Origin of the sequence: Streptomyces dysideae, assembly GCF_001514305.1 — a bacterium.
Lineage (GTDB): Bacteria > Actinomycetota > Actinomycetes > Streptomycetales > Streptomycetaceae > Streptomyces > Streptomyces dysideae.
Genome location: NZ_KQ949088.1, coordinates 57,146 through 114,816 on the forward strand (window position 1 = coordinate 57,146; position 57,671 = coordinate 114,816).

Here is a 57,671-nt window from a genome sequence, read left to right on the forward strand (position 1 = left end):
ACCGTCATCCGCGGGGTGCTGCGCGACGAGACCCATCTGCCGCCCGCGCTGCTCACCGGCGTACTGCGGGAGCTGACCGCCGCGCGCAAGCACCGCACCGAGAGCGAGCGGCTCGTCGAGTCGCTGACGCCGAGGGAGCGGGAGGTGCTGCGGTGCATGGTCGCCGGGCTGGGCCGCAAGGCCGTCGCCGAGCGGCTGTTCCTGTCCCCGCACACCGTGCGGACGCATATGCAGAACGTCCTCGGGAAGCTGGGTGTGCACTCCACCCTCGCCGCTGTCGCGCTCGCGCGCCGGGCCGGGGTCGGGCCAGTGGATCTAGCCGGGGATGTTGTCGAACGGGGCGGTCAGCTGGCGTAGCAGGCCGGCCAGTTCGCTCCGCTGGGCGCGGGACAGCTCGGCGAGGATCGCGCGCTCCTGCTCCAGCAGGCCGGCCAGGGCCTGGTCGGCGCGGTCCTTGCCGTCGTCCGTGAGGCGGACCAGTACACCGCGGCGGTCGCTCGGGTCGGGGAGACGCTCCACCAGGCCCTTCTTCGCCAGGCGGTCGATGCGGTTCGTCATCGTGCCCGAGGTGACCAGGGTCTGTGTCAGCAACTGCCCAGGCGAGAGCTGGTACGGCGTTCCCGCGCGTCTCAGCGCGGTCAGCACGTCGAACTCCCAGGGCTCCAGGCTGTGTTCCGCGAAGGCCAGCCGGCGCGCCCGGTCCAGGTGCCGGGCCAGCCTGCTCACCCGGCTGAGCACCTCGAGCGGTTCCACGTCGAGGTCCGGGCGCTCCCGGCGCCATGCTGCGACCAGCCGATCGACCTCGTCCTCCATGACGATCAGTGTAGTGGTTGTGTCGACGTGAAGTCTCTTGATGTCGAGTCTCTTGACGTCAAGCTAAATCGGTGAGGATGCTGGGTACCCGTCCTGTACGGTCACCACCTTCCGGAGGCTCCCGTATGTCCGCCCCCACCTGGGACCCCGCCCAGTACCTGCGTCACGCCGGCCACCGCGCCCGCCCCTTCACCGACCTCCTGGCCCGCGTCCCCGGCCTGCCCAGCGAGCAGCCTCGTATCGCCGACCTGGGCTGCGGTCCCGGCAACGTCACGGCCCTGCTCGCCGAACGCTGGCCCACCGCGCACATCACCGGCTACGACAACTCGCCCGAGATGCTCGACAAGGCCCACGTCGAGTGGGAGGGCCGCACGGTCGGAGGCGGCCGCCTGGACTTCTCCCACGCGGACGTACGGACCTGGGCGCCCTCCGAGCCGTACGACCTGATCGTCAGCAATGCCACGCTGCAGTGGGTGCCGGGGCACGGGGAACGGTTCGCGGAGTGGGTCGCCGGGCTGCGGCCCGGGGGCAGCTTCGCCTTCCAGGTGCCCGGCAACTTCGACGCCCCCAGTCATGTCCTGATGCGCGAACTCGCCCACTCCGCGCGGTGGCGGGGCCGCCTCGCGGAAACCCTGCGGCACGACGACGCGGTCTCGGCGCCCGCCGCCTACCTGGAGGCGCTCACCGGACTGGGCTGCGCCGCCGACGTCTGGGAGACGACGTACGTCCATCTCCTCACCGGCGCGGATCCGGTGCTGGACTGGGTCAAGGGGACCGGGCTGCGGCCCGTGCTCACCGCGCTCGCCGACGACGAGGAGGCCGCCCGGGACTTCGTCGCCGAGTACCGCACCGCACTCCGCGCGGCCTACCCGGACACCGCCCACGGCACGCCCTTCCCGTTCCGCCGCGTCTTCGCCGTCGCCCGCAAGGAGGCCTGACCATGATCACCGCCGTCGACCATGTGCAGCTCGCCGCGCCGCCCGGCTCGGAGGACCGGCTGCGCACGTACTACGCGGGCGTCCTCGGCATGACCGAGGTGCCCAAGCCGCCGGCGCTCGCCGCGAAGGGGGGCTGCTGGTTCCGGGCCGGACCTGTGGAGCTGCACCTGGGGATCGAGGACGACTTCCGCGCGGCGAAGAAGGCGCATCCGGGGCTGCGGGTCGAGGGGATCGTGACGTACGGGGCCCGGCTGGAGGCCCGAGGGGCGCAGGTCGAATGGGACGAGACCCTGCCGGGGCACCGGCGGTTCTACTCCTACGACCCCGTGGGGAACCGGCTGGAGTTCCTGGAGCCGGTGACCGGCGTTTGAGGGCCGCCGCGAAGGGTCACCCGCTGTGGTGAGACCGGGGGGAATCTTGCTGGGAGTGAGGGACGTGGCGCGAGAGCAGAAGGCCAAGGCCAAGAAGGAGCAGGTCAAGGGCAAGGCCAAGGAGGCGATGGGCCGCGCGGTCGGCAACGAGAAGATGACGGCCGAAGGCCGGGCCGAACAGGCCAAGGGCGACGCCCGCCAGGCGAAGGAGAAGACGAAGGACGCCCTCCAGGACTGAGCGTGCCGGAAGCGGCGGGGCCCCGTCCGCCGGGAGCGGGCGAGGATCCCGCCGCCGTGTCCGGCGTCAGCTCTTCCGGCGCCCTATCAGGTGCGGCTTGGCCTCCAGCCCGTCCAGACCGTGCCACGCCAGATTCACCAGATGGGCCGCCACCTCCGCCTTCTTCGGGCGGCGCACGTCCAGCCACCACTGGCCGGTCAGCGCCACCATGCCCACCAGGGCCTGCGCGTACAGCGGGGCCAGCTTGGGGTCGAAGCCGCGGCTCTTGAACTCGCGGCCCAGGATGTCCTCCACCTGGGTGGCGATGTCCGAGATCAGCGAGGCGAAGGAGCCCGTCGACTGGGGGATGGGGGAGTCGCGGACCAGGATGCGGAAACCGTCCGTGTACTCCTCGATGTAGTCGAGGAGGGCGAAGGCGGCCTGTTCGCAGAGTTCGCGGGGGTGGCCGGCCGTCAGAGAGCTGGTCACCATGTCCAGCAGGCGCCGCATCTCGCGGTCCACCACCACCGCGTACAGGCCCTCCTTGCCGCCGAAGTGCTCGTACACCACCGGCTTGGACACCCCGGCCTTCGCCGCGATCTCCTCCACCGACGTGCCCTCGAAGCCCTTCGCGGCGAAGAGGGTGCGACCGATCTCCAGCAGCTGCTGGCGGCGCTCGGCACCGGTCATCCGGGTGCGACGCGCTCGCCGCGGCTTCTCATTGCTCGGGGTGCTGCTGGAGTCGGTCGCCACGGCATCAATCATGCCGCCTTCGCCGTCTCCCGCCCTCGCCGGGAGCCGCCTTCACCGTCGTTCCGGCGCGAATCGATACGCGAGCGTGACGGCCAGCGCACGTCGTACGCCCAGCCGAGCATCTCGAACCAGCGGATGAACCGGGCCGAGGAGTCCAGCTGGCCCCGCTCCACACCGTGCCGCGCGGACGTCGGGTCGGCGTGGTGCAGGTTGTGCCAGGACTCGCCGCAGGACAGGACCGCCAGCCACCACACGTTGCCCGAACGGTCCCGCGACTTGAACGGGCGCTTGCCCACCGCGTGGCAGATCGAGTTGATCGACCACGTGACGTGGTGCAGGAGCGCCACCCGGACCAGCGAGCCCCAGAAGAACGCCGTGAACGCGCCCCACCAGGACATCGTCACCAGACCGCCGACCAGCGGCGGCAGCGCGAGCGAGACCATCGTCCAGAGGATGAACTGGCGGGAGATCGTGCGGATCGCCCTGTCCTTGATCAGATCCGGCGCGTACTTGTCCTGCGGCGTCTGCTCCTCGTCGAACATCCAGCCGATGTGCGCCCACCACAGGCCCTTCATCAGGGCCGGAACCGTCTCACCGAACCGCCACGGCGAGTGCGGGTCGCCCTCCGCGTCCGAGAACTTGTGGTGCTTGCGATGGTCCGCGACCCAGCGGACCAGCGGCCCCTCGACCGCCAGCGACCCCATGATCGCCAGCGCGATCCGGAGCGGCCGCTTGGCCTTGAAGGAACCATGGGTGAAGTAGCGGTGGAAGCCGATGGTGATGCCGTGGCAGCCCAGGAAGTACATGAAGACCAGCAGGCCGAGGTCCAGCCAGCTCACCCCCCAGCCCCAGGCCAGCGGCACCGCGGCCAGCAGCGCGAGGAACGGGATGGTGATGAACAGCAGCAGCGTGATCTGCTCGATCGAACGCTTCTGCTCGCCGCCCAGCGTGGCGGAGGGCACGGGGGTGTCGTCGTTCGCCTGCGGGGCGTCTTCGATCACATCGGAGCTCGTGGTCATGGGCGTCCCCTGTGGGGTTCGAGGGTTCAGGAGGGTGCCGAGCGCGGAAACCGCGCACAGCTTCCTACGGTTCCGTAACCTACGGCATCGTAAGTATGGCAGCGCGTCGGCCGGCGGCAAGAGCCCGAAAGCCTGCGCGTCCGGCCGGACACCTATCCTGGAGTCGGTCGGACAGCGCGGTCCGCTCTGATTCATTCCCGGATGCCCGGCCCGTATGCGGCACCCGCCGCGCGAGCCGCGCACTCCGGGTTCCCTCCCAGACGAGCTTCAGACGAGCTTCAACACTGCAAGGAGCCGCACCTGTGAGCAGTGCCGACGACCAGACTGCGTCCCGGACGACCACCAGCACCGAGCTGCGCGCCGACATCAGGCGACTGGGTGACCTCCTCGGCGAGACCCTCGTGAGGCAGGAAGGCCCCGAGCTGCTGGAACTCGTCGAGAAGGTACGCCGCCTCACCCGAGAGGACGGCGAGGCCGCCGCCGAGCTGCTGCGGGGCACCGAACTGGAGACCGCGGCCAAGCTGGTCCGCGCCTTCTCCACCTACTTCCACCTGGCCAACGTCACCGAGCAGGTCCACCGCGGCCGCGAGCTCCGGGCCAAGCGCGCCGCCGAGGGCGGCCTCCTCGCCCGTACGGCCGACCGCCTCAAGGACGCCGACCCCGAGCACCTGCGCCAGACGGTCCAGCACCTCAACGTCCGCCCGGTGTTCACGGCCCACCCGACCGAGGCCGCACGCCGCTCGGTCCTCAACAAGCTCCGGCGCATCGCCGCCCTGCTGGAGACCCCGGTCATCGAGGCCGACCGCCGCCGCTACGACACCCGACTGGCCGAGAACATCGACCTCGTCTGGCAGACCGACGAACTGCGCGTCGTCCGCCCCGAGCCCGCCGACGAGGCCCGCAACGCCATCTACTACCTCGACGAGCTGCACGCCGGCGCCGTCGGCGACGTCCTCGAGGACCTCACCGCCGAACTGGAGCGCGTCGGCGTCACACTTCCGGACGAGACCCGTCCGCTGACCTTCGGCACCTGGATCGGCGGCGACCGCGACGGCAACCCGAACGTCACCCCCCAGGTCACCTGGGACGTCCTGATCCTCCAGCACGAGCACGGCATCAACGATGCCCTGGAGATGATCGACGAACTCCGCGGCTTCCTGTCGAACTCCATCCGCTACACCGGCGCCACCGAGGAGCTCCTCACCTCCCTCCAGGCCGACCTGGAGGCGCTGCCGGAGATCAGCCCCCGCTACAAGCGCCTCAACGCCGAGGAGCCCTACCGCCTCAAGGCCACCTGCATCCGGCAGAAGCTGGAGAACACCAAGCAGCGCCTCGCCAAGGGCACCCCGCACGAGGACGGCCGCGACTACCTCGGCACCGCCCAGCTGCTCGCCGACATGACCCTGATCCAGACGTCCCTGCGCGAGCACCGCGGCGCCCTGTTCGCCGACGGCCGCATGAACCGTACGATCCGTACGCTCTCCGCCTTCGGCCTCCAGCTCGCCACGATGGACGTACGCGAACACGCCGACGCCCACCACCACGCCCTCGGCCAGCTCTTCGACCGTCTCGGCGAGGAGTCCTGGCGGTACATGGACATGCCCCGCGACTACCGGGCCAAGCTGCTCGCCAAGGAGCTGCGGTCCCGCCGTCCCCTCGCACCCACTCCGGCGCCGGTGGACGCGGCCGGGGAGAAGACCCTCGGCGTCTTCCAGACCGTCAAGCGTGCCCTGGAGGTCTTCGGACCGGAGGTCATCGAGTCGTACATCATCTCCATGTGCCAGGGCGCCGACGACGTCTTCGCCGCCGCGGTGCTGGCCCGCGAGGCGGGTCTCATCGACCTGCACGCCGGCTGGGCGAAGATCGGCATCGTCCCGCTCCTGGAGACCACCGACGAGCTCAAGGCCGCCGACACCATCCTCGAGGACATGCTCTCCGACCCCTCCTACCGGCGACTCGTCGCGCTCCGCGGGGACGTCCAGGAGGTCATGCTCGGCTACTCCGACTCGTCGAAGTTCGGCGGCATCACGACCTCGCAGTGGGAGATCCACCGCGCCCAGCGCCGCCTGCGCGACGTCGCTCACCGCTACGGCGTCCGGCTGCGCCTCTTCCACGGCCGCGGCGGCACCGTCGGCCGCGGCGGCGGCCCCTCCCATGATGCGATCCTCGCCCAGCCCTGGGGCACCCTGGAAGGCGAGATCAAGGTCACCGAGCAGGGCGAGGTCATCTCCGACAAGTACCTCGTGCCCTCACTGGCGCGGGAGAACCTGGAACTGACCGTCGCGGCCACCCTCCAGGCCTCCGCCCTGCACACCGCACCCCGGCAGTCCGTCGAGGCGCTGGCCCGCTGGGACGCCGCCATGGACCTCGTCTCCGACGCCGCGCACGACGCGTACCGCCGGCTCGTCGAGGACCCCGACCTGCCCGCCTACTTCTTCGCCTCCACGCCGGTGGACCAGCTCGCCGACCTGCACCTGGGGTCGAGGCCTTCGCGGAGGCCCGACTCCGGCGCCGGTCTCGACGGACTGCGCGCCATCCCCTGGGTGTTCGGCTGGACCCAGTCCCGGCAGATCGTGCCCGGCTGGTTCGGCGTGGGGTCGGGGCTGAAGGCGCTGCGCGAGGCAGGCCTGCGGCAAGAAGGGGACACCGTCCTCGACGAGATGCACGAACAGTGGCACTTCTTCCGCAACTTCATCTCCAACGTCGAGATGACCCTCGCCAAGACCGACCTGCGCATCGCCTCCCACTACGTCGACACCCTCGTCCCCGATGACCTGAAGCACGTCTTCGCCACCATCAAGGCCGAGCACGAACTGACCGTGCGTGAGGTCCTCAAGGTGACCGGCGAGCAGGAACTCCTCGACGCCACCCCGGTGCTGCGGCAGACCTTCACCGTCCGCGACGCCTACCTGGACCCGATCTCCTACCTCCAGGTCACCCTGCTCAAGCGCCAGCGCGACGCCGCTGCCGCCGGCGAACAGCCCGACCCGCTCCTGTCCCGCGCCCTGCTCCTCACCGTCAACGGCGTGGCAGCCGGCCTGCGCAACACCGGCTGAGCGCTACGCAGACGAGGGTGCCCCCCGTGCTCGCACGCAGCACGGGGGGCACCCTCGTTTGTCCTGCTGGCCCGCCGGTCAGGCCTTACGGCGACGGAACACCAGGTAGCCGCCCGCACCGAGCAGCACGGCCGCGGCCGCCGACAGCAGGCCCACCGGGGCACCGTTGCCGGTCTCGGCGAGGTCGCCCTCGCTGTCGCCGCCCGGCGCCGCCGGCGACGCGCCGGCGACGACGCCCTCCGAGGGCGACGTGGACGGGCTCGCGGTCGGCTCCTCGCCGTTGGTCTCGTCCGGCGTGGGCGAGGCGGAGGCGGAGACGGACGGGCTCGGAGAGGCGGTGGGCGACTCCGTCCCCGGCGTCGTGTCCTCCACGGGGCAGGTGTGCGACAGGTTGAACAGCTCCAGGTCGCCACCCTTCACCTCGGCGACGGCGGAGGTGAGCTTCGCCTCCGGCGCAGAGCCCACGTACGCGTGCTTGTCGGAGGGCGGACCGAAGTCCGTGACCACCTGCTGGCCGCCCGGCTCGAAGGTCACCTTCAGCTTGACGAAGTCCGTGGAGTTGCCGGGCAGCACGAAGTGCCAGCCGTCCTGTCCGTCGGGAATGCCGGGGCACTCCTCACGCCCCTCCTGCGGGGCGCCGCCGTCGTCGGTGGTCGACGTACGCGGAAGGCTTTGCCGCAGCTGCACGGTGTACGTGTCGTCGGTGGCGTGGGCCGGAGCGGAGAACAGCGTGACCGCGGCGACGGCGGACAGCGCGCCGGCGCGGATGAGGGTTCGCATGAGGCAGTAGTCCATCTTCGAGAACGAACGGGAAGATGTGGAGGGGGCAGCTAAGCATCCAACCACACTTGTCACCGGGTCAATCACGAACAGAGAACGAACAGACTGCCCATAGCCACGACGGCCACTGAAACCCTCTCAGATCGCGACAAAAGCCGCCGTGAGCAAGGCAACTCCCGCCCCCGCCATCACCCACGCCACCCGCGTCCGCCGCAACCCACCCGCCACGACCACCGACGCCAGCAGCAACGCACCACCCAGCGGCACCCAGGCATACAGAATCCCGGCCGGCCCGGACCGCACCACGTCATCACTGCCCGGCTTCACCACAACCGTGTACGTCTGCCCCTTCACGACGGCCACGGACTTCTCGATGACGACCTCGTCCCGCGCCCGCGAACCCGCCGACATCGGCGTGTACGGCCCCGCGCACACGTCCTCGCCGCACCGCGCCACCTCGACCGTGCCGCTCTCCCGGCCCTTCGTCAGCATCACGTGCTGCGCGGTACCCCACGACGCCCACACACCCGCGATCAGAATCAGCGCCGTGACCGTCCCCATCGCCACGACCCGTCCGAACCGCAGCACGGCGAGAACGCCCTGACTGGAAGTGACGGCAGAAGGCATGGCCGCGATCCTTGGCCATGCCCCTGCGCTCGGTCAACTTCGGCAGGACCCAGCGGGGGGACAAGTCACGAGTTGTACGTGCTTTGCGCCCGCTCAAGACCCTCGATGACGAGACACTCCACGGCATCGGCGGCCCGGTCCACGAAGTAGTCCAGCTCCTTGCGCTCCGCCGCCGAGAAGTCCTTCAGCACGAAGTCCGCCACCTGCATGCGCCCCGGCGGCCGCCCGATCCCGAACCGCACCCGGTGATAGTCCGAACCCATCGCCTTCGTCATCGACTTGAGCCCGTTGTGCCCGTTGTCCCCGCCGCCCAGCTTGAGCCGGAGCATCCCGTAGTCGATGTCCAGTTCGTCATGAACAGCCACGATGTTCGACACCGGCACCTTGTAGAAGTCCCGCAGCGCGGTCACCGGCCCGCCCGACAGGTTCATGTACGACATCGGCTTCGCCAGGATCACCCGCCGGTTCTCCCCCAGTGCCTTAAGGGCCTGGGAGGTGCCCCCACGCCCCGGCGGCCCGATCCGCCCCTCGACGACCTGCGCCTGAGCCTTCCCGGCCCGCTTGAACCTCCCCCCGATCCGCTCGGCCAGCAGATCGGCCACCATGAAACCGACGTTGTGCCGGTTCATGGCGTACTCGGGTCCCGGATTGCCGAGGCCGGCGACGAGCCAGGGAGCACTCGGATCGGACGTCACGTGCATGTCTCCTTGATACGCGCCAGCCGCTGCCCCCTACGGGAACAGCGGCTGACGAACCGATGACAGAGCTGAGGATCAGGCCTCGGCGGACTCTTCGCCGCCCTCGGCACCCTCGGCGGCCTCCTCGGCCTGCGCGGACAGCACCTGCAGGACGACCGTGTCACCGTCGACGGCCAGCTTGGTGCCGGTCGGCAGGGTGATGTCCTTCGCCAGGACGGAGGCACCGGCCTCCAGGCCCTCGACGGAGACCGTCACGGACTCGGGGATGTGCGTGGCCTCGGCCTCGACCGGCAGCGCGTTCAGCACGTGCTCCAGCAGGTTGCCACCGGCGGCCAGCTCGCCCTCGGCGTGCACCGGGATCTCGACCGTGACCGTCTCGCCGCGCTTGACCAGCTGCAGGTCGACGTGCTCGAGGAAGCCCTTGATCGGGTCACGCTGCACGGACTTCGGGATCGCCAGCTCGTTGGTCTTGCCGTCGATGTCCAGGGAGATCAGGACGTTCGGCGTACGCAGCGCCAGCAGCAGCTCGTGGCCCGGCAGGGTCAGGTGCAGCGGGTCGGAACCGCGGCCGTACAGCACACCGGGAACCTTGCTGTCACGACGGATACGGCGGGCGGCACCCTTGCCGAACTCGCTACGGGTCTCGGCGGAGATCTTGACCTCGGACATGATCACTCCTCGTAGAAATCAGGAACGGACGTGGTCACCCGGCCACGAACGGCCTGCTACGAAGAGCGCGTCGATAACGGATCGCCGTATCCCTGAACAGGAACGGCCTCCCTCGCCGAGCAACTGGAACAGTCTACTCGGCGAGAGAGGCCGCGAAAAATCGATCAAGCAGCGTGCCTATCGGCGGCTCACTGCTCGTCGAACAGGCTCGTCACCGAGCCGTCCTCGAACACCTCACGCACCGCGCTCGCGATCGTCGGCGCGATCGACAGCACCGTGATCTTGTCCAGGTCACCACTCAGCTCACCCGGCGTCGGCAGCGTGTTCGTGAACACGAACTCACTCACCCGGGAGTTCTTCAGCCGGTCCGCCGCCGGACCAGACAGCACACCGTGCGTCGCCGTCACGATGACGTCCTCCGCACCGTGCGCGAACAGCGCGTCGGCCGCGGCACAGATCGTGCCACCCGTGTCGATCATGTCGTCCACCAGGACACACACCCGGCCCTTGACCTCACCCACGACCTCGTGGACGGTCACCTGGTTCGCCACGTCCTTGTCCCGCCGCTTGTGCACGATGGCGAGAGGCGCCCCCAGCCGGTCACACCAGCGGTCCGCGACGCGCACCCGGCCCGCGTCCGGGGACACGACGGTCAGCTTGTCCTTGTCGACCTTGGTACCCACATAGTCCGCGAGCAGCGGCAGCGCGAAGAGGTGGTCGACCGGGCCGTCGAAGAAGCCCTGGATCTGATCGGTGTGCAGATCCACGGTCAGGATCCGGTCGGCACCCGCCGTCTTCATCAGGTCGGCGATCAGACGCGCCGAAATCGGTTCACGCCCACGGTGCTTCTTGTCCTGCCGCGCGTAACCGTAGAAGGGCACGATGACCGTGATGGAGCGGGCCGACGCACGCTTCAGCGCGTCGATCATGATCAACTGCTCCATGATCCACTGGTTGATCGGAGCCGTGTGGCTCTGGATCACAAAGCAGTCCGCGCCACGCGCCGACTCCTCATAGCGGACGTAGATCTCACCATTCGCGAAGTCGAAGGCCTTCGTCGGGACGACCCCGACACCCAGCTGGTGGGCGACCTCCTGGGCAAGCTCGGGGTGGGCGCGGCCGGAGAAGAACATCATCTTCTTCTCGCCGGTCGTCTTGATCCCGGTCACAGCACTGTCTCCTCAGAGGTGTCTCAGCTGGGTGTTTCGAGAGACCTCACGATCACGCGCGAGAGGCCGTCTCAGCTGGTGGGGTGCGGGTGTGCACTTATCACGGTACGCCGTGTTCGGAGCACCTGTTTCCGGTCAGCTTCCGCCTTCCGGCTCCCGAGAAGCCGCCTCGGCCGCCTTCGCCGCCGCGCTCCCCGGACGCTTACGGGCCACCCAGCCCTCGATATTCCGCTGCTGACCACGGGCCACGGCCAGTGAACCGGGCGGCACATCCTTCGTGATCACAGAGCCGGCCGCCGTATAGGCACCGTCCCCGATCGTGACAGGAGCCACAAACATGTTGTCCGAACCGGTACGGCAGTGCGAGCCGACCGTCGTGTGGTGTTTGCCCTGCCCGTCGTAGTTCACGAAGACACTCGCGGCACCGATGTTGGTGTGCTCACCGATCGTCGCGTCACCGACATAGGACAGATGCGGAACCTTCGTCCCCTCACCGATCGACGCGTTCTTCGTCTCCACGTACGTGCCGATCTTGCCCTTCGCACCCAGACGGGTCCCGGGACGGAGATAGGCGTACGGCCCGACCGTGGCCCCCGGCCCGACATGCGCGCCGTCGGCCACGGTGTTGTCGACCCGGGCACCGGCGTCCACCCGCGTGTCCTTGAGCCGGCTGTTGGGCCCGACCTCGGCACCCTCACCGAGATGCGTGAAGCCGTGCAGTTGGGTCCCCGGGTGGACGACCGAGTCCTGCTCGAAGGTGACGGTGACGTCGACCCAGGTGGTCGCGGGGTCGATGACGGTGACGCCGTCGAGCATGGCGCGCGTCAGCAGCCGGTCGTTGAGAATCCGCCGAGCCTCGGAGAGCTGCACCCGGTTGTTGATCCCGGCGATCTCACGGTGATCGCCGGCCACGGCGGCACCGACCCGATGCCCGGCCTCACGCAGAATCCCGAGAACGTCCGTCAGATATTCCTCGCCCTGACTGTTGTCGGTCCGCACCTTCTTGAGGGCGTCGGCGAGAAGCTGCCCGTCGAACGCGAAGACCCCGGAGTTGATCTCCCGGATCGCCCGCTGCGACTCGCTGGCGTCCTTGTGCTCGACGATCGCCGTGACGGCACCCGAGACACCGTCGCGCACGATACGGCCGTAGCCGGTCGCGTCCGGGACCTCGGCGGTCAGCACGGTGACGGCGTTGCCGTCGGCGGTGTGGGTGGCGGCGAGGACGCGGAGGGTCTCGCCGGTCAGCAGCGGAGTGTCACCGCAGACGACGACAACAGTCCCGTCCACGCTTCCGCCCAGCTCCTCGAGGCCCATCCGTACGGCGTGCCCGGTGCCGTTCTGCTGCGCCTGCACGGCGGTGCGTACATGGGGGTCGGTCTCCGCGAGATGCGCGGTGACCTTCTCACGCGCGTGTCCGACGACCACGACGAGGTGCTCGGGCTCCAACTCGCGGGCCGCGGCGAGCACATGACCCACCAGGGAACGGCCACAGATCTCGTGGAGAACCTTGGGTGTGGCCGACTTCATACGGGTGCCCTCACCCGCTGCGAGAACGACGACGGCTGCCGGGCGAATGGCGCTCACGGGATGCCCTTCGGCTGTGGAGGGGGTGGGGTGGACATCCGCAGGATACCGGGGCGTTTCGGGGGGGACATGGGAGCGGGCCCTGACAGTGCTGTCACTAGTCAGGGCCCGGACTCGGCTGGGCTCCCCCGCCAGGACTCGAACCCGGACAGATGGCACCAAAAGCCACAGTGCTGCCAATTACACCACGGGGGAACAAACTCGGCTAAACCGGACATTTAGCCAGGTCGCCGAACGGCGCCTCCTACTATGCCGTACCAGGCGCCTTCCATGCGACGGTATAGGTCAGCACTCTGTCGGACGTAGATCGCGAGGCATCCGTGATAGGCGTCGCTGGTGTTCTTGCGGACAGTCCGAGGGTTGTGCTTCTTGAGCGTCGCCTTGCTGAGCGCTGACACGTCGACGCCCACGATCTCGGCCCAGAAGTTCTCGGCCGCCTCCACGTCTGCGGTTACGTGAATGCTGACCCGGAGCGTCAGGCGGTCGCGTGTCACCTCGAGTAGCTCGAGCCAGCGGAGGAAGAGCTTGATCACGTTGGGGTCGCTGTTGATGAACTGCAGGACCTCTGTGCGCCGGTACGACTTGTCCTTGGAGCCCTCGGCCCAGTAGAGGGCGACGCCTGCGATGAACAGCTCCCGGTCCGACAGTTCTCCGATGGCTGCCGCGGCCGCCTGTTTCGTTGCCGCACGCTCCTGGTCCCGGGAGGCATGCAGTCGTGCGAGACCCGCGTTCATGCGCGCTCGCTGCTCCTCTGGTGTGCACCTGGGCTCTGGATGCGGCAGATCCCGCACCCACAGTGAGACCGAGCTCTTGGAACAGCCCAGCTCGGCTTGGATCTGGTTGTACGTCCAGCCCTGCCTCCGCAACTCCCGCGCCCGTTCCCGCAGGTCGTCCTTCGCGCGCGGTCGCTTCGTCCACTCCGGCGGTGGCTCGCCCTCGACGAGGCGCTGAAGGATCTCCTTGTTGTGCACCTGGAGCTCGTCGCGGATCTGCCGAAGGCTGTACCCCCGCCGCCGCAGCGTCACCGCCTGCTCCCGCAAACCTTCGAAGTCGGCGTATTTGCCTTGCACATGTGCCATGGGCATACCGTCCTGGCGGAATGATCGCTTCCGTGGTCGAACGGTGAGCGATTCAGCAGTTCGAGGGATATCGGGCGGTTTCGCAACCGTTCGGTCACGGACTGTGGTGTAGGCCAGTCGTCGAAACTCGCCGGAAAACGGGGCCCGACCGCCCGTAGGGTGGAGGCATGACCACGTCGGGGGAAGACCACGCCGAGGCCCTGTCAGGGGCGGGGCCGTGGTGGTGGACCAGGTGGCGCAGTGCGGTGCTGGACATCGGTCTGGCTGTCGTGTCCGCGCTGGAGTGCGGGACGGAAGGGTTCCGGTTCGCGGGGGATGCGGGGATTCCGGAGGCCGCGGGGGTGCTCTTCGGTGTGCTGGCCGGTTCCGTGCTGGTGTTGCGGCGTCGGTGGCCGATCGCCGTCGTACTGGTGTTCATCGCGGTGATGCCGGCCCAGATGGGCTTCCTGATGGGCGTCGTCGGCCTGTACACGCTCGCCGCGTCGGAGCTGCCCCGCCGGATCATCGCGTCGCTGGCGGGGATGTCGCTGGTCGGCATGCTGATCGTGACGTTCGTGTGGGTGCGGCAGGGCGTGGCGCGGGGGGAACTGGGGTTCGGGGACTGGGTCGGTCTGTTCGTGTCCGTCACGGTCGCGTTGGGGCTGACCGCGCCTCCGCTTCTGCTGGGGCTGTATGTGGGGGCCCGGCGGCGGTTGATGGAGAGTCTGCGGGAGCGTGCGGACAGTCTGGAGCGGGAGCTGCAGCTGCTGGCCGAGCGGGCCGAGGAGCGCGCCGAGTGGGCCAGGAACGAGGAGCGGACCCGGATCGCGCGGGAGATGCATGACGTTGTCGCGCATCGGGTGAGCCTGATGGTGGTGCATGCGGCGGCGCTGCAGGCCGTGGCCCGGAAGGATCCCGAGAAGGCCGTGAAGAACGCGGCGCTGGTGGGGGACATGGGGCGGCAGGCGTTGACCGAGCTGCGGGAGATGCTCGGGGTGCTGCGCAGTGGCGGTGGGGTTGCGGAGCGTTCGGTGGGGTCGGGTGTTCCGCTGGTGGCTGTGGGGGTTGCGGCCGCTGCGGCTGCTTCGCGGGCTGTCGATGAGGACGGGGCGGCCGAGGGGCCGTGTCTGTCGGAGCTGGATGAGTTGATCGGGCAGTCGGCCGCCGCGGGGATGGTGGTGGATCTGTCCGTGGAGGGGGAGTCGCGGGCGTATGCGCCGGAGATCGAGCAGACGGCGTACCGCGTGGTCCAGGAGGCGTTGACGAACGTCCACAAGCACGCGGCGGGTGCGAAGACGCACGTACGGCTGGCGCACCGGGTGTCGGAGATCGCGATGCAGGTGGAGAACGAGCCGCCGCCGGAGGTGTCGTCGGCGTCGTCGGCGCGATTGCCGTCGGGGGGCAACGGTCTGGTGGGGATGAAGGAGCGGGTTTCCGCGCTGGGCGGGGTGTTCGTGTCCGGGCCGACGGATGCGGGGGGTTTCCGGGTGTCGGCGGTGATTCCGGCGGCGTAGGGGCCGCGCCCGCGGGTCAGCCCGCTGTCAGCCGTACCGGCTCTATGCCGGCGACGAGGCCGGCGAGGGCCTGGTCGATGTCGGGGCCGAGATACCAGTCGCCGGTGTGGTCGAGGGCGTAGGCGCGGCCTTCGGTGTCGATGGCGAGCAGGGCGTGGGTGTCGGTTTCGGCGCCGAGGGGGCAGACCTCGGTGTCGAGGGCGCGGCCGAGGTCGGCGAGGGTGCGGGCCATGTGGAGGCCGTGCAGGGGGTCGAAGTGGATGGCGGTGGGGGCGATTTGGCGGCCGTTGCCGGTGGGCGTGAGGTGGAGGCCGCCGAATTCGGCCCAGGCTTCTACGGCGGCGGGGAAGACGGCGTGGCGGTGGCCGGCGGGTGAGGCGTGGTCGCGGAGGGTGTCGGCCCAGATCTCGGCCTGTTTGATGTCCCAGCGTCCGGGTTGCCAGCCGGCGGCGCGCAGGGCGGCGTCGACGGGTACGGGGAAGCGGGTGGTCGAGGTGCGGTCGGTGTGCATCTGCCCTTCGTTCGTCGAGTTCGTCGAGGTAGTAGACCGGTTGTGCGTGGTGACGGGGTCAGTCGTCGGTCACTGTGGGGTCGACGATGCGGACGCCGAAGTGGGCGCTGAGGGCGGTGCAGGCGCGGCAGGGTGCGGCGAAGCTGCCGTGCAGGGGGTCGCCGTCCTCGCGGATGCGGCGGGCGGTGAGTTTGGCTTGCTTGAGGGCTCTGCGGGCTTCGCCGTTGGTCATGGGTTTTCGGGCGGCGCGTTTGCTGCGGGCTGCGTCGGCGGTGGCGATGCGCCGGGAGATGAGGATGGTTTCGGCGCAGCGGCCGGTGAAGCGGTCGCGTTGGCCGCTGGTGAGGGTGTCGAGGAAGTCCTGGACGAGGTGGTGCAGGGCGGGTGGCTGGTCGCCGCGGGCGGCGGTGCCGGTGAGGGTGGCGCCGCGGACGGAGAGGGCGGCGGCGATGGTGGGGAGTATGCCGTCGCGGCGGTGGCGGAGGGTGGGGGCGTGGCGGGTGTCGGTGCTGCTCCAGCCGACGCGGGGGTCGCCGTTCCGCGGATCGCCGGATGTGCCCGTGTGCGCTCCTGCGCGCGGTCCTGTGTGTGGTCCCGTCTGCGTCGCGTTCATGATCGTCATTCCCTCCCGAGCATCCCCGGACGACACAGAGTGCCAAACAGCGTGGCTGGTGCGGAAGCTGGGTCGGTGCGACACGCCCGGGTTTGGGCGGGCTGTCACGAGGGGGTGACGGCTGGTCACGGAAGCGGAGGGGGTCATGACCGGCGCCGGTGACCGGTGTCGTCGTACCGCATAGGCTGTCGCCACCGCGATCCATGCGGTTGACGCGTGGAGACAGTCGGGCGGACGTCGTTGAGGCGGACGCCGGACGGACGAGACAGTCGTTACGGGGCGTAGTGGTCGAGGGTGGTCACTACGGGTCGTACAGAACGCCGCAGGGGGCAACCGCCATGACGACAGGTCGGCTCGGGCAGCAAGCCGCGCCGCCGAACGCGGCCTACGCCGGGCAGGTCGTGCATTTCCCGGATCCGGTCCGTGCGGCCCGTCACCCGAGAGGAGTACGGGTGGACGAGCACGGCTACCCCGACTTCTCGGCGTATGCGCGGGCGGCCGCGGAGATCGCGGAGCCGCCGGAGGGCTTCGGGGTCGACGAGTTGCGGCTGACGGACTATGTCTCGGCGAACGCGGCGCTGGCGGCGTCCGGCCACGACTTGTGGGACACGATTCCGGCGGTGGCGACGCCGCACGGCTGGACGTGGCATCACGTGGTGGGTTCGCGGCGGCTGGAGTTGGTGCCGGTCGAGGTGAAGGCGCTGCTGCGGCATCACGGTGGGATCGCCACATCCGCGGTGGACCAGGACAAGAGGGGGACGCGGCCGTTGCAGGAGACGCGTCCCGCGCATTTCGGGCTGCCGAAGTCGGGTGTGGCGGTGACGGAGGCGCAGGTGCTGGGGGTTGAGGAGGACCTCGGGTACCGGCTGCCGGGCGGTTACCGGTCGTTCCTGAAGGCGGCGGGCGGTTGCGCGCCGGTGGGGACCGCGCTGGACGCGGAGTTGGGGCTGCTGGTCGACCAGCCGTTCTTCACGGTGCGGGACGAGGCGGCTGTCAACGACCTGGTCTACGTCAACAAGTGCCTGCGGGACCATCTGACCAAGGACTACCTGAGTGTCGGGTTCGTACAGGGCGGTCTGCTGGCCGTGAAGGTGAGGGGCGACCGGATCGGTTCGGTGTGGTTCTGCGCGTACGACGACGCGCGGGACGTGGATCCCTCGTGGGCGCCGGCGGAACGGGTGGAGCGGTTGCTGGTGCCGTGCGGTGAGGACTTCGACGCGTTTCTGTCCCGACTGGCGGGCAGTCCGCCGGAGTTGGAGACGGTGGCGAACCTGATGGTGGACGGCGGGTTCGCGCGTCCGGTACCGGTGCCTGCGGCGTCTTCGGTGGGGGAGTGAGCTTCGGCCATGGTGACTTTCGCGCAGGCGCAGGAGCGCGCCGAGGAGTGGGTCAACGGGGATGTGCCGTCGTACCAGCATCGTGAGGTGCGGGTGCGGGAGTTCGAGCTCGGGTTCGTGATGTGGGCCGAGGACCGTGCGGACGGTCCGCGTTCGGACGGCGGTACGCAGCGGCTCGTGATCGCCCGGGACAGCGGGGACGCGACGCTGTGGCCCTCGCTGCCGGTGGGTGAGGTGATCCGCCGCTATGAGGAGGAGTACGGCCGGGCGGACGCCCCCGCCGAGCCGGCGCCGGCTGCTGCGGCTCGGGTGGACCTGAACCAGACGTCGTTCTTGTTGACGCCACCGGAGTGGTTGCAGGAGGCGGCGGACAAGTTGGGGATTCCGGATGGGCGGGGTGCGGCTGGGTCTGGGGGTAACGGTGCCGGGACCGATGGTGTCGGTACCGGGGCGGGGACTGGCGCGGGTGGGCCTGTGGGGGCGCCTGGCGCGGCTAGTGCGCCGGGGGTGCCTGGTGTTCCTGAGGGGGCGACTCCTTGGGCCGGGACCGACACGAACGCCGATCCCGGCGATGACCGTTCCGTTCCGTTGCCGGAGACTGTGTTCGCTCCGCCGTTGAGCGCCGAGGACGACACTCCGCCGCCCGCTGCCGGGTCGGACGCCAAGACTGCGCTGATGTCGGGCGGCAGTCAGCTTCCGCCGACGTCGCTCGCTCCGGAGATCGCTGACTCGAACGCGCCGGGCGCGCAGAGCGATACGGCGGCGCGCGGGGTTCCTGGTGCGCCGGGTGGGGTGAGTGGTGCGCCGGCGCTCGGGGCTCCGGGTGCGCCCGGTGTGCAGGGCGTGCACGGTGCGCCGCCGCAGGGCAGTACGCCGCCCCCCGGGGCTCCGGTGGGGCCGGGTGGGGTGTCGTACGGGTATCCGCAGGGTGGTGTGGGTGGAGTAGGTGGTGTGGGTGTGCCGGGCACGCCCCCGCCTGGGGCTCCTGTGCCGGGTGCTACGCCGCCGCCTGCGCCGACGTATGGGTATCCGCAGGGTGCGGGTGGTGTCGGTGGTGCGGGTGTGCAGGGCACGCCCCCGCCGGGCGCCTCTGCGCCGGGTGCCACGCCGCCGCCCGCGTCTTCCTACGGCTATCCGCAGGGTGGGCCCGGTGGTGCGGCTCAGGGGCCGGGTGGGCGGTCGCTTCCGCCGAACGCCGAGGACATCGCCGACGCCGCGACGAGCAAGGCGGCGCCTCCGCCGCGTCGTGCGCGGGGCGGGGCCAACCCGCCGCCTCCGCCCGGTGCGCCCGGGACGCCGGGGGCGCGGCCGGGTACGCCTGCGCCGTCCGGGCCGGGAGTGCCGGGGACGCCGGCGGGCGGGTATGTGCCGACGCAGCTGGTGTCGGCGCTCGATCCCAACGCAGGGGCTCCAGGGGCTCCGCAGGCGCCGGGCGCGCCTAACTCTCCGGGCGCCCCCAATCCGCCCGGTGCGCCGAACCCTCCCGGCGCTCCCCAGCCGCCCGGTGCCCCGGGTGTGCCCGGCGGTACGCCTCCGGGCGGTGTCCACCATGCCGCCACGATGTTTGCCGACCCGGGTCAGATGGGTGGGGGCGTGCCGCAGCCGCCGGGAGCCCCTGGTGTGCCGAATGCGCCTGGCGCTTCGGGTGTTCCGAGCGCCCCGGGCATGCCTGGTGCGCCTGGCGTACCGCAACCTCCAGGCGCCCCGGGTGCCCCCGGAGCCCCGGGTGCGCCGCAACCTCCTGGCGCCCCCGGTGTACCTGGTGCGCCCGTCGGCCCCGGTGCGCAGGGTTCTTCCGGGGGCGCGCGGGGTGCTGTGCATCACGCGGAGACCATGCTGTCAGCGCCGCCGGTGGGCGGCCCCGGTGTGCCTCCGCCGCCGCAGGCCCCTGGCGTACCGCCCGGCGCACCCGGTGTTCCGGGCGCCCCTGGTATGGCGCCGGGCGCCCCGCAGCCGCCGATGCCGCCCGGTGCGATGCCGCCGCCCGGTCAGCCCGGGCCCGGTCAGCAGCCGGCGTACGGGTATCCGCCGCAGGGGCAGCCGACGGTCGGCCCTGGGTATCAGGCTGTGCTGCGTTATCGCGCGCAGGACGGGTCGGAGCAGCAGCTGATCCGGCGTTCGGCGCCGGGGACGCCGCATCCGGAGTGGCAGATCTTCCATGAGCTGCGGGCGATGAACGTGCCGTCGGACCAGGTGCTGGAGCTGCACACGGAGTTGGAGTCGTGCGAGCTGCCGGGCGCGTACTGTGCGCGGATGATCCGGGAGCAGTGGCCGCAGGCGCGGATCACGAGCATCGCGCCGTACGGCACGGATCACGCGAGCCGGCAGCAGGGTATGCAGCAACTGCTGGCGCACCAGGGTGAGTTGCACCAGGTGGCGGACGGGCCCGCGCGCCCCGCGCCGGTGCGCGCGCCGCTTCCGCAGGTGCAGCCCGCGCCGCCGGTTCCGCCGGAGGGTGTGGCGCAGGAGCTGGCGGGGGCGTTCGGGCCGGGGATCTTCCGGTTCGAGCAGGCCGCCGTGTCCCGGCAGGGGGTGCCGCCCCTCGTGGCGCACTCGCTGGTGGTGGCGGGGCTGCCGGTGGACATGGGTCCGTTCTTCTGGGCGCAGGCTCAGCCGGGGCGGCCCGTTCCGACGCTGGCGGAGTTGGCGCAGGAGCGCGGGGTGCAGCCGGCCTCGGACGCGGGTTCGTACCTCGTCATGGGCAGCGACTTCGGCCGGGCGCTGTGCGTGCAGTACGGGACGGCGAACATCGTGGCCGTGCCGGTGGAGGCGGGGCTCGGCGGGGTGCCCGTGCCGCCGCAGTTCGTGAACACGGGGCTGCCCGAGTTCCAGCGGTGTCTTGCGCTGCTGGGGCGGATGTGGCGGCTGCGGTTCGGGCTGAACCAGGAGCAGGCGGGCCGCTGGACCGTCGACTTCCAGGCCCAGCTCGCCGCGCTCGACCCGGCGGCGCTCAGCTCACCGGAGAGCTGGTGGTCGGTGCTGCTGGAGCAGATGTGGGACGGGTTGCTGTGACGCGCCGCGTGCGCTGACCTCCGAATCCCTTGGCTGGAGTGCCGGGCCCGGTCGTACGACGTCGTACGACCGGGCCCGGCACTTTCGTGTGCACGCATGACCGTGACCTGTGCGCGGAGTGTCGCGTTATGAACACTTCCGTCCGATACATCAAGATGTCCGCGAAATCATCATTTCGCGTCCGCTCGTGTCAGTTCGGCGGAGAGGGGCTCCAGGATGAGCAGCGCACCGGTCACGCCGCACGGCTTCGTGGCCGTACGGGGGCGTGGCTACCGGCCCGAACAGGTCGACGTCTACGCCGACGCCCTCTCCCGGGACCGCGACGCCGCGTGGGAACGCGCCGCCCGGCTCACCGTGCTCGCCAGGGAGATGGAGGCGGAGCTGGTGCGGTTGCGGGAGGTGGTGGCGGGGCTCGCGCCGCAGACGTACGAGACGCTCGGGGAGCGTGCGCGCCGGATCTTCGAGCTGGGGCAGGAGGAGGCCACGGCCGTGCGCGAGGGCGCCCGGCAGGAGGCGCAACGCCTCGCGGAAGAGGCGCAGGCGTGTGCGGACGGCGTGCGCGACGCGGCACAGGCACACGCCGACGCCGTACGCGCCGAGGCCGATGAACGCGCCCGCCAGCGGTTGCTCACGGCGCGCGCCGAGGCCGACGAGATCCGTATCGCCGCGCGGCGTGAAGTGAAAGAGGGGCGCGGGGAGGCGCTCGCGGCGTTGCGTGAGGTACGGCAGCGCGCCTCCGTGACGCTCGCCGAGCAGGCCAAGGAGCATGCCGAGCAGTGGGCCGAGGTCGAGCGCGAGGAGGCGGAGCGGGTGGCCGCGTTGGGGGCGTGGGAGGCGGAGCGGGCGGCGCGGGCCGAGGCGGCGTTGTCGGAGGCGCAGCAGGCGCTGGCAGAGGCGGAGGTTTCGGGACGGCAGTGGCAGGAGGAGGCGCGGGAGCGGGCGGGGGAGGTGGTTGCGGAGGCGCGGGCTCGGGAGGAGCGGACTGCGAGGGAGACCGAGCGGGTGCTTCGTGAGCATGGGGAGGCGTGGGACGACATGCAGGCCCATATGGATTACGTACGGAACAGTTTGACGGCGTTGACCGGGCGGGTGGCGGAGTGAGTGACGGCGTCAGCTGGTGCCCGGCGGTGTGAGCGAGGCCGGTTGCCGGTGACCGGCGTTGAGCGTGCGGGGCGGTCAGTGCACAGGGGTGGTCGCGCGGCCCGGCGCCGGCGGGGTGCCAGACGACAACAGCCTGAGCCCCCGCATCCGGTCCTGACCGCCCCCCCGTACCCTCTCACCCACTCCTCCGCACCACCCCCGCCAGTATCCACCCCTCCACAGCCTCATACTGCCGCCGCTGCTCCTCAGCCGTCCGTCGCCCCGACGCCACCGTCCCCAGCCACCCGAAGGCGAAGCCCGCCGGGATCGACACCAGCCCCGTCGTGGTGAACGGGAACCAGTTGAAGTCGGCCTCGGGAAAAGCGGAGCCCGGGGAACCGGAGACCAGGTTCGTCCCCGGCATCAGCAACAGCACGACCACCGTGCCGCCGATCAGCGTGCACAGCAGCCCCAGCCGCGTGTACCGGCGCCAGAAGAGGCTGTAGACGAGGGCGGGCGCGATGGCGGAGGCGGCCAGGCAGAAGGACAGGGTCACCAGCGGTTGCAGGCTGCGGTGTTGGACCAGACAGGCCAGGAGGATCGCCGGGACACCGACCGCCAGCGACGACAGCCGTGCCAGCGTCATTTCGCGGCGGCCCGTCATCGGCCGTCCCCGGCCCGCGAAGACGTCGTGGGCCAGGGAGTTGGCGCAGGCGAGGATCATGCCGGCCACCGAGGCGAGCAGAGTGAGGAAGATGGCCGTGGTGACGGTGGTGAAGAGGAGGGTCTCCGCCGTTGAGACGTCCGGGCCGAACGCCGCCCGCGAACCGAGCAGGTATGCCGTGTTGCCCTGCGGATCGGCCTGGGTGATCGCCGCCCGCCCGATCAGGGCCGTCGCACCGAAGCCGACCACCGTGATCACCAGCACGAACAGCACCACGCTCGACACCGCCCACGACATCGAGCGCCGTACCTGACGCGCGCTGGACGCCGTGTACATGCGCATCGTGACGTGCGGCAGACACGCGCCGCCCAGGACCACCGCCAGCTGGGAGCTGATCATGTCGAGGCGGGGATGCGGGCCGCCCGCGAACTGCAGCCCCGACCGCAGGAACGCCGGTCCGACCCCGCTCTGTTCAGCCGCCGCCGAGAACAGCGCCCCGGGATCCCAGTCGAACCGCCGCAGCACCAGGACGGCGATCACGGCACCCGACCCGAGCAGCATCACCATCTTCAGCATCTGGATGAGAGCCGTGCCCTTCATCCCGCCGATCGCCGCGTAGCTGATCATCAGCGCGCCCAGCCCGACGATGCACCCCGTCTTCAGTGAGTCACCGGAGAAGCCCAGCAGGAACGCCACCAGCTGCCCCGTGCCCGCGAGTTGCACCAGTATCAGCGGCAGCAGCGCCGCGAGGGTCACCAGGCACGCCGTGATACGCACCGAACGCCCCGGCATACGACGGGCGAACGCGTCCCCCATCGTGAACCGGCCCGCGTTCCGCAGGGGTTCGGCCAACAGGAACATCAGCAGCATCAGAGACAGCGCCGTACTCAGCGCCAGCACGATCCCGTCGTAGCCGAACAGCGCGATCACGCCGCCCGTCCCCAGCACGGTCGCGGCGCTGATGTAGTCGCCCGCGATCGCCAGGCCGTTGCGCATGGGGGACAGGGAGCTGTAGCCGGTGTAGAACTCGTCGAGGTCGTCCTGGTCCGGGCCCGTCATCACGCACAGCAGCAGCGTGATCGTGGTGACGGCGGAGAACGCCACCAGGGACATCGTCTGCGCGCCGCCTGTGAGGTCCGTCATCGCCCCGCCTCCCGTTTGGCGTCCACCGCGGCCTGCTTGCGGATGCGGTCCGCGAGCGGGTCGACGTAACGGCGGGCGGTGTGCTCGTACAGTGCGATCGCCAGCCAGGTGACGGGCAGTTGGAGCAGGGTGAGGAGCAGACCGGCGGGCAGGCCGTCGGTGACCGTGCTCGTCATGAAGCCGGGGGCGAAGGCGGACAGGATCAGGAAGAGGAGGAAGTAGCCGAGCGCGGTGAGGGTGGCCACACGCCGCTGCCAGCGGTAGGCGCTGCGCAGGATCCGCAGATCGCTGTGGTGGCCGAGGGGCGGGTGGTCCGGGACCCGTCTTCTCGGTGGTACGGCCGGTTCGGGCGGGGCAGGCGGCTGCCAGGGATAGGTGGCGTACGACGGTGAGGACAGCGAGGGGGGCGGCGGCGAGGGCGACGCGTACGGGTCGTAGGACATCCCGTTGCTCCTTGCGTGGCTCGGGTCCGCGAGGGTGGCGCGGACCGCAGGGAGTTGGGGGGTGGGCGAGCGGAGTCACGCACGCTACTCGGCCGACCGGATGTGCGCGGCCCTTTCTCCAAACTGAGCGGTCGGTATGCGCTTACTACGCCGTACCGTGTCTGACCTCAGGTGTTACCCGCGTTAACTCGGATTTTGAGCGCGCACATCGGGGCGGCCCCGCACCACTCCCTCCCCGGGTGGTGACTCCTCGTCAAACCCTCTCCCCACACGCGTCGTTGAGCCATCATGTATCCACTCGATGTGGTGTGCGGCAGGCAAGGGGGAGACGCATGGGGCAGGTGCCGTCGCGGCAGCGGGTGTTCATCTCGTACGCGCACGACGACGAGAAGCATGTCGACAAGGTCAGGGAGTTCCGGCAGTTCCTGCGCTCGTCAGGGATCGATGCCGACATGGATCTGCCCGCCGCGGAACGCCGCCAGGACTGGGCTGTGTGGATGCTGCGCGGCATCCGGGACAGCCGGCACGTGATCGTCGTCGCCTCACCGGCGTACAAGCGGCGGGCGGAGGGCGACGCGGCGCCCGGTGAGGGCGCGGGCGTGCAGTGGGAGGCCCGGCTGCTGCGGAACATCGTCTACGAGAATCCCGATGCCGCTCTGGACAAGGTCATCCCTGTTGTCCTGCCGGGTGAATCCCCTGCCGACCTGCCCTTGTGGCTGGGGGGCAGTACCCACACCTACTACTCCCTCGAGGACTTCACCGCCGACAGTGCGGACCCGCTGCTGCGGCTGCTGACCGGCCGGCCGTACGCGACGATGCCGGAGCTGGAGCCGGGGGCGCAGCCTCCACTGCCGACCCAGCAGCCTCCGCCTCCGTCCTTCCGCCTGCCCGAGCAGCGGGCCCTGGTCGACGCCCTCATGGGTGTCCCGGCGCTGCGCAGACTCGACTCCCGGCACGAACTCCTCGCCGAGATGGGCGAGATCCTGGGCCTCGGCGGCCCGTTCGAGGTGCGTGAGGACTCCGACGCCCGGACGCATCTGCGCGATCTGGTCCGCCGTATCGGACGGACCAGGCTGACCCCTGACGTGGCGCTGAAGGCGATGTACCTCGCCCTGGAGGACATCGCGCCCGACGACATCGGGACCGAGCGGGTGCGGGCCCTGCTCGTCGCCGGTGGACTCGTGCTCGGGGAGGAGTGAGTGCTCCGCCGTCTGCTCCGCACACTGTCCGTACGCCGGTCCGAGCCGGACACGGCACAGGACCAAGCACAAGCACAGGACCAGGACCCGACGCAGGACGTCGACGAGCCGCTCGTCGCGATCCTCGCCGACATCCCGCGGCTGCAGCGGCTCGACGGCCGTCACGACCTGCTCCAGCAGGCCGGCCCTCAGCTCCGCCTCGCCGTCGCCGAGCACCGCGTCGCCCGTGACCATCTGCGTGCCGTCGTCGGCACCGCCCGGCGCACCGGCACGCTGGAGGCGTTGCAGGGCGCGCTGCTGGCCCTCGAGCCGGACGATGTCGGCGCCGACTGGTTCAACCTCGCGGTCACGGTGCAGACCGCGCCGAGTGGACCGTTGCCCGCCGACTTCATGATGGGCCTCATCGGGGAACTGCGAAGACAGCCGCAGGGGTTCGGGCAGCAGGCCATGCGGCGCTACCTTCCCGAGCGTCGGCTCGCCCGCCGCCCGCTGGAGCCCGGCTCCCTCCCGCACGTCCTCTTCCAGCTCTACGACGCCCGGACGACCCCCAGCACCACCCCTGGCACCCCCGGCGCCTCCGACACCGCGAGCAGCGAACTGCGGTACTTCCTGGGCCTGTTGGCGGAGGAGGCCACGACACCGGAGCTCACCAGCCTGCTCGCCTCCGTCCAGGATCCGGCAGCCGCCCCGGCCCCGGCCCCGACGACGCGCACCGAACGCCAGGTCATCGTCCAGGTGCGGGTCGAGGAGGAGGGCGCTCCCAGTGACCTGCCGTACACCCGGCGCCAGTACTCCCTGCGGGGCTACTGCTACGAGCGTGTCGGCGACGACGAGCCCGCGTTCCGGGGCTCGAAGGCCCTGCCCGGCCTGTTCACCGGCCGGGAACTGGACCGGCACGGCTTCCTCGCCGCCTGGCAGGACTGGGCGGAGTCGGGCTGGGGGGTGACCAAGAGGGTGGAATTCCTGCTGCCGCACTCGCTGCTCAACCACCCCGCCGAGGCATGGCCGAGCGGTCCGGCCGACGTGGAGCTCAGCCACACCTGCCAGGTCGTCGTGCGGTCCCTGACCCGGTACAAGGACAAGACGGTCCACGACCCGTGGCTGCGCCGCTGGGCGGCGCTGGACCACGGCTGCCCGCCCGGTGACGCGCTGGAACGCATCGGCTGGATGGGCCCGGACGCGTCGGCGGAGCAGCCGGGTGCCGCTGGGAAGCCGTGGAGCTGCCCGGGCAGCAGGTACCCGTCCCTGCGGCTGACCCATCCCGCGGACGTCGGGGACTGGCTTCGTGCGCACCCCGACCTCGCCTGTCTGGGCCTGGGCACGCCGTACGACCACGACCTCGACCTGCTCCGGGACGCCGTACGCGACGCGCTGCTCCTGGACGGCATTCCCGTCATGGTGTGGCGGCGCGACGAGGGCGACCCCGGTCCTCTGGTGGACGTACTGCGTGACTGCCACAAGCCCGACCGGCTGGCCGACCTGCCGCACACCGTGCACGAGGCGCGTCGGCAGGGGCGGCGGGACCCGCGGAGCGTGCACAACCAGATCTCCCTGCTCTGGGACGATCCGACATGCGTCTTCACCAGCCAGGACCAGCAGATGACCGGCACCCGCGTGGCCGGCGAAGGAGCAGCATGACCACGAAGCCGGACTGGTGGGTCTACGAGGGCACCGGCACCCCGCACGACGGTATCGACGACCTGCCCGACGCCCCTCCGTGGCGGGCCTTCCGGCACGGCGGCGCACAGCTCCTGGAGCCGCCTCAGGCCCCGGACGACGACGCCGCCCACCGTCACCTCGGCCGGGAGGGCCAGGGCATCGCCTACCAGGCGGGCGAGCGCGAGAAGCACCTCGTCAACCTCGCCCTGCACCTGCGCCGCCCCCTGCTGCTCACCGGCAAGCCCGGTACCGGGAAGTCCACGCTCGCCTACGCCGTCGCGCACGAGCTGAAACTGGGGCCGGTGCTGCGCTGGAACATCACCAGCCGTACGACGCTCAAGGACGGCCTGTACGAGTACGACGCGGTGGGCCGTCTCTACGACGCCGGGCTGCGCAACGCGGGCACGCTCCCGAACCGTGACGCTGAGGCGCCCGAACCCCCGGCGATCGGCGAGTACATGTGGCTGGGGCCCCTGGGGACGGCGTTGCTGCCCTGGCGCCGCCCCCGGGTCCTGCTCATCGACGAGATCGACAAGAGCGACATGGACTTCCCCAACGATCTGCTGAACGTCTTCGAGGAGGGCGAGTTCGTCATCCCCGAACTGGCCCGGCTGGGCGGGGGCAGGCAGGACGTGATGACCGCCGACCGTAGGAAGGTCGGCGTCAGCGGGGGTGAGGTGGCCTGTGCGGAGTTCCCGTTCGTGGTGCTGACCAGCAACGAGGAGCGGGAGTTCCCGATGGCGTTCCTGCGTCGTTGTGTACGGCTGGAGATCGGGCCGGCGGACAAGGAGCGGCTCGCGGGCATGGTCGCCGCGCACCTCGGGCCGCCGCCGGCCGGGAACGGATCCGCCGAGCTGCGGGCCGGGATCATCGCCCAGTTCCTCGCCCGGCAGCGGGAGACTGGCGCGCTCGCCAACGACCAGCTGCTCAACGCGCTGCTCATGGCGGAGCGGGGGCTCGGGGACGACGAGACGGGGCGGGCGCTGCTCGGCGACGATCTGCTGCGGCCACTGGACCGGGGCTGAGCGGGCCGTGCCGGGGGCCGAAGGGGCACAAGGGTCGGGGCAGGCACAGGGGCAGGATGGCGGTGACATCCTGCGCGAGGAGCTCGCCCGCCTGCTGGACGCCGGGGGCGGCGCGCCGGACGCGGGCGACGCCCTCGACGTGCTGTGGATCGCCCGGCTGAGCGGGCTCGAGCCCGTCGACCCACGGCAGCTCGGCGGCAACGGTACGGATCCGAGGCCCGCCCCGGTGCCCACGGATCCCGAGCCGCCCGTACCGCCGGCCGACCGCCCCACTCCGCACCCCGGCAACCCGTCGGCCCGCCTCCACCTCCCCGACGGCGGGACCAACGGCGGGGGCACAACCCCGCCCCGCCCCGGCGGCGCCCACACCGTCCGCGTCGCGCAGCCACGGGCACTCGCCCAGCCCCTCTCCGTGGCCCGGGCCTTACGCCCCCTGCGCCAGACGGTGCCCTCCCCGTACGCCCGCGCGCTGGACGTCGACGCCACGGCGGCGGCCTCCGGCGACACGGGACTGTTCTTCCCCGTGCTGTGCCCCGCCCCCGAACGCCGTTTCTCCGTCGACCTGTTGATCGACACAGGGACGACGATGACGGTCTGGCACCGCCTCGCCGACGAACTGCGCACCCTGCTCGCCCGCCACGGAGCCTTCGCCGACGTGCGCGCGTGGGCGCTGCACACGGACGGGCCGGAACCGACGCTGGCCCCGTTCCGCCGGGTCGCGCGGGGCACGGGAGGCGCGGGGGCCACCCGGCGCTGGCGGCAGGCGCTGACCGACCCGACCGGACGCCGGGCGGTCCTGGTCCTCACCGACGGGGTGGGTCCGTCCTGGTACGGCGACGAACTCCCGGCCGCCCTGGCCGGCTGGTCCCGGCGGCGCCCCGTCGCCGCGCTCCAGGTGCTGCCCAGCCGACTGTGGCACCGTACGGCGCTGCGTACGGCACCTGTCCGGGCGCGCGGTACGGAAGCGACCCGCGCCACGATCGAGGTGCGCTCCTCGGGCCCGTTGCCGGGCATCGCGCGCGGCCGGGCGGGTGCGGCGGGCCGGACGAGGATCCGCTGGCTGCCGGTGCTGGAGGTCTCCGGCGACTGGCTGGCGCCGTGGGCCCGGCTCGTGTCGGGTGCCACCACGGACTGGACGCCGCTGGAGGCCGTACCGCTCACCGGTGCGGACCGCCCCGGCCGGGGCACCGAGGCCGACGAGCCGACCCACCCCGCGACCCTGATCGAACGCTTCGAGGAGGGCTACCTGCCCGAGTCGTTCCGCCTGCTGCGCCTGCTGGCCGCGGCGCCCCTCAGCCTGCCCGTGATGCGCCTGATCCAGCGGACCATGCTGCCCGCCTCCACGCCCATGCACCTCGCCGAGATCTTCCTGTCCGGCCTCCTCGTCCGCCGCACCCCGGCCGAGCCCGGCGAGGACCCGGACAGCGTGCTGTACGACTTCCGAGACGGCGTGCGGGAGGCGTTGCTGGACCGGCTGACGCGTACGGAGTCGAGGCGTGTGCTGCGTCAGGTGATGGACGGCGTGAGCGATCGGGTGGCGGCCACGCTGGGCGGGGTGACCGACTTCCCGGCACTGGTGGCGGGGGCGGACGGCGGGCCGGGCGGGCGCGAGCTGCCCGCGGAGAGCCGGGCGTTCGCGGAGGTGGCCGTGGCGGTCATCAGCGGGGCCGGCGGGGACTACGCGGAGGTGGCGGAGCGGCTGAGGCGGACGGTTGCGCCGACTGAACCCGTGCCGGAGGAGGGGGAGGGGGAGAAGCGGCGGCGCGGGGTGTGGCCGTTCTCGCGGCGGCGGGCGCGGGACGTGGAAGTGGCCGGGGCCGGCCGTGAGGCGGAGGTGGTCCTGGGCGGGGCGAGGGTGCCGAGCCAGATCCCCCTGCGACCGTGGTTCTACGGTTTGCGGCTAGAGGCCGGGGCAGACGTCATGAACGTGTTGACCCGGGGTATGCCCGAGGAGGCCAAGCGCTATCCGATCTTGCACACGGCGACGTGCGTGATCGAAGGGGCCCGCGGGGTGGGCAAGACCACAGTCGCCGCGGTCTGCGCTGAGGCATTGGCCCCGCAGTTCACCATGGTTCGGTGGATCCGCGCACACAGCCGCGAGGCGCTGATGGAAGACCTCGTCGATCTCGCACACGACCTGGGGATTTCCCGACCCCCGGGCGGTGTCTTCCCCAGCTCGCTCCTGGACGGTCTCCACGACTACCTACGAGCTCACCCCGGCTGGCTGCTGATCTACGACGACGTCAACCCGGAGTCGTTCACGCTCGACATTCGTCGTACGGGAGCCCCGACCACGCTGTGGCGGCCGCCGGAGCGCTACGGGAGCTTGCTGGTGACGCTTCGCGAGGGGACGGAATGGCTGTGGCCTCACGAGACGGTGACGCTGAGTGAGCTCCGGCGTGAGGCGGCCCTGGAGTACCTCCGGGAGGCGCTCGACTCCCATCGTGGGGACCTGTGGGACCGGAGCGCGGAACTGGCCGATCTCATCGACGTCGTGGGGACGCATCCGCTCACTCTGACCCGCCTCGTGTCGTCGCTCACGGCGGGTGGTGTGCCGGTCGCCCGCCATGTCCAGGAGGAGTTGGCGAGCAGCCCGGGAGTCAACAGGTTCCTGCGGTCGTTCGTCTGGATCACCCGGGGTGGCGAGTTCCTCGGCACGGGAGTCGCCGTGCGGCCCGGCGTCGTGCTCACCACCGCCGTCAAGCCGAGTCGAGACGTACTGCACGTTCATCGACTGGGCGGTAAGGACCTACGTGTAACCGACCACACGATGCGAGGCGGCACCGGGCCGACCGTGGGCGTACTGCACGTCGATGGGGACGACCTGACGGCGGCGCCCCTCGCCTACCGCGACGACGACCCGGCCGTCGCGGTGTGGCACACGTGGCCCGAGCGGGGCGCGAAGGTCCCCGGAGTCCGGCTCAGCCCTGCCGGCTCCGAGGTGGTCGTGCCTCCCCCGGGCACGGCACTGATCGATGCGGAGGGGCGACTGCGCTCCATGGTCGCGCGGGTGGTCGACGACGGCACGACTCGGATCGACGTCACGCATGAGCTCATCGAGGATCTGGTGTCGGGGCACAGCGAACGCGTCGCCATGTTCCGTGAGATGAGGGAGGAGATGAGGCGGGCGCCGCTGATCTATCTGAGCTACGCCCGCGCACCCGTTGATGACCCCCTGGAACTCGAGTTCTTCGGCGACCTGCTCAGGGAGCTCCAGGAACTGGTCCAGGGCCCTGTCATGCCCGCCGACTTCTCCGAAGGCATGCACGGAGACGAAGACTGGCAAGAGCGGATGAAGGACGCGCTGGCCGGCGCTCAGGTATTCGTGCCTCTCTACTCCCCGGACTACTTCAGCAGTCAGCGGTGCGGCATGGAGTGGGACGCCTTCAGCCGCAGACAGACGGAGGAAGGCCGCTTGGCGATGGTGCCGGTGGTCTGGGCGCCCGTACCCCGCGCGCAGTTGCCTCGAGCCGTACGGGGCGTGCCGTACCGGACCTGGTACGGCGGCGGCAGCGGTTACCCCCGGGATGGGCTGATGAGCCTGTACGAGAACAAGCCCCGCGACTACCGGCGCCTGGCGGGGAGCATCGCCAGGCACATCGTGGAAGTGGCGCTGGGGGAAAACCGGCTCAGCCCCTGTGACCCCAGCCTCTTCGACGACCTGCGCAACGCCTTCGAGGACCGTTAACGGACCTCGCCGAGGAACGCGGACCAGGCCGACGCCGAGAAGACGATCGCCGGGCCGGTGGGGTTCTTGCTGTCGCGGACGGGGACCAACGGGCGGGCCGCGTCGTTCACTTCGAGGCAGTCGCCCCCGCTGTCGCCGCTGTGACTGGACTTGCGCCAGTCGGCGACTTCGAGGCAGTCGCCGCTGCTGCCGCCGCTGTAGCTGGACTTGCGCCACGAGGTCAGCACTGAGGCGTCAGGAATTGTGGGTGCGTTGCGCTTCATGCTCGTACTCCTCCGCGACCGACCTGAACAGCGCCAGGGACTCCTGGTGCGACAGCGCGTCGCCCAACGCGTGATCGTAGGCCACCTGGCATTCGCGGACCACGGACGGGAGTTCCCAGACCCGGCCCGACTTCAAGCCTTCCACATAGGCGATGGGCGGGAGGTCCTCGAACCACATCAACGAGACGAAGCCCTCCATGAGGGCGTGATATCCGGCCGAGAAGGGCAGCACGTGCACGCGGATTCGGTTGCTCTCGCCCAAGGCCACGATGTGCCGGAGCTGCCCGCACATCACGGCCGCGTCACCGATGGCGCGACGCAGCACCGCCTCGTCGAACAGCGTCCACACCCTCGGGGAGTCGAAGTTGTCGAGGATGCGGGCACGTTCGAGTCGCGTGGTGAGGAGTCGGTCGAGTTCCTCTGCGCTCTTGGGCGAGGCGCCGGAACTGAGTACCACGCGCGCGTACGCAGGCGTCTGCAGGATGCCGGGCACCAACTTGGGGGCGTACTCGCGGATCTCGGTGGCCTTGCCCTCGAACTCCAGCGCATCTGCGAAGTGCTCGGCCACCTTCCTGCCGTCCAGGGTCGGCAGAAAGCGCACGAAGAAGCCACCCGCTTCCAGCACCTGATCCAGCCGTTGCGCATCACGCACATCCGGCCTTCGCCGCCCCGCCTCGATATGGGCGATGTGCGTGCGTGACATCACCGCACGCTGGCTCAACGCCTCCTGTGTGAGTCCCGCGGCCTCTCGCCTCCGCTTGAGCTCCTCCCCGTACTCTTCCCGCGTCCGCGGATTGTCCTCGATAGCCACCCCGCCCAACTCCCCTCCGTGCCGACCTCGTTGTCACGCTGAGCCACCTTCCGAGCGTACCCACGGTGACGTCACTCTGTGCATGCAACAGCACAGAAAGTGAAAGGCGTCCGCGTGGAAGACCAGGACCAGGACAAAAACCCGTACGAGGGCCTACCCGGCCCCTCCCTCACCCTCCGCGTCTCCCGCGACAGCGGCCGAACCTGGGGACCCAGAGTGACGTACCAACCGTCCCGCAAGGACACCCCCTTCGACCTGGCAGGCCGCTTCCCGCCCTGTCAGTGCCCGAGATGCTCGCGCCGATAGCGGACCCCGGGCCGGCCGTCGACCTCGACGTCTCCGACGACGGCGAAGGCGTTGCGTTCGAGGACGGTCCGGGAGCCCAGGTTGTCCAGAGTCGTCACGGCGACCAGCGAAGTCAGCCCGTACGCCGCTCCAGCCACCCGGCACAGCTCCGCAACCGCCGCCGTGGCGACGCCCTTACCGGCAGCTCGCTCACCGACCCGGTACCCCAACTCGGCGCACCCGTCCGCCGCGTCGACCAGATTCACGCGCCCGACAAGGCACCCCTCGTCGTCCATGACGACATGGAAGTGGCAGTCCCCGGCGTCCTGTTCGGCCAGCAGAGCCCGATGTCGCGCGGCGAACCCGGCGAGTTCGAAGTACGCGTCCCCCCGGTCCGGCACCGCCCGCGCGAAGTACTCCCGGTTCTCCCGCTCGAAGGCCAGCAACGCATCCGCATGATCGGCCCGCAGCCGCTCCACCCGCACCATGCCGTCAGCCTACGGACGTCTCACTCGCCGATCACCGGAAATTTCCGTGGCGCCAGGAACAGCAGCACCAGGAACGCCAGCGCCGCCGCGCAGGACGCTCCCAGGTACACGGCGTGCACGGCGTCCGCGATGGCGTGCCGCGTGGCTTCCGGCGCCGCTCCCGAATCCAGCGCCCGCGTCACCGAGTCCAGGTCGCCGGCGCCGCCCAGCCGCGAGGCCAGCACGCCGTTCGCCACGGCACCGAACAGCGCCGCCCCGACCGTTTGCCCGGTCTGCCGACAGAACAGCACCGACGCCGTGGTCGTACCCCGCTCCGACCAGCCCACCGTCGACTGCACCCCGACGATCAACGGCAACTGGAACAACCCCAGCGCCGCCCCCAGCAACAGCATCAGCAACGTCGGCTGCCACGCCTCCCCGGGATACGGCAGGAACGGAAACGCCAGCAGGATCAGTGACGCCGTACCGATCCCGAGCATCGCCGTGTTGCGGAAGCCGATCCTCCGGTACACGTGCTGACTGAGCGCCGCCGACACCGGCCAGGTCAACGTCCAGACCGACAGCACGAATCCGGCGGCCACCGGCGCCAGCCCCAGCACCGACTGCGCGTACGTCGGCAGGAACACCGTCGGCGCCACCATCAGCAGCCCCAGCGCACCCAGCGCCAGGTTCACCGCCGCGATGGTCCGCCGCCGCCACACCCACCCCGGGATGATCGGCTCGGCCGCGCGCCGCTCGACGGCCACCACGACCGCGACCAGCCCAAGTCCGGTACCCAGCAAGGCGATCGACGGCCAGGACAGCCAGGGCCAGGCCACCCCGCCCTGCACCAGCGCCGTCAGCAGTACGCCCCCGCATGCGAACACGGCCACCGCCCCCGCCCAGTCGACACGCGCGCGTGCACCCGTCGTATCCCGGTCCGGCTCATGCAGGTACCGGACGATCAGCCACAACGCCACCGCCCCGATGGGCAGGTTGACGAGGAAGATCCACCGCCAGTCGGCATACGCGGCCAGCACCCCGCCCACCCCGGGCCCCGCGACCGCCGACACCGCCCACACCGTGGACAGCCTGGCCTGGATCTTCGGTCTTTCCTTGAGCGGGTAGAGGTCGGCGGCCAGGGTTTGCACCGTCCCTTGCAGGGCTCCGCCGCCCAGACCCTGCACCACGCGGAACGCGATCAGCGCCCCCATGTTCCAGGCGACGGCACACAGCAACGACCCCACCAGGAACAGCGCCGCCCCCGCCACCAGCACCGGCTTACGTCCGAACGTGTCGGACAGCTTGCCGTACACCGGCAGGGTCACCGTCACGGCGAGCAGATAGCCGGAGAAGAGCCAGGAGAAGACGGAGAAGCCGCCGAGATCGCCGACGATCTGCGGTACGGCCGTGGAGACGATGGTGGAATCGAGGGCGGCCAGCGCCATCGCGAGCATGAGCGCGGCGACTACCGCCCCACGCCGGTCGGTTCCGGCGCCGGGTGCCGTGCCGCGTATCGCGGGTTTGGTGTCGCCCACCCTGGAGTCCCCTCCCGTTGCCCCCTGCATCTATCTGCCGCCGAACAGCTTGCCACTTGACCTTCACGCGACGGGAGGGTGGAGAGTGACTGGGTCGGAGGGTGGACCAGGCCCCGGAGATGGCTCCACCTGGCGGTGGAGTGCCCCTAGGGGTACCTCCGTACTACGTCTCGGGGAGGGGTCGTACCGCCGGAGGACGAGAAGGCGCGGGGGCGGTCCTTAGTCTGGCTTTACGCCGCTGGGGGGCGGCTGACCGAACCGCCGGGGGTGGGGTTTTCCCCCGTACAAGACGGGGCCGGGCACCAGCGCGCCGGACCCCCTCCCGGCGACAGACTTGACTCATCGACGTAAGCCACTCGCAGTAAGCCACTCGCATCAACTGATGAACGACATAGGAGATATACCGTGACATCGGCTGTGACCATTCCCAGGCACGGGGGTACTGGAGGGCGTACGGCCGTTGCCGCGCGGGCGCGGCAGGTCGTCAAAGCGTACGGGTCCGGGGAGACCCGGGTCGTCGCGCTCGACCATGTGGACGTGGACATCGCGCGGGGACAGTTCACCGCGATCATGGGCCCTTCGGGGTCCGGCAAGTCCACGTTGATGCACTGCCTCGCCGGGCTCGACACCGTCACGTCCGGGCAGATCTATCTGGACGAGACCGAGATCACCGGGCTCAAGGACAAGAAGCTGACCCAACTGCGGCGGGACCGGATCGGGTTCATCTTCCAGGCGTTCAACCTGCTGCCGACGCTGAACGCGCTCGAGAACATCACGTTGCCCATGGACATCGCCGGGCGGAAGCCCGACAAGCAGTGGCTGGGACGGGTCGTCGACACCGTTGGACTTTCCAACCGACTCAAGCACCGGCCGACCCAGCTGTCCGGCGGCCAGCAGCAGCGCGTCGCCGTGGCCCGGGCCCTGGCCGCCCGCCCGGAGATCATCTTCGGTGACGAACCGACCGGAAACCTCGACTCGCGGGCCGGGGCGGAGGTTCTTGGATTCCTGCGGAGGTCCGTCGACGAGCTGGGCCAGACCATCGTGATGGTCACCCACGACCCGGTGGCCGCCTCGTACGCGGACCGCGTCCTGTACCTCGCCGACGGGCGCATCGTCGACGAGATGTACAAGCCGACTGCCGAGGCCGTCCTGGACCGCATGAAGGACTTCGACGCCCGGGGGCGTACGTCATGACCGTCCTGAAGACCTCGATGCGCAACTTCTTCGCGCACAAGGGGCGGATGGCCCTCTCCGCGGTCGCGGTGCTGCTGTCGGTGGCGTTCGTGTGCGGGACCCTGGTGTTCACGGACACCATGAACACCACCTTCGACAAGCTCTTCGCGGTCACCTCCTCAGATGTGACGGTCTCCCCGAAGGAGGCCAAGGCCGACGACACCCCGCAGAACGGCAGGCCCGAGTCGCTGCCGGCCTCGACGCTGGAGAGTGTTGAGAAGGCGAACGGCGTCAAGGCCGCCGAGGGCGCGGTCAGTTCGATGAACGTGACCGTCGTCAACAGCGACAACAAGAACATGGGGTCCACCACCGGCGCCCCGACCATCGCGGGCAACTGGACGAAGAACGAACTGCGTTCGATGGAGATCACCTCCGGACACGCCCCGCGTGGGCCGACCGAGGTGATGGTCGACGCCGACACCGCCGACAAGCACGGCCTCAAGCTCGGCGACGAACTGCGCACCATCTCCGTGACGGGTGACTTCACGGCGAAGATCGCCGGCATCGCCACCTTCAAGGTGACCAACCCCGGTGCCGCCGTCGTCTACTTCGACACCGCCACCGCCCAGCGCGAACTCCTCGGCGCCACCGGCCGGTTCACTCAGATCTACGTCACCGCCGCGTCCGGCGTCGCCGACGCGCAGCTCAAGCAGAACGTCGCCCAGGCCCTGGACGGCACGCACAAGGTCCAGACGGCCAAGGAGACCGCCGACGAGAACCGTGAGGGCGTCGGCGAGTTCATGAACGTCATCAAGTACGCCATGCTCGGCTTCGCCGGGATCGCGTTCCTGGTCGGCATCTTCCTGATCATCAACACCTTCTCCATGCTGGTCGCCCAGCGGACCCGCGAGATCGGCCTGATGCGGGCGATCGGCTCGTCCCGCAAGCAGGTCAACCGGTCCGTGCTGGTGGAGGCCTTGCTGCTGGGCTTCGTGGGCTCGGTCCTCGGTGTCGGCGCGGGCGTCGGCATCGCGATCGGCCTGATGAAGCTGATGTCGATGGCGGGCATGAACCTGTCCACGGACGACCTGACGGTGAAGGTGACCACCCCGGTGGCCGGCCTCGTCCTCGGCGTCCTGGTCACGGTCGTCGCCGCCTACATGCCGGCCCGCCGCGCGGGCAAGGTCTCCCCGATGGCCGCACTGCGCGACGCCGGTACGCCGGCCGACGGCAGGGCGGGCCGGGTGCGCGGGCTGATCGGCCTGGTGCTGACCGGCGCGGGCGCCGCCGCCCTGTATGTCGCCGGTACGGCCGACAAGGCGAGCGAGGGCGCGGGCATGCTCGGCATCGGCGTGGTGCTGACCCTGATCGGCTTCGTGGTCATCGGCCCGCTGCTGGCGGGCGGGGTGGTCCGGGTGATCAGCGCGGTCCTGCTCCGTGCCTTCGGCCCCGTCGGCCGCATGGCCGAGCGCAACGCCCTGCGCAACCCGAGGCGTACGGGGGCTACGGGTGCGGCCCTGATGATCGGCCTGGCGTTGGTTGCGTGTCTCTCGGTGGTCGGCTCCTCGATGGTCGCCTCCGCGACGAGCGAGCTCGACAAGTCGGTGGGCGCGGACTACATCGTGCAGAGCAGCAACGAGGCACAGCGGATCGTTCCGCAGGCCGAGAAGGCCATGGAGCAGTCCCCGGGCCTGCACCACGTCACCCGCTACAAGGAGCTCGAGGCCACCTTGACCTCGCCCGACGGCAAGACCGACGACAGCGGCATCACGGCCACGGACCCGTCGTACGCGGACGACCTGCGCCGCACCATGACGGCGGGAAAGCAGTCGGCCGTCTACGGCAAGGACACCATGTCGGTCGGCTCCGACTACGCCGAGGAGCACGGCGTCCAGGTCGGCGACACCATCAAGGTGGCCTTCAAGCGCGGCGAGACGGCCGAACTGAAGGTCGCGGCGATCACGGACGACAGCACGGCCCTCGACCAGGGCGCGCGCTACACCAGCATCGAGACGATGCGGAAGTACGTGCCCGCCGACCAGGTCCCGCAGAGTTCCATGCTGCTCGCCACGGCGAAGGACGGGCAGGAGGCGGAGGCGTACGCGGCCCTGAAGAAGTCGCTCGACGACTACCCGCAGTACCAGGTCCGCGACCAGACCGACTACAAGGAGGAGCTGAAGAACCAGATCGGCCAGCTCCTGAACATGGTCTACGGCCTGCTGGCTCTGGCGATCATCGTGGCGGTCCTGGGCGTCGTGAACACCCTGGCCCTCTCGGTGGTGGAACGCACTCGCGAGATCGGCCTGATGCGGGCGATCGGCCTCTCCCGCCGCCAACTGCGCCGCATGATCCGCATGGAGTCCGTGGTCATCGCCCTGTTCGGCGCCCTGCTGGGCCTCGGCCTGGGCATGGGCTGGGGCGCGACAGCCCAGAAGCTCCTCGCCCTGGAAGGCCTGAACGTCCTGGACATCCCCTGGCCGACCATCACCGGCGTCTTCATCGCCTCGGCCTTCGTGGGCCTGTTCGCGGCCCTGATCCCGGCGTTCCGGGCGGGCCGGATGAACGTCCTGAACGCGATTGCAACGGAATAGCCATCCCGACGGAAGAGCCAATCCCAACCGAATAGCCATCCAGACGGGGGAATCCGGCGCCGAGAAGCCACGGGGGTCTTCTCGGCGCCGGGTGTTTGTCTGTACGTGTCGGCCCACCTTTCTCCCGACAGCAAACGGGCGGTGGGTGGGCATAGGCCGGGGGTCCAGGGGGCGGAGCCCCCCGGTACGCCCACACAGACGCCGCGCACCACAACAGCGGACGTTCGGCCGTTATCCACAGGCCGTTATCCACAGCCCCGACACCCGCCGACACACCGTCGTACCCTGGAGACCCCCGGCCGGTCCCCGCGTCGGGCCCTTCGTGTTGCCCACCCCGGACGGAAGAGCGCCCCTCCATGAGTTTGCACGGTCTGCTCGACGCCGTAGTCAAGGACACCGCCCTCGCCGAAGCGATCACCGCGGCCGCAGACGGCAACCGCATGCACGTCGACCTCGTAGGCCCCCCGGCGGCCCGCCCCTTCACGATCGCCGCCCTCGCCAGGGAGTCCACCCGCCCGGTCCTCGCCGTGACGGCGACGGGCCGGGAGGCGGAGGATCTGGCCGCGGCCCTGCGCTCCCTGCTCCCGCAGGAGGGCGTCGTGGAGTACCCCTCCTGGGAGACCCTTCCGCACGAGCGCCTCAGCCCCCGCAGCGACACCGTGGGCCGACGCCTCGCGGTCCTCCGCCGCCTGGCCCACCCCCGCCCCGACGACCCCGAGACCGGCCCGGTCTCCGTCGTCGTCGCACCCGTACGCTCCGTACTCCAGCCCCAGGTCAAGGGCCTCGGCGACCTGGAACCGGTAGCGCTGCGGACGGGCCAGACCGCCGACCTCGGCGAGATCGTCAAGGCCCTCGCCGCCGCCGCGTACGCGCGCGTGGAGCTCGTCGAGAAGCGCGGCGAGTTCGCCGTACGGGGCGGCATCCTCGACGTGTTCCCGCCCACCGAGGAACACCCCCTGCGCATCGAGTTCTGGGGCGACGACGTAGAGGAGATCCGCTACTTCAAGGTCGCCGACCAGCGCTCCCTCGAAGTCGCCGAACACGGCCTGTGGGCCTCGCCCTGCCGCGAACTCCTCCTCACCGACGACGTCCGGGCACGCGCGCGTGCCCTCGCCGAAGAGCACCCCGAGCTCGGCGAGCTGCTCGGCAAGATCGCCGAGGGGATCGCGGTGGAGGGCATGGAGTCCCTCGCGCCGGTCCTCGTCGACGACATGGAGCTCCTCCTCGACGTCCTGCCCAAGGGCGCCATGGCCGTCGTATGCGACCCGGAACGGGTACGCACGCGTGCCGCCGATCTCGTGGCCACCAGTCAGGAATTCCTCCACGCGTCCTGGGCGGCCACGGCAGGCGGCGGCGAGGCCCCCATCGACGTCGGCGCGGCCTCCCTGTGGTCCATCGCGGACGTCCGGGACCGGGCCCGCGAGCTGGACATGATGTGGTGGTCGGTGTCGCCGTTCGCAGCCGACGAGGAGCTGGACGCAGACACCCTCAAGCTCGGCATGCACGCGCCAGAGGCCTACCGCGGCGACACCGCGAAGGCCCTCGCCGACACCAAGGGCTGGCTCGCCGACGGCTGGCGCACGGTCTTCGTGACCGAGGCCCACGGCCCGGCCGCGCGCACGGTCGAGGTGCTCGGCGCCGAGGGCGTCGCCGCGCGCCTGGAGGCGGACCTCGGGGAGATCTCCCCGTCCGTCGTCCACGTGGCGTGCGGCTCGATCGACTACGGCTTCATCGACCCGGCCCTCAGGCTCGCCGTCCTCACCGAGACCGACCTCTCCGGCCAGAAGGCGGCCGGCAAGGACGGCGCCCGGATGCCGGCCCGCCGCCGCAAGACCATCGACCCGCTCACCCTGGAGGCGGGCGACTACATCGTCCACGAGCAGCACGGCGTCGGCCGCTACATCGAGATGGTCCAGCGGACCGTGCAGGGCGCCACGCGCGAGTACCTCGTCGTGGAGTACGCCCCGGCCAAGCGCGGCCAGCCCGGCGACCGCCTCTACATCCCGACCGACCAGCTGGAGCAGATCACCAAGTACGTGGGTGGCGAGGCGCCCACCCTGCACCGCCTGGGCGGCGCCGACTGGACCAAGACCAAGGCCCGCGCGAAGAAGGCCGTCAAGGAGATCGCCGCCGACCTGATCAAGCTGTACAGCGCGCGTATGGCGGCGCCCGGCCACATCTTCGGCCCGGACACCCCCTGGCAGCGCGAGCTGGAGGACGCCTTCCCGTACGCGGAGACCCCGGACCAGCTCACCACGATCGCCGAGGTCAAGGAGGATATGGAGAAGTCCGTCCCGATGGACCGTCTGATCTGCGGCGACGTCGGCTACGGCAAGACGGAGATCGCCGTACGCGCCGCCTTCAAGGCCGTACAGGACGGCAAGCAGGTCGCCGTCCTGGTCCCGACGACCCTCCTGGTCCAGCAGCACTTCGGCACCTTCTCCGAGCGCTACTCGCAGTTCCCGGTCAACGTCCGCGCGTTGAGCCGCTTCCAGACCGACACCGAGGCGAAGGCCGTCCTGGAGGGCCTCCGCGAAGGCGCGGTGGACGTCGTCATCGGCACGCACCGGCTGTTCTCCTCGGAGACCAAGTTCAAGGACCTGGGCCTGGTCATCGTCGACGAGGAGCAGCGCTTCGGAGTCGAGCACAAGGAGCAGCTGAAGAAGCTCCGCGCCAACGTCGACGTGCTGACGATGTCCGCGACGCCGATTCCGCGCACCCTGGAGATGGCCGTCACCGGCATCCGCGAGATGTCGACGATCACCACGCCTCCGGAGGAGCGCCACCCGGTGCTCACCTTCGTCGGTCCGTACGAGGAGAGGCAGATCGGCGCCGCCATCCGCCGCGAACTGCTGCGCGAGGGCCAGGTCTTCTACATCCACAACCGCGTCGAGTCGATCGACCGGGCCGCGGCCCGCCTCCGGGAGATCGTCCCGGAGGCCCGCATCGCGACGGCGCACGGCCAGATGTCCGAGTCGGCGCTGGAGCAGGTGGTCGTCGACTTCTGGGAGAAGAAGTTCGACGTGCTGGTGTCGACCACGATCGTCGAGTCCGGCATCGACATCTCCAACGCCAACACCCTGATCGTGGAGCGCGGCGACAACTTCGGCCTCTCCCAGCTGCACCAGCTGCGCGGCCGGGTCGGGCGGGGGCGCGAGCGCGGGTACGCGTACTTCCTGTACCCGCCGGAGAAGCCCCTGACGGAGACCGCCCACGAGCGGCTCGCCACCATCGCCCAGCACACCGAGATGGGCGCGGGCATGTACGTCGCCATGAAGGACCTGGAGATCCGCGGCGCCGGCAACCTCCTCGGCGGCGAGCAGTCCGGCCACATCGCGGGCGTCGGCTTCGACCTGTACGTCCGCATGGTCGGCGAGGCGGTCGCGGACTACCGGGCCTCGTTGGAGGGCGGTGTGGAGGAGGAGCCGCCGCTCGAGGTCAAGATCGAGCTCCCGGTCGACGCCCACGTCCCGCACGACTACGCACCCGGCGAGCGGCTGCGCCTCCAGGCGTACCGCTCGATCGCCTCCGCCAACACCGAGGAGGACATCAGGGCCGTACGCGAGGAACTCGTCGACCGCTACGGCAAGCTGCCCGAGCCGGTGGAGAACCTCCTCCTGGTGGCCGGGCTGCGGATGCTGGCCCGCGCGTGCGGTGTCGGCGAGATCGTCCTGCAGGGCACCAACATCCGCTTCGCGCCGGTGGAGTTGCGCGAGTCGCAGGAACTCAGGCTCAAGCGGCTGTACCCGGGCACGGTCATCAAGCCGGCCCTGCACCAGGTGCTCGTACCGCGCCCGAAGACCGCGAAGGTGGGCGGGAAGCCATTGGTCGGGCGGGAACTGCTCGGCTGGGTCGGGGAGTTCCTGACGACGATTCTGGGGTCGTAGGGCGCGATTCCGGGCTCGTAGGGCGTCGGCCCCCGTTGCTGGCAAGGTCAGGAGCGGGGGCCGTCCGGTTTCCCGCCGGTGCGGAACAGCATCGCCGCCAGCGTCCGGAACACCTCCTCGGGGTCCTTGTCGCCGACCGGCCCGTCCAGGTTGTGGCCGAGGAGCAGCGTGGCGAAGCCGTGGGCCAGGGACCAGGCGGCGACGCCGGCGAGGCGGGCGTCGATGCCGAGGTCGTCCGGGCGTACGGCGGAGACGGCCGTGCGCAGGGCGTCGGCGGCGAGGGCGCGGGCCGTGGCCAGTTCGAGGTCGTCGGCGCGCAGCAGCTGGGGCGTGAACATCACCTGGAAGTGCGCCGGGTGCTCGCGCGCGAAGCGCACGTAGCGCACCCCGGCGTCCTTCAGGTCCGAGGCGTCGGCGAGCGTGGCCGCCAGCAGCCCGAACCCCTCGGCGGCGATGGCCGTGAGCAGTCCGGTGCGGTCCTTGAAGTGGTGCGCCGGCGCCGCGTGCGAGACCCCGGCACGACGGGCCAGGTCGCGCAGGCTGAGCGCGGCGGGGCCGTCGACCGCGATGACGTCGAGGGCGGCGGTGAGGACGGCACGGCGGAGGTCGCCGTGGTGGTAGGGGCGGGCGGCCGGCTTCTTGGCGGGGGGCATGGTCAGCAGCGTACGCCGAATCTAGGCATTGACAAGTTCGGACGGCCGAGGCAATCTAGGCAATGACAAGTTTGGCTTGTTACGGGGAGGGAGTCACGTCATGACACAGTCCGACGGCGGCCTGGAGCCGGGCCGCGTGCGCCAGTTGTGGCATCTGCTGGAGCCGCTGCACGCGGTGCTGTACTACGCACCCGAGGCATCCCAGGAGGCCGCGGCCCTCGGGTATGCTATGGAGGAGCGCTGGCCGAGCTACTTCCCGTACCGCGCCGCCCCGTTGGGTGCGGTCGGTGCCGGGCGCGTGACCTCAGCCTTCTACAGCTTCAGTCCCCGCATGGTCGCCGAGCACATGGACCCGGCGTGGAAGGCGGCGACCCCCGAGGCCGTACTGAAGGCGCGGGAGCGCGCGATCGACCGGGCGTACCGCACGCTCTTCGGCGACCGCGCGGACAGCCCCGAACTCGCGGAGGCCGCCGCCCTCGCGCGTCGCGCGGCCGAGGCGGCGGACACCGCGGGCCGGCCCCTCGCCGCCGCCAACGCCGCACTGGACTGGCCTGACGCCCCGCACCTCCAGCTCTGGCATGCGGCGACGATCCTGCGCGAACACCGCGGCGACGGCCACCTCGCCGCCCTGCTGGTGGCCGGCCTCGACCCGGTCGAGTCGCTGGTGTCGTTCGCCGCGACAGGCGCCGCGTCCGTGGAGCGCTTCGAGAGCCGCGGCTGGAGCGCGGGGGAGTGGACGGCCGCCCGCGACTGCCTCGCCGCCCGCGGCCTGGTCGACGACGACGGTACGGCCACGGAGGCGGGCCGCGCCCGGCGCCGCACGGTCGAGGAGGACACCGACCGCCTCGCCGCCCAGCCCTGGCAGTCACTGGCGGCGGCGGAGGTGGACCGACTCGTCGAACTTCTCGGCGAGTTCTGGGTCGCCGTGCTGTCCTCCGGACTGCTGCCGCCGGTGACGACGCTGGGGATCGGCAAAGCCTGAGCCCCGGGCCGGGGCTCCGTGCATGGCGAAGCCGTCCGCGGCTGGTGGGTCCTCCGTGGACGGCCTCTCTTCTCAAGGTGGTTCAGCCGACATGTGAAGTGCGCCCATTTATGCACCCGTATGGTCTGAACCTCTCGGCCGCTACGGTGGAGGCACGCGACATCCGCCCGCGCGGGGTCGGAAGCGCAGGCAAGGGGAGGGGCACAGCGTGACGCGTCTGAGGGGCGGGACGGCGACGGCCGCGGCGATATGCGGCATGGTGCTGGCACTGGCGGGATGCGAGGGCGTCGACCTGCCCGTGGACAGCGCACCCTCCGGCTCCGCGCCGGCCGCCGGATCCGGCCGCGCGACGAGCCCGCTGGACAATCCGGACGGCACCAAACCCGGCCTCGCGCCCCTGACTTCGGACGCCGACCGGGCCGAGGCGCGAACCCTCATCGAGAAGGTCGCGACCAAGGGGCGCGGCCCGAAGACCGGCTACGACCGCGACAAGTTCGGCTACGCCTGGATGGACACCGCCGACGGCGTGCCATGGGCGAGGAACGGCTGCGACACCCGCAACGACCTCCTCCAACGCGACGGCGAGGACGTCCGCTTCCGCTCCGGTTCGGACTGCGTCGTGATGTCCATGACCCTGCACGACCCGTACACGGGCCGGACCATCGACTGGACCAAGTCCAAGGCCACCGCCGTCCAGATCGACCACGTCATGCCCCTGTCCTACGACTGGCAGATGGGCGCCGCCCGTTGGACCAAGGCCAAGCGCCAGGACATCGCCAACGACCCCCTCAACCTCATCCCCGTCGACGGCCCCAGCAACGGCTCCAAGGGTGACTCCGGCCCCGCCTCCTGGCTGCCCCCGAACAAGCAGATCCGCTGCTCGTACGCGGTGCGCTTCGCACAGGTGTCCCTCAAGTACGAGCTGCCTGTCACGGCCGCCGACAAGGAGACAATGCTGCGGCAGTGCGGTGGCTGACCCGCTGGCCCGCGCTCTTCGTGGTCGTGCGGAAATTCGTTTCCCGGCCCGCCGGAGCCCGCCTACGGTGACCGCATGGAGCTGAAGGTATCGAGCCTCGCCGACCGCCCCGAGATGCTCGGCGCGGTCGAGGGGATGGCGGACTCCTGGCCGGAGTTCGTGGTCCAGGACCCCGTGGGCAACACCCACTACGGCCGGATCCCCCGCGAACTCCCGCAGTACGTGCAGTTCGCCGAGGACGAGCGGGGCGAGGTCGTCGCCCACGCCTACAGCGTCCCCTTCGCCCTGGCCGCCGAGGGGTGTGGCCAACTCCCCGCCCGCGGCTGGGACGAGGTGCTCGGCTGGGCCTTCGCCGACCTGCGCCGTGGGGTGCGTCCCGACACCGTCAGCGCGATCTCCGTCGTCATCGCCCCGCACGCCCAGGGCCAGGGCCTCGCCGCCCGCATGCTCTCCGCGATGCGCGACAACGCCCGCGCCCTCGGCTTCCGCGAGGTCGTCGCCCCGGTCCGCCCCAACGCCAAACACCTCGAACCGAACACCCCCGTCGAGGAGTACGCCCACCGCGTACGCCCCGACGGCCTGCCCCACGACCCCTGGCTCCGCGTCCACGCCCGCGCCGGCGCCGTCATCGACTCCGTCGCCCCGGCCTCCATGACCGTCGCCGGCTCACTGGAGCAGTGGCGCACCTGGACCGGGCTGCCCTTCGACACCGCGGGCGACGTCGAGGTGCCCGGGGCGTTGGTGCCGGTGCGGTGCGAGCCGGAGCGCGGGTACGCCGTGTACGTCGAGCCGAATGTGTGGATGCGGCACGCGGTGTGACGCTGTGACGCGTGTTCGTGTGGCCGTGGGGCGTTGCTGTCGCTCTCCGGAGGGCGGCCGGGTCAGCCGGTCTTCTTCCAGTCCTGGCAGCCGGCCGTCTTGAAGTAGGCGTCCTTGGCGCTGATGGTCACGACGGCCGTGCCGGTCACGTTGTTGTTCGCGATGATCGACTCGACGCGGTGCTCGGCGTCCTTGGTGCGCTCCCAGTAGCAGGCGTCGTCGGTGTTGCCGGTGGACTTGTAGGTGCCCGGGACGATGTCCGCGCCGACTCTGAACATGCCGCCGTCGCCGGACATCTTGGTGGCCGGGGTGCCCTTCGCCTTCTCGTCCACGGCCTCCCAGTCCCCGCAGCCGCTCGACGAGAAGATCTTGTCGGTGGCCTTGACGGTGACGTAACTGGTGCCGGTCACGTTGTCGTTGGCCAGCAGCGAGTCCAGCTCACCCGAGGAGTCCTTGGCGCGCTCCCAGTAGCACAGGCCGTCGCTGTTGCCGGTGGTGCGGTAGGTGCCCGGCTTGATGTCGGTACCGACCTGGAAGTCGCCGTCCCCCTCGAACGCGGCCTTCTTCTCGGTGACCTCGGCCGCGTCCTTCTTCTGCTCGCCCTTCTGCTCGCCGCCGTTCTCGCGCTCCGCGGACGCCGAAGAGCCGTTGCCGCCGCTGCCGGAGCCACCGCTCTTGCTGTCGTCCCCGGCGTTCGCCGAGACGGCACCGATGACGACGATCCCCACGACGGCGCCCAGCGCGATCTTGCCCTTCATGCCCATGGCTGTGTCCCCTCCCTACGCGGCGACCGCCTCCGATCGGACGGCCGCTCGTTCGCTGGGTCAATAAGAGCAGAGCGTGTGAACCGAGTCAACATGATTCACGCACAACCTTATGTACACGGCCGTGAATTGGGTGGTCTTGTGCGCGCCGCTATGCTCGGGGTCACACAAGCGGGGACGACGAGGGGAGCGGCGCCGGTGCAGGACAACGCGACAGAGGTGACCGCGGCCGGAATCGCCCGGCTCGCGGGCGTCGGCCGCGCCGCCGTGAGCAACTGGCGCCGCCGCCACGCCGACTTCCCCAAGCCGGTCGGAGGCACCGAGACCAGCCCCTCCTTCGCCCTCGCCGAAGTCGAGACCTGGCTCCGCAAGCAGGGCAAACTCGCCGAGGTCCCCCTACGTGAACGCGTCTGGCAGCAGCTCGCCGGTCACCCCGAGGGCCCGGTCACCGCCCTTACCCACGCCGGCTGCGCCCTGCTGCTCATCCAGGACCGGCCGACGGTCTGGCTGGAGGTGAGCGCCGGCTCCGACGAGCGGCTGGCCGCGATGCTGCCGGGCGCGCTGGAGCAGGTGCTGACACCGAGGTTCGGCACGGTGGCCGCGGCGCCGGCCAGCAGGGCTGGTGTTCACAAGGCCGCCGCTGTGAACACTCCGGTGCCCGTGAACAGTCCAGCGTCCGTGAACAGCCCAACGCCCGTGAACAGTCCAGCGTCCGTGAACAGTCCAGCGTCCGTGAACAGCCCAGCGTCCGTGAACGGCTCACCCGCCGTTCACGCCCCCACCGGCCCCGAACTCCTCCCCTCCGCTCCCCTCCTGCGCGGCGCCGCCGAGCTGGCCGCCGAACTGGGCGCCCGGCAGACCTTCGAGTTCCTGCTCGGGCGGTACCTGGACGCCAACCCGCGCCAGTACACGCTCACCCCTGCCGAACTCGCCGGCCTCATGGCCGACCTCGCCGGTCCCGCCCGTACCGTCCTCGACCCGGCCTGCGGCACCGGCGCCCTGCTGCGCGCCGTCGCCCCGCGCCCCGACCAGGAGTTCTACGCCCAGGACAGCGCCCCCGACCTGGCCGCGCTCACTGCACTCCGGCTCGCGCTGCATGCCCAGGTCGCCGTGCGCGGCGCCGTCGGTGACACCCTGCGGGCCGACGGGTATCCCGGACTGCGGGCCGACGCCGTCCTGTGCCATCCGCCGTTCAACGAACGCAACTGGGGGCACGACGAACTCGCCTACGACCCCCGCTGGGAGTTCGGCTTCCCGGCCCGCAACGAGTCCGAGCTGGCCTGGGTGCAGCACGCGCTGGCCCGGCTGCGGGACGGCGGCATCGCCGTGCTCCTCATGCCGCCGGCCGCCGCCTCCCGGCGCTCCGGCCGCCGTATCCGCGCCGACCTGCTGCGCCGCGGCGCGCTGCGGGCCGTCATCGCGCTGCCGGTCGGCGCGGCACCCCCGTACAACCTCCCGCTCCACCTGTGGCTGCTGCGTCGCCCCGACCGGACGCCGGGCCGGCCGGAGGTGCTGCTCGCCGACGCGGGGCAGTTCGCGACCGAGGGGCGCGGCGGGCCCGACTGGCGGGCCGTGCGGGACGCCGTCCTCGACGCCTGGCGGGTCCACGACCGCACCGGCACCCTCGACGAACGCCCGGGCCTGGCCCGCTCCCTGCCCGTCATCGACCTCCTCGACGACGACGTGGACCTCGCCCCGGCCCGCCACCTCCCGCCCCCGACGGCGACGGACGGCGCGGAGGCGCTCACCGCGGTGCGCGAGCGGCTCGGCGAGACCCTGCGCCTGACCGCCGGCCTCACCCCGCCGCCCGCCGCCACCGCCCCGCCCGCGCGCTGGCCGCTCACCACCCTCGGTGAACTCGCGCGCGGGGGCGCCCTGGTGATGCGCACCGGCGGCAACGGCGGCCACGCGCGCGTGCCCGTGCTCACCGACCACGACGTGCTCGCCGGTACGGCGCCCTCCGGTTCGCTCCCCGAAAGCGACGAGGAGGCCGTACTGACGGAGGTGGGCGACGTCGTCGTCCCGGTGCTCGGCGGCGGCTCGGTGGCGCGCGTGATCGACGACGCGACAGGGGGCGCCGCCCTGGGGCGCAACCTCGTGCTCCTGCGCCCCGATCCCACGGCGCTCGACCCGTGGTTCCTCGCCGGCTTCCTGCGCGGCACCGCCAACAACCGCCAGGCCAGCAGCTACGCCTCCACCGCCACCCGCCTCGACGTGCGCCGCCTCCAGCTGCCCCGGCTCCCGCTCGGCGAACAACGGCGCTATGGCGCACGCTTCCGCGCACTCGACGAGTTCGAGCGGGCGCTCAGGCGCGCGAGCCGGCTCGGAGAGCAGCTCGTGCGCGGGATGTACGACGGCCTGACGGACGGGACGGTCACGCCCGACTGACGCGCACGCCCGACTGACGCGCCCGGCTGAGGCGAAGTGATCAGCATGACAACGGTTCGGTACAACCCGGGACCGGTTGTCCGTGTCGGCCTATACGCTCGAAGCGACTCTCACGCGACGGGCGTTGTCGGACCTCGGCCGCCCTCGTGCGTCCGCCTCAGACACAGGAGCTGTCATGCATGGCCACGGCTACACGCAGCCGGTGAAGCAGCCGCCCCCTACGGGGTGGCTGGTCTTCCTGCGCGTGCTGTTCGTGGTGATCTCGATCTTCAGCATCGGGCTGCTGGCCTGGACGATGCTTCTGCGCCTTGCGATCGTCACGCGCAAGGGGCTCGACTGGGGGCTGTTCGTGGCCGCGATAGCGGCGGACGCCCTCGCGCTCGTACTGGTCGGCACCGAGCCCGGCGACGAGGTGCACACCGTGCCCGGCTGGACGGGCATAGGCCTGCTCTTCGGCACGCTCGTGGCGTCCATCGCGTACTACCTCGCCGCGGACGTACGCCACTTCCACCAGCTCCGCTACGGCGGATACGCGCCCCAGCCCCAGCCCGCGCCGGCGTATGGCTACCCGAACGCCGCGATGCCGTCGCCGTACGCGACGACCGTCCCGCAGCCGCCCCTCGCGCCCCTCACACCCCACACCCCGCCCCCGGCGTCCCCGACGCCCGTGCCGCAGCCGCCCCCGCCCACCACCCCGCCGCCGCAGCGCCCCGCGCCCGCGCGCATCGACCAGGTGCGCGCCGAGCTCGACGAGCTCAGTGACTACCTGCGCAGCCACGACGGCCGACAGGACGGCGACCACGAGGGCGGAAGGTGACCGTGACGACGGGGCGTGTCGTCTCCGGCCGCTACGAACTGTCCACGCTCATCGGACAGGGCGGCATGGGACAGGTCTGGACGGCGTACGACCAGCGGCTCGACCGGCGCGTGGCGGTGAAGCTGCTGCGCCCCGACAAGGTGGCCGGCCAGGACGCGGACGAACTGCGCCGCCGCTTCGTGCGCGAGTGCCGGGTGACAGCACAGGTCGACCACCCCGGCCTGGTCACCGTGCACGACGCGGGCAGCGAGGGCGAGGAGCTGTTCCTCGTCATGCAGTACGTCGACGGCGCCGACCTCGGCGACCACCTCGCCGAGCACGACCCGTACCCGTGGCAGTGGGCGGTCTCGGTAGCCGCGCAACTGTGCGCCGTGCTGAGCGCCGTGCACGCCGTGCCGATCGTCCACCGCGACCTCAAGCCGCGCAACGTGATGGTGAAGCAGGACGGCACGGTCACCGTCCTCGACCTCGGCGTCGCCTCCGTCATGGACACCGACACCACGCGCCTCACCCACACCGGCTCCCCCATCGGCTCGCCCGCCTACATGGCCCCCGAGCAGGCCATGGGCGGTGCGGTCGGCCCGTACACCGACCTGTACGCACTCGGCGTACTGCTGCACGAACTCCTCAGCGGCGACGTGCCGTTCGCGGGCTCCACGGCGCTCGGCGTGCTGCACCGGCACCTGTACGAGCCGCCGCAGCCCGTGCGCCGCATCCGCCCCGAAGTCCCCGAGGCGCTCGAAGCCCTGGTCCTGCGCCTGCTCGCCAAGGACCCGCAGCACCGCCCCGCCTCCGCGCAGGAGGTGTACGAGCACCTGGCGCTGCTCCTGCCCGCGCGCGGGACGCCCACCGGGGCGCCACTCGACCCCACACGCCCCTTCCTGCGCCCCCACGCCCCCTGGCCGGACCGCGCCCGCACGCCCGCGCCCCAGCCCGCCCCCGTCACACCGGCCGCGCCCGCCGCCGAGAAACCGGACGTCGCGCGCGCCGTCGACGAGGTCAAGCGCCTCCTCGGCGAGGGCCGCATCACCCAGGCCGTCGACATCCTCGGCGCGATCCTGCCCGCCGCCGCCGAACAGCACGGCGAGCACTCCCCGGTCGTGCGCACCCTGCGCAAGCAGTACGCGGCCACGCTCATGGACGACGGCCAGTACCGGCGCGCGCTGCCCGAACTGCGCCGTCTCGCCGACGAACGCGCCGCCGAGGCCGGCCACGCCGACCCCCAGTCCCTGCGCTTCCGCTACGACGCCGCCCAGTGCCTGGAGCAGCTCGGCGAACCGGTGGCCGCGCTCGCCGAGTACCGCGCGCTGCTGCCGTACTACGAGAACCAGTACGTCTCGGCCGGCGACCCCGCACTCGCCCACGACGTCCGCCGCCGCATCGGCCACCTTCTCCTCGCCCTCGGCGACCGGCCCGCCGCCCACGACACCCTGGCCCGTCTCCTGGCCGACGTGGAACGGCTGCACGGCCCCGGCCATCCGCTCGTCGCGGAGGTGCGCCGGACGCTGGCCTGGCTGGGACAGGTGCGCGGCTGAGCCCCCGGAGGCCGCCGGCGCGGCGTGGTGGTGCCCGAAGTCCTGGTGAATCCTTGGTCGAATGGGTTGGCCAGAGCCCGGCCACTGCCTACCATCGATCACCGCAAGACTTTGTGCGCCCGCCCGTCGCCCGACCACCACCCCTCAACGAGGCGCTGGCGCGCCGCACCTGTCATTGCAGTCTCCTCAGGAGGTCTCCTTGCACCGCCGCCGACGTCGCACCGCGCTCCTCCTCTCCGCCGCAATCGCCGCGGCCCCCCTCATCACCGCCTGCGGAAACGATGCGCACCCGGGCGCGGCGGCCGTCGTCGGCGGCCAGCGGATCACCGTCTCGCAGCTGGAGAACAGGGTGAGCGAGGTGCGCGCGGCCCAGCGGGCGGCCGTGCCGGACGACGCCCAGTACGCGCAGGCCATCGCCAAGACCGGCACCCTCGCCCGCGACACCCTGCACAGCATGGTCCTCGACCGGGTGCTGCACCGCGCCGCCCAGGACGCGGGCGTGACGGTCACCCGCAAGGAGATCCAGCAGATGCGCGCCGGCCTGGAACAGCAGGTCGGCGGCCCCGAGGCACTGGAGACGGCCTGGCTCCAGCAGTACGGCATCGCCCCGGAACGCCTCGAGGAGAACCTCCACCTCCAGCTGGAGGCCCAGAAACTCGCCGCCGCGCTCGGCACCGCCACCGACAGGCCGGACTTCTGGAACGCCCTGGCCGAGGCGTCCAAGAAACTCGGCATCGACCTCAACCCCCGGTACGGCACCTGGGACGTCCAGCGGAGCAGCCGGGTCGACACGAAGACGCCGTGGGTGCGCGAGGTGACGGCGGCGGGGACGCAGCAGACGACGTGAGGCAGCGGACGGCTGAGGCAGCGGACGGCTGAGGCGGCGTAACGGTCCTGCGCCGCGGTCAGGGCCAAGGGCTGGGGCAGAGCCAGGGGCAGGGCCGACGATCATACGATCGCACTGTCACCCCCACCCTGTGGACAACTGATCGTCTTGCCCGGCGGTGTGCGTTAGCTTCGAATCGTGAACGCAACCAGCCCCGAAGCCACGTCCGGCCCCGGCCGTATCGTCCTGCTCACCACCAGCCACCGCGTCGCGCCCGGCCTGCTGTCCTGGCCCGCCTGGCAGGCGCTGCACGCCGCCGACCGGGTGCTGTGCGCGGACGGCGCGCACCCGCAGCTGCCGTATCTGCGCGAGGCCGGCATAGCGGTCGACGAGGCCGCCCCGACCGCCCAGCAGCTGGTCGACGCGTGCGTCGGCGGACGGACGGTCGTGGTCGTGGCGACGGGCGAGGGCGAACCGGCGCTCACCGACGGCCTGGCGCGCCTCGCGGGCTCCGGCCGGATCAACATGCCGGACCTGGAGCTCCTCCCCGCCTCCTACGACCTGCCGGGCGCCCGCCTCCTCGACCTCGTCCAGGTCATGGACCGCATCCGCGCCGAGTGCCCCTGGTCGTCCCAGCAGACCCACAAGGGCCTGGCCAAGTACGGCATCGAGGAGGCGTACGAACTCGTCGAGGCGATCGAGGAGGGCGACCGCGACGAACTCCGCGAGGAACTCGGCGACGTCCTGCTCCAGGTCGTCTTCCACGCCCGCATCGCGGAAGAGGACCCGGACGCCCCCTTCTCCATCGACGACGTCGCCGGGGGCATCGTCACCAAGCTGATCCACCGCCACCCGCACGTCTTCGGCGACGAGACGGCGACGACCCCCGAGGAGGTCAAGGAACACTGGCTGCGCACCAAGGCCATCGAGAAGCAGCGGGAGTCGGTGACCGAGGGCATACCCCTGGGCCAGCCGGGCCTCGCCCTCGCGGCGAAGCTGGCGTCCCGGGTCCGCACGGCGGGTCTCGACGTACCGCTTCCGGCGGGGGAGGGCATCGGGTACGAGCTGCTCGCGCTGGCGGTCCGGGCCGAGGCGGCCGGGGTGGATCCGGAGGCGGCGTTGCGGGTTGCCGCGAGGGCCTATCGGGATGCCGTGCGGGCTGCTGAGGGGCTCTCCGGTTAGTACCGTTGCCCCTACGGGCGGGTGCGAGGCGTGGGGGCCGGTGTGGCAACGGAGTTGGAGCAGCTCAGAGGCGACCTTGTGCGCGCGATGCGTCGCTCGCCGGACACGGCACGGCGGGTCATGGAGGTGCTGGAGCGGCTGGACGTCATCGGGATCACCGAGGCCTGGAACCCGAAGCTGGTCGGGCGGAGCACAGCCAGAGCGCGGCTCAGGTCGTTGGAGAACCTGCGCACCCGGTATCCCCGCGCCTTCGCGGAGCTCCAGGCCATCGCGGCGGAGCACACCGACGCACCCGCGTCGAGAAGCGTCGCCGCCGGCCGCGACATCGGTGTCGCCGTCACCGGAGACCACAACCAGTTCGTCATCGGCAACCCCGGTCTTCCCCAGACCTCCGGAGACCACGTCGACTTCCGCGACGGCACCTTCCACGACCCGGTCATCGGCGTGCAGCACAACCACTACGGCACCGTCCCCGCCCCGGTGGAGTGGCGGCCGGTCGGGCAGGTGGAGCCGCTGGAGTTCGGCGTACACCGGACCAGACGGGTGCCGGGGGAGCCCGACGTACCGCCGTACGTCCAGCGGGACCGCGACGAGGACCTGCGTGCCGAGCTCGCCCACAGCGGCCTGGTGCTGATCCTGGGGGAGCCGTACGCGGGCAAGTCGTACACGGCGTGGCACGGTGTGCGGTCGCTGGCGGACCCGAACCAGCCGGCGTCGGAGGAGCACCGGTTCCACGCCCCGGACCCCGGCGAGGACATACGGGCCCTGCTCGCCGCACTGCGCGGGAAGTCCGGCAAGTACGTCGTCTGGCTGGACGAGCTGACCGACCATCTCGACGGCGGTGACCTGGAACCCCGGCTGCTGGTACGGCTCACCGGCCTCGGTGCCGTCGTGCTCGGCACGATGAGCCCCGACGAGTACTACCGGCGGCGCGCCGGAACCGGCCCCGGCGACAAGGTCGTCGCCGCGGCCCGCACGGTGACGCTGTCGCGCGAGTGGAGGACGGCCGAGCTGGAGCGGCTGGCGGTGCTCGACGATCCGCGCGCGTTCCCGGCGTACATGTGGAGCGGAAGGGAGGGGGCGGCCTCGTACTTCGCGGTCGGGCACCTGCTGTTCGACGAGTGGCGCCGCTCCGGGACCCGACTGGAGCACCCGCGCGGGCAGTTACTGGTCCGGGCGGCGGTCGACCTCGCCCGGTGCGGGGTCACGGGGGCGGTACCGGGCGAGCTGCTGAGGAGGGTTCAGGAGCAGTACGGGGAGGAGGAACGGGAGTCGTTCGAGGACGCGCTCGCATGGGCGACGGCGCCGCTGTTCGGGGTGTCGGGGCTGCTCGTGCAGGGCGACGAAGGTGACACGGCCGGCACCTGGCGGGCGTACGGCGCCCTGGTCGCGGAGGCGCTGAGCTCGGGCGACCTGGAACCGGTACCGGACGAGGTGTGGTGGACGCTGCTCGACGCGGCCGGGGAACAGGACTCCCCGCTCGTCTTCCGTGCCGTACTCGATGCCGCCTGCACGGCGCTGCAGGCCCGGATCGAGGCAGGGGATCCGGCGGTGGCGCTCGGGTTCGCCCGGCGTACCGAGGGCGAAGAGCGGGAGGCATGGCTGCGCAGGGCGGCGGACGCCGGGCACCCGGACGCGGCCGTGGACCTGGCGGAGATCCTGCGGGACCGCGCCGACGAGGCCGGCGCGCTGACGTATCTGGAGCAGGCGGCCGAGGTGGGCAGCTCCCGTGCCGCGGCGGCGCTCGGCAGCCTGCTGCGGAAGCGGGCCGAGTACTGGCTGCGCACGGCGGCCGAAGCCGGTGACGGGGCGGCGGCGCACGAGCTGGGCGACATGCTGGTGGGGTCGGGGCACGAGGACGAAGCGGCGCGCTGGTACCTCAAGGCACTGACCGCGGGCCACCACGAGGTCGCCGCGAGCATGGGCACGCTTCTCAACAGCTGGCGGGATCCCTATGCGGAGGTCTGGCTTCGCTACGGTGCCGCGTGGGGTGACCTGCGTGCCGTGGCCGAACTGGCCTTCCACCTGTCGTGTCAGCCCGAGCACGACAAGGACGAGGTGGACCGCCTCTACCGGCAGGCGGCGGAAGGCGGAGACGCGAACGCGGCGCGCGCCCTCGGCACGTCGCTGGAGCGCCAGGGCCGGTTCGACGAGGCGATGGCGTTGTACCACCAAGCCTTCGAAGGGGACATCCCGGGTGCCGCGCGGTCCATCGGGCTGCTGCTGAGGAGACAGGGCAAGTCCGAGGAAGCCGAGGAATGGCTGAGCAAGGCCGTCGCCACTATCCCGCCCCCGCCACCCATCCCCACCCCCACCCCCACCGACTCTCCGGATACCGTCGGGGAGTGACCAACCAGCCCCACCCTCCGACCCCCACCCCGGCGGCACCCGACCTCTTCACCTGGGAGTTCGCCACCAACCCCTACCCGGCCTACGCCTGGCTCCGCGACCACGCCCCCGTCCACCGGACACAGCTCCCCAGCGGCGTGGAGGCCTGGCTGGTCACCCGCTACACCGACGCCAAGCAGGCCCTCGCCGACCAGCGGCTCTCCAAGAACCCGGCCCACCACGACGAACCGGCCCACGCCAAGGGCAAGACGGGCATCCCCGGTGAGCGCAAGGCCGAGTTGATGACGCATCTGCTGAACATCGACCCGCCGGACCACACGAGACTCCGTCGGCTGGTCAGCAAGGCGTTCACGCCCCGCCGGGTCGCCGAGTTCGCGCCCCGCGTGCAGGAGCTGACGGATCAGCTGATCGACCGGTTCGCCGCGGAAGGGTCCGCCGATCTCATCCACGAGTTCGCCTTCCCGCTCCCCATCTACGCGATCTGCGACCTGCTCGGCGTCCCCCGTGAGGACCAGGACGACTTCCGGGACTGGGCGGGCATGATGATCCGGCACGGCGGAGGACCGCGGGGCGGCGTCGCGCGGTCGGTGAAGAAGATGCGGGGCTATCTCGCCGACCTCATCCACCGCAAGCGCGAGGCGCTGCCCGCGGAGCCCGCCCCCGGCGAGGACCTCATCTCCGCCCTCATCCGCGCCTCCGACCACGGCGAGCACCTCACCGAGAACGAGGCAGCGGCGATGGCGTTCATCCTGCTGTTCGCCGGCTTCGAGACCACCGTCAACCTCATCGGCAACGGCACCTACGCCCTCCTCACCCACCCCGAGCAGCGCGCCCGCCTCCAGCAGTCCCTCGCCGCCGGCGAACGCGGCCTCCTGGAAACCGGCGTCGAGGAACTCCTCCGCTACGACGGCCCCGTGGAGCTGGCCACCTGGCGGTTCGCCACCCAGCCGCTCAGCATCGGCGGCCAGGACATAGCCCCCGGCGACCCGGTCCTCGTCGTGCTCGCCGCCGCCGACCGGGACCCGGAGCGGTTCGCCGACCCCGACGTCCTGGATCTCGGACGGCGTGACAACCAGCACCTCGGCTACGGCCACGGCATCCACTACTGCCTCGGGGCCCCGCTCGCCCGTCTGGAGGGCCAGACCGCGCTCGCCACCCTCCTCACCCGTCTCCCGGACCTGCAACTCGCCGTGGATCCCGCCGACTTGCGGTGGCGCGGCGGCCTCATCATGCGGGGACTGCGCACCCTGCCCGTGGAGTTCACGCCCCTCCGGTAACCAACCGGAGCAAGTACCATCGCCGCGCAAAGCCGCCGCAAACGTGACACACCCTCAAGTCTGTGATCTTCACGTGATCTACGCGACGTTAACTTGTGACAAGTGATCGTCTGCCTATACGTTCACGGATCAACGCGGCGCCCCGGCAACACCCGCCGCGCCGCACCCTGCCGTCTCGCGAAAGGTCCCCGCATGCTCTCCGGGAACGGTCGTCACCGTCGCCCCCGCCAGGCCCCGGCGCTCCTCGTGGCAGCCGGCGTGACCGGGTCCGCCATCGCCATCCCGCTCCTCGGCGCCACCGGCGCGAGCGCGGCCGACGGCACCACGTGGGACCGGGTCGCGGAGTGCGAGACCGGCGGCGCCTGGAGCGAGAACGACGGCAACGGCTACTACGGCGGCCTGCAGATGTCCCAGGAGAACTGGGACAAGTACGGCGGCCTCGCCTACG

Annotated in this window: 47 protein-coding genes and 1 tRNA gene (2 of these 48 running past the window's edge); 27 read left to right on the plus strand and 21 right to left on the minus strand. The window is 71.0% G+C overall.

Annotated features, from left to right (window positions below):
- A protein-coding gene (locus AQJ91_RS22180) for a LuxR C-terminal-related transcriptional regulator (RefSeq protein WP_067024508.1) crosses the window boundary here: on the plus strand, window positions 1-357 show its 3' portion. Its footprint begins 411 nt before the window's first position; only the last 357 of its 768 coding nucleotides appear in the window; its start codon lies off the left edge, out of view; it ends in the stop codon at window positions 355-357.
- Here AQJ91_RS22180 and tamR read toward each other — a convergent pair.
- Window positions 316-813, minus strand: coding sequence for a MarR family transcriptional regulator TamR (gene tamR, locus AQJ91_RS22185; protein ID WP_067024511.1), 498 nt, complete (start codon window positions 811-813; stop codon window positions 316-318). The two genes, AQJ91_RS22180 and tamR, sit on opposite strands and share 42 nt — an antisense overlap.
- Before the next feature lie 125 nt (window positions 814-938).
- On the opposite strand from tamR, the gene AQJ91_RS22190 reads away from it, so the two are divergent.
- From AQJ91_RS22190 to AQJ91_RS49805, 3 genes are all read left to right on the plus strand, one after another.
- A complete protein-coding gene (locus AQJ91_RS22190; RefSeq protein WP_067024514.1) occupies window positions 939-1,751 on the plus strand; it encodes a trans-aconitate 2-methyltransferase in 813 nt (270 codons plus the stop codon).
- Window positions 1,752-1,753: 2 nt separating this feature from the next.
- Window positions 1,754-2,122: a VOC family protein gene (locus AQJ91_RS22195; RefSeq protein ID WP_067024517.1), complete on the plus strand. Its 369-nt coding sequence runs from the start codon at window positions 1,754-1,756 to the stop codon at window positions 2,120-2,122.
- Between the two features lie 64 nt (window positions 2,123-2,186).
- Window positions 2,187-2,360 carry a CsbD family protein gene (locus tag AQJ91_RS49805; RefSeq protein WP_079085117.1) on the plus strand — a complete coding sequence of 58 codons (174 nt, stop codon included), beginning with the start codon at window positions 2,187-2,189 and terminating at the stop codon, window positions 2,358-2,360.
- A gap of 66 nt (window positions 2,361-2,426) precedes the next feature.
- Here AQJ91_RS49805 and AQJ91_RS22200 read toward each other — a convergent pair whose 3' ends face one another.
- On the minus strand, window positions 2,427-3,104 hold the full coding sequence (locus AQJ91_RS22200; protein ID WP_030967668.1) for a TetR/AcrR family transcriptional regulator: 678 nt from the start codon (window positions 3,102-3,104) through the stop codon (window positions 2,427-2,429).
- Entirely contained in the window at window positions 3,101-4,111 is a 1,011-nt protein-coding gene (locus AQJ91_RS22205; RefSeq protein ID WP_067024520.1) for an acyl-CoA desaturase, read from the minus strand. Before AQJ91_RS22205 ends, AQJ91_RS22200 begins: the two co-directional genes overlap by 4 nt.
- Before the next feature lie 302 nt (window positions 4,112-4,413).
- Here AQJ91_RS22205 and ppc point away from each other — a divergent pair, with 302 nt between their 5' ends.
- Window positions 4,414-7,167 (plus strand): phosphoenolpyruvate carboxylase, encoded by a 2,754-nt coding sequence (ppc, locus tag AQJ91_RS22210; protein ID WP_067024523.1) that lies wholly within the window; start codon window positions 4,414-4,416, stop codon window positions 7,165-7,167.
- Between the two features lie 78 nt (window positions 7,168-7,245).
- Here the strand turns inward: ppc and AQJ91_RS22215 are convergent, their stop codons facing one another.
- From AQJ91_RS22215 to AQJ91_RS22250, 8 genes are all read right to left on the minus strand, one after another.
- The gene (locus AQJ91_RS22215; RefSeq protein ID WP_234382761.1) at window positions 7,246-7,947 is read right to left on the minus strand and encodes an LPXTG cell wall anchor domain-containing protein; all 702 of its coding nucleotides are present in this window, start codon (window positions 7,945-7,947) and stop codon (window positions 7,246-7,248) included.
- Window positions 7,948-8,085: 138 nt separating this feature from the next.
- The gene (locus tag AQJ91_RS22220) at window positions 8,086-8,574 is read right to left on the minus strand and encodes a hypothetical protein (RefSeq protein WP_067024529.1); all 489 of its coding nucleotides are present in this window, start codon (window positions 8,572-8,574) and stop codon (window positions 8,086-8,088) included.
- 65 nt (window positions 8,575-8,639) lie between these two features.
- Window positions 8,640-9,275, minus strand: coding sequence for an aminoacyl-tRNA hydrolase (pth, locus tag AQJ91_RS22225; protein ID WP_067024531.1), 636 nt, complete (start codon window positions 9,273-9,275; stop codon window positions 8,640-8,642).
- Window positions 9,276-9,347: 72 nt separating this feature from the next.
- The gene (locus AQJ91_RS22230) at window positions 9,348-9,941 is read right to left on the minus strand and encodes a 50S ribosomal protein L25/general stress protein Ctc (RefSeq protein WP_067024533.1); all 594 of its coding nucleotides are present in this window, start codon (window positions 9,939-9,941) and stop codon (window positions 9,348-9,350) included.
- Between the two features lie 188 nt (window positions 9,942-10,129).
- Complete coding sequence (locus AQJ91_RS22235; RefSeq protein WP_067024534.1) at window positions 10,130-11,110, minus strand: ribose-phosphate diphosphokinase; 981 nt, start codon at window positions 11,108-11,110, stop codon at window positions 10,130-10,132.
- 135 nt (window positions 11,111-11,245) lie between these two features.
- Window positions 11,246-12,694, minus strand: coding sequence for a bifunctional UDP-N-acetylglucosamine diphosphorylase/glucosamine-1-phosphate N-acetyltransferase GlmU (glmU, locus tag AQJ91_RS22240; protein WP_079085118.1), 1,449 nt, complete (start codon window positions 12,692-12,694; stop codon window positions 11,246-11,248).
- Window positions 12,695-12,817: 123 nt separating this feature from the next.
- Window positions 12,818-12,889, minus strand: a tRNA-Gln gene (locus AQJ91_RS22245).
- A 23-nt stretch (window positions 12,890-12,912) separates the two neighbouring features.
- A complete protein-coding gene (locus AQJ91_RS22250; protein ID WP_067024538.1) occupies window positions 12,913-13,773 on the minus strand; it encodes a hypothetical protein in 861 nt (286 codons plus the stop codon).
- A gap of 167 nt (window positions 13,774-13,940) precedes the next feature.
- Here AQJ91_RS22250 and AQJ91_RS22255 point away from each other — a divergent pair, with 167 nt between their 5' ends.
- Window positions 13,941-15,266: a sensor histidine kinase gene (locus AQJ91_RS22255; protein ID WP_067024540.1), complete on the plus strand. Its 1,326-nt coding sequence runs from the start codon at window positions 13,941-13,943 to the stop codon at window positions 15,264-15,266.
- 16 nt (window positions 15,267-15,282) lie between these two features.
- On the opposite strand, the gene AQJ91_RS22260 is transcribed toward AQJ91_RS22255, so the two are convergent.
- Together AQJ91_RS22260 and AQJ91_RS22265 are read right to left on the minus strand one after the other, a co-directional pair.
- Window positions 15,283-15,777 (minus strand): SUKH-3 domain-containing protein, encoded by a 495-nt coding sequence (locus tag AQJ91_RS22260; protein ID WP_067024542.1) that lies wholly within the window; start codon window positions 15,775-15,777, stop codon window positions 15,283-15,285.
- Between the two features lie 58 nt (window positions 15,778-15,835).
- On the minus strand, window positions 15,836-16,399 hold the full coding sequence (locus AQJ91_RS22265; RefSeq protein ID WP_067024544.1) for a YwqJ-related putative deaminase: 564 nt from the start codon (window positions 16,397-16,399) through the stop codon (window positions 15,836-15,838).
- A gap of 329 nt (window positions 16,400-16,728) precedes the next feature.
- Here AQJ91_RS22265 and AQJ91_RS22270 point away from each other — a divergent pair, with 329 nt between their 5' ends.
- The 3 genes from AQJ91_RS22270 (at window position 16,729) to AQJ91_RS22280 (ending at window position 21,840) form a co-directional block, all read left to right on the plus strand.
- Window positions 16,729-17,727, plus strand: coding sequence for an SMI1/KNR4 family protein (locus AQJ91_RS22270; protein ID WP_079085119.1), 999 nt, complete (start codon window positions 16,729-16,731; stop codon window positions 17,725-17,727).
- 9 nt (window positions 17,728-17,736) lie between these two features.
- Complete coding sequence (locus AQJ91_RS22275; protein WP_067024549.1) at window positions 17,737-20,739, plus strand: SUKH-4 family immunity protein; 3,003 nt, start codon at window positions 17,737-17,739, stop codon at window positions 20,737-20,739.
- Between the two features lie 216 nt (window positions 20,740-20,955).
- A complete protein-coding gene (locus tag AQJ91_RS22280; RefSeq protein ID WP_067024551.1) occupies window positions 20,956-21,840 on the plus strand; it encodes a coiled-coil domain-containing protein in 885 nt (294 codons plus the stop codon).
- Between the two features lie 175 nt (window positions 21,841-22,015).
- On the opposite strand, the gene AQJ91_RS22285 is transcribed toward AQJ91_RS22280, so the two are convergent.
- Both AQJ91_RS22285 and AQJ91_RS22290 read right to left on the minus strand, forming a co-directional pair.
- Window positions 22,016-23,626, minus strand: coding sequence for a sodium/solute symporter (locus AQJ91_RS22285; protein WP_067024553.1), 1,611 nt, complete (start codon window positions 23,624-23,626; stop codon window positions 22,016-22,018).
- Window positions 23,623-24,069: a DUF485 domain-containing protein gene (locus AQJ91_RS22290; protein WP_067024556.1), complete on the minus strand. Its 447-nt coding sequence runs from the start codon at window positions 24,067-24,069 to the stop codon at window positions 23,623-23,625. Before AQJ91_RS22290 ends, AQJ91_RS22285 begins: the two co-directional genes overlap by 4 nt.
- A gap of 332 nt (window positions 24,070-24,401) precedes the next feature.
- On the opposite strand from AQJ91_RS22290, the gene AQJ91_RS22295 reads away from it, so the two are divergent.
- Genes AQJ91_RS22295 through AQJ91_RS57405 form a run of 4 tightly spaced genes read left to right on the plus strand, consistent with a single transcriptional unit; the run spans window position 24,402 to window position 31,640 of the window.
- Window positions 24,402-25,268: a TIR domain-containing protein gene (locus AQJ91_RS22295; RefSeq protein ID WP_067024558.1), complete on the plus strand. Its 867-nt coding sequence runs from the start codon at window positions 24,402-24,404 to the stop codon at window positions 25,266-25,268.
- Window positions 25,269-26,906: a VMAP-C domain-containing protein gene (locus tag AQJ91_RS22300; protein ID WP_067024560.1), complete on the plus strand. Its 1,638-nt coding sequence runs from the start codon at window positions 25,269-25,271 to the stop codon at window positions 26,904-26,906. It abuts the gene before it with no gap.
- Entirely contained in the window at window positions 26,903-27,952 is a 1,050-nt protein-coding gene (locus AQJ91_RS22305) for an AAA family ATPase (protein ID WP_067024562.1), read from the plus strand. The genes AQJ91_RS22300 and AQJ91_RS22305 overlap by 4 nt, the downstream gene beginning before the upstream one ends.
- 7 nt (window positions 27,953-27,959) lie before the next feature.
- Window positions 27,960-31,640, plus strand: coding sequence for an SAV_2336 N-terminal domain-related protein (locus AQJ91_RS57405; RefSeq protein WP_067024564.1), 3,681 nt, complete (start codon window positions 27,960-27,962; stop codon window positions 31,638-31,640).
- Here the strand turns inward: AQJ91_RS57405 and AQJ91_RS22315 are convergent.
- The 4 genes from AQJ91_RS22315 to AQJ91_RS22330 form a co-directional block, all read right to left on the minus strand.
- A complete protein-coding gene (locus AQJ91_RS22315) occupies window positions 31,637-31,903 on the minus strand; it encodes a DUF397 domain-containing protein (protein WP_067024566.1) in 267 nt (88 codons plus the stop codon). The two genes, AQJ91_RS57405 and AQJ91_RS22315, sit on opposite strands and share 4 nt — an antisense overlap.
- Window positions 31,875-32,714 (minus strand): helix-turn-helix domain-containing protein, encoded by an 840-nt coding sequence (locus AQJ91_RS22320; RefSeq protein ID WP_067024864.1) that lies wholly within the window; start codon window positions 32,712-32,714, stop codon window positions 31,875-31,877. Before AQJ91_RS22320 ends, AQJ91_RS22315 begins: the two co-directional genes overlap by 29 nt.
- Before the next feature lie 278 nt (window positions 32,715-32,992).
- Entirely contained in the window at window positions 32,993-33,487 is a 495-nt protein-coding gene (locus AQJ91_RS22325) for a GNAT family N-acetyltransferase (RefSeq protein WP_067024568.1), read from the minus strand.
- 20 nt (window positions 33,488-33,507) lie between these two features.
- Entirely contained in the window at window positions 33,508-35,004 is a 1,497-nt protein-coding gene (locus AQJ91_RS22330; protein ID WP_067024570.1) for an MFS transporter, read from the minus strand.
- Window positions 35,005-35,409: 405 nt separating this feature from the next.
- Between AQJ91_RS22330 and AQJ91_RS22335 the strand changes: the two genes are divergently transcribed.
- The 3 genes from AQJ91_RS22335 to mfd all read left to right on the plus strand — a co-directional run bounded on the left by AQJ91_RS22335 (window position 35,410) and on the right by mfd (window position 42,655).
- Window positions 35,410-36,198, plus strand: coding sequence for an ABC transporter ATP-binding protein (locus AQJ91_RS22335; RefSeq protein WP_067024571.1), 789 nt, complete (start codon window positions 35,410-35,412; stop codon window positions 36,196-36,198).
- Complete coding sequence (locus tag AQJ91_RS22340) at window positions 36,195-38,768, plus strand: ABC transporter permease (RefSeq protein WP_067024573.1); 2,574 nt, start codon at window positions 36,195-36,197, stop codon at window positions 38,766-38,768. Before AQJ91_RS22335 ends, AQJ91_RS22340 begins: the two co-directional genes overlap by 4 nt.
- Window positions 38,769-39,124: 356 nt before the next feature.
- Entirely contained in the window at window positions 39,125-42,655 is a 3,531-nt protein-coding gene (gene mfd / locus AQJ91_RS22345; RefSeq protein ID WP_067024576.1) for a transcription-repair coupling factor, read from the plus strand.
- A gap of 47 nt (window positions 42,656-42,702) precedes the next feature.
- Here the strand turns inward: mfd and AQJ91_RS22350 are convergent, their stop codons facing one another.
- Complete coding sequence (locus tag AQJ91_RS22350; RefSeq protein ID WP_067024578.1) at window positions 42,703-43,308, minus strand: TetR/AcrR family transcriptional regulator; 606 nt, start codon at window positions 43,306-43,308, stop codon at window positions 42,703-42,705.
- A gap of 100 nt (window positions 43,309-43,408) precedes the next feature.
- Between AQJ91_RS22350 and AQJ91_RS22355 the strand changes: the two genes are divergently transcribed.
- The 3 genes from AQJ91_RS22355 to AQJ91_RS22365 all read left to right on the plus strand — a co-directional run bounded on the left by AQJ91_RS22355 (window position 43,409) and on the right by AQJ91_RS22365 (window position 46,085).
- Window positions 43,409-44,290, plus strand: coding sequence for an SCO6745 family protein (locus tag AQJ91_RS22355; RefSeq protein WP_067024580.1), 882 nt, complete (start codon window positions 43,409-43,411; stop codon window positions 44,288-44,290).
- A gap of 208 nt (window positions 44,291-44,498) precedes the next feature.
- A complete protein-coding gene (locus AQJ91_RS22360; RefSeq protein WP_407696895.1) occupies window positions 44,499-45,266 on the plus strand; it encodes an HNH endonuclease family protein in 768 nt (255 codons plus the stop codon).
- 75 nt (window positions 45,267-45,341) lie between these two features.
- Complete coding sequence (locus tag AQJ91_RS22365) at window positions 45,342-46,085, plus strand: GNAT family N-acetyltransferase (RefSeq protein ID WP_067024584.1); 744 nt, start codon at window positions 45,342-45,344, stop codon at window positions 46,083-46,085.
- Between the two features lie 62 nt (window positions 46,086-46,147).
- On the opposite strand, the gene AQJ91_RS22370 is transcribed toward AQJ91_RS22365, so the two are convergent.
- Complete coding sequence (locus AQJ91_RS22370; RefSeq protein ID WP_067024585.1) at window positions 46,148-46,849, minus strand: hypothetical protein; 702 nt, start codon at window positions 46,847-46,849, stop codon at window positions 46,148-46,150.
- A gap of 198 nt (window positions 46,850-47,047) precedes the next feature.
- On the opposite strand from AQJ91_RS22370, the gene AQJ91_RS22375 reads away from it, so the two are divergent.
- The 8 genes from AQJ91_RS22375 to AQJ91_RS22410 form a co-directional block, all read left to right on the plus strand.
- Window positions 47,048-49,237 carry an N-6 DNA methylase gene (locus AQJ91_RS22375; RefSeq protein ID WP_067024588.1) on the plus strand — a complete coding sequence of 730 codons (2,190 nt, stop codon included), beginning with the start codon at window positions 47,048-47,050 and terminating at the stop codon, window positions 49,235-49,237.
- 175 nt (window positions 49,238-49,412) lie between these two features.
- Window positions 49,413-50,054, plus strand: a complete 642-nt coding sequence (locus AQJ91_RS22380; RefSeq protein ID WP_067024591.1) for a hypothetical protein — start codon at window positions 49,413-49,415, stop codon at window positions 50,052-50,054.
- 38 nt (window positions 50,055-50,092) lie between these two features.
- Entirely contained in the window at window positions 50,093-51,589 is a 1,497-nt protein-coding gene (locus AQJ91_RS22385; RefSeq protein ID WP_267891229.1) for a serine/threonine-protein kinase, read from the plus strand.
- A gap of 199 nt (window positions 51,590-51,788) precedes the next feature.
- Entirely contained in the window at window positions 51,789-52,436 is a 648-nt protein-coding gene (locus AQJ91_RS22390; RefSeq protein ID WP_067024596.1) for a SurA N-terminal domain-containing protein, read from the plus strand.
- A 177-nt stretch (window positions 52,437-52,613) separates the two neighbouring features.
- Complete coding sequence (locus AQJ91_RS22395) at window positions 52,614-53,597, plus strand: nucleoside triphosphate pyrophosphohydrolase (RefSeq protein WP_067024599.1); 984 nt, start codon at window positions 52,614-52,616, stop codon at window positions 53,595-53,597.
- Between the two features lie 42 nt (window positions 53,598-53,639).
- Window positions 53,640-55,946, plus strand: a complete 2,307-nt coding sequence (locus tag AQJ91_RS22400; RefSeq protein ID WP_159054624.1) for a tetratricopeptide repeat protein — start codon at window positions 53,640-53,642, stop codon at window positions 55,944-55,946.
- Window positions 55,943-57,223: a cytochrome P450 family protein gene (locus AQJ91_RS22405; RefSeq protein ID WP_067024605.1), complete on the plus strand. Its 1,281-nt coding sequence runs from the start codon at window positions 55,943-55,945 to the stop codon at window positions 57,221-57,223. Before AQJ91_RS22400 ends, AQJ91_RS22405 begins: the two co-directional genes overlap by 4 nt.
- A gap of 192 nt (window positions 57,224-57,415) precedes the next feature.
- Window positions 57,416-57,671 carry the beginning of a LysM peptidoglycan-binding domain-containing protein gene (locus AQJ91_RS22410; protein ID WP_067024608.1) on the plus strand. Its footprint extends 725 nt past the window's final position, so the window shows 256 of its 981 coding nt (coding positions 1-256); the start codon lies at window positions 57,416-57,418; its stop codon lies off the right edge, out of view.

Coding starts and splice junctions, on each gene's coding strand:
- tamR (WP_067024511.1), bottom strand. CDS start 813: ATGGAGGACGAGGTCGATCGGCTGGTCGCAGCATGGCGCCGGGAGCGC.
- AQJ91_RS22190 (WP_067024514.1), top strand. CDS start 939: ATGTCCGCCCCCACCTGGGACCCCGCCCAGTACCTGCGTCACGCCGGC.
- AQJ91_RS22195 (WP_067024517.1), top strand. CDS start 1,754: ATGATCACCGCCGTCGACCATGTGCAGCTCGCCGCGCCGCCCGGCTCG.
- AQJ91_RS22200 (WP_030967668.1), bottom strand. CDS start 3,104: ATGATTGATGCCGTGGCGACCGACTCCAGCAGCACCCCGAGCAATGAG.
- AQJ91_RS22205 (WP_067024520.1), bottom strand. CDS start 4,111: ATGACCACGAGCTCCGATGTGATCGAAGACGCCCCGCAGGCGAACGAC.
- AQJ91_RS22215 (WP_234382761.1), bottom strand. CDS start 7,947: ATGCGAACCCTCATCCGCGCCGGCGCGCTGTCCGCCGTCGCCGCGGTC.
- AQJ91_RS22220 (WP_067024529.1), bottom strand. CDS start 8,574: ATGCCTTCTGCCGTCACTTCCAGTCAGGGCGTTCTCGCCGTGCTGCGG.
- pth (WP_067024531.1), bottom strand. CDS start 9,275: ATGCACGTGACGTCCGATCCGAGTGCTCCCTGGCTCGTCGCCGGCCTC.
- AQJ91_RS22230 (WP_067024533.1), bottom strand. CDS start 9,941: ATGTCCGAGGTCAAGATCTCCGCCGAGACCCGTAGCGAGTTCGGCAAG.
- AQJ91_RS22250 (WP_067024538.1), bottom strand. CDS start 13,773: ATGGCACATGTGCAAGGCAAATACGCCGACTTCGAAGGTTTGCGGGAG.
- AQJ91_RS22255 (WP_067024540.1), top strand. CDS start 13,941: ATGACCACGTCGGGGGAAGACCACGCCGAGGCCCTGTCAGGGGCGGGG.
- AQJ91_RS22260 (WP_067024542.1), bottom strand. CDS start 15,777: ATGCACACCGACCGCACCTCGACCACCCGCTTCCCCGTACCCGTCGAC.
- AQJ91_RS22265 (WP_067024544.1), bottom strand. CDS start 16,399: ATGACGATCATGAACGCGACGCAGACGGGACCACACACAGGACCGCGC.
- AQJ91_RS22270 (WP_079085119.1), top strand. CDS start 16,729: ATGACGACAGGTCGGCTCGGGCAGCAAGCCGCGCCGCCGAACGCGGCC.
- AQJ91_RS22275 (WP_067024549.1), top strand. CDS start 17,737: ATGGTGACTTTCGCGCAGGCGCAGGAGCGCGCCGAGGAGTGGGTCAAC.
- AQJ91_RS22280 (WP_067024551.1), top strand. CDS start 20,956: ATGAGCAGCGCACCGGTCACGCCGCACGGCTTCGTGGCCGTACGGGGG.
- AQJ91_RS22285 (WP_067024553.1), bottom strand. CDS start 23,626: ATGACGGACCTCACAGGCGGCGCGCAGACGATGTCCCTGGTGGCGTTC.
- AQJ91_RS22290 (WP_067024556.1), bottom strand. CDS start 24,069: ATGTCCTACGACCCGTACGCGTCGCCCTCGCCGCCGCCCCCCTCGCTG.
- AQJ91_RS22295 (WP_067024558.1), top strand. CDS start 24,402: ATGGGGCAGGTGCCGTCGCGGCAGCGGGTGTTCATCTCGTACGCGCAC.
- AQJ91_RS22305 (WP_067024562.1), top strand. CDS start 26,903: ATGACCACGAAGCCGGACTGGTGGGTCTACGAGGGCACCGGCACCCCG.
- AQJ91_RS22315 (WP_067024566.1), bottom strand. CDS start 31,903: ATGAAGCGCAACGCACCCACAATTCCTGACGCCTCAGTGCTGACCTCG.
- AQJ91_RS22325 (WP_067024568.1), bottom strand. CDS start 33,487: ATGGTGCGGGTGGAGCGGCTGCGGGCCGATCATGCGGATGCGTTGCTG.
- AQJ91_RS22340 (WP_067024573.1), top strand. CDS start 36,195: ATGACCGTCCTGAAGACCTCGATGCGCAACTTCTTCGCGCACAAGGGG.
- mfd (WP_067024576.1), top strand. CDS start 39,125: ATGAGTTTGCACGGTCTGCTCGACGCCGTAGTCAAGGACACCGCCCTC.
- AQJ91_RS22350 (WP_067024578.1), bottom strand. CDS start 43,308: ATGCCCCCCGCCAAGAAGCCGGCCGCCCGCCCCTACCACCACGGCGAC.
- AQJ91_RS22355 (WP_067024580.1), top strand. CDS start 43,409: ATGACACAGTCCGACGGCGGCCTGGAGCCGGGCCGCGTGCGCCAGTTG.
- AQJ91_RS22365 (WP_067024584.1), top strand. CDS start 45,342: ATGGAGCTGAAGGTATCGAGCCTCGCCGACCGCCCCGAGATGCTCGGC.
- AQJ91_RS22370 (WP_067024585.1), bottom strand. CDS start 46,849: ATGGGCATGAAGGGCAAGATCGCGCTGGGCGCCGTCGTGGGGATCGTC.
- AQJ91_RS22380 (WP_067024591.1), top strand. CDS start 49,413: ATGCATGGCCACGGCTACACGCAGCCGGTGAAGCAGCCGCCCCCTACG.